Genomic DNA, 57,671 nt, shown 5'->3' on the forward strand with positions numbered 1-57,671 from the left:
CTGGTTGATACCCTCGAGCTGGTATTCAACCGGATCCTCCACGGTGATGATTTTCTGCGTGGTCGAATCAAGCTTGGCCAGCGCCGCATAGAGCGTGGTGGTCTTGCCCGAACCGGTAGGACCGGTGACCAGCAGAATGCCGTGCGGGCGCGCGATAAGCTGGTTGAAGCGGCCCAGGGTGTCTTTGGCGAAACCCATGTCTTCCAGGCTGAAACGCACGCTGGCACGGTCCAGCACCCGCATGACCACGCTCTCGCCGTGCACGGTAGGCACAGTGGAAACGCGCAGGTCGAGTTCGCGGCCTTTCACGCGGGTCTTGATACGGCCGTCTTGCGGCAGGCGGCGCTCGGCAATATCCAGATGCGCCAGCAGCTTGACGCGCGAGCTGACGGCAGCGCCCAGGCGCGCGGGCACGGTTTCGCCAGGCAGCAGAACGCCATCGACCCGGTAGCGCACATGCAGGCCGTCGTCGAAGGGCTCCAAGTGAATATCGGAGGCACGCAGCTCGATGACGCGGCCGATGATGGCGTTGACCAGGCGGATGACCGGCGCTTCGCTGGCCAGATCACGCAGGTGTTCCACGAAATCGCCGGCATCGCCCTCGAGTTCGCCGCTGTCATCGTCTTCGTCGTTGGCGGGCGCCTCTTCCATGAAGCGCGTAAGCGCCTTGTCGATGTCGCTGGGCACGCCGACAGACGGGTGCACCGAAAGACCGGAGGTAAGCCGCAGTGCCTGGAGCACGAAGGCATCCTGCGGCGCGGCCATGACCACCTCGAGCCGGCCATCCTCCGCGCGCAGCGGCAGTACATGGTGCGTTTTCAGGAAATCCGGCAGCAGGCCTTCGGCCTCCGGCATGAGATCAGGAAACGCCTCGGCGGTGACAAAAGGCAGCTCCAGGTGCTCAGACAATGCGCGGGCGGCGTCCAGCTCGGACACGAGGCCCAGGCTGACCAGCACCCGATCGAGCGAGCCACCCATCTCCCGCTGCGCCGCCATGGCGCGCTCGAGATCGCGGGCGCTGAGTTTACCGGCGCGCACCAGGATGCTGCCAAAGCGCTGCCAGGGATCAGCCGGTACGCTGCCAGCCTCCAGCGTGGGCTCCGCGGGCGGCTCAAGGGTGGATGAACGGTTCATGCAAATGGATCAACGGCCGCAGGAGCGGCAAACGCGCAATGCTAGCACTGGATAGTGATGGCCCGGAGATGAGTCAGATTCGTGGGAAATAGTTCAAGTTCAGCCTCCGTCATCCCCGGGCCTGGTTCAACGCCTGCGCCAACGCGGCCACGCTCTGCACGCCGAGCTTGCGGTACACCTCCTGCATCTGGTTGCGCACCGTGGCGGGCGCACGGCCCAAGCGCTGCGCAACCTGCTTGTGCGTGAGGCCCTGGGCCATCAGTTCCGCAGCTTCCCGCTGGCGGGGAGGCAGGCGGTCGGCCGCGCAGAGGGCGCGCAGCCGTATGAACAGCAGATCTTTGCGTACGCGATGCATCGCGGCGAAGGTTCTGCCTACGAAGGGCTCCGGCCGCGCCCGCATCCATTCCATGAGCGCTGAGGGGAGCCGGCCGCCCTGGCCGGTTCTGCCGAACTCGGCGCGCAGCATTTCCTCGCAGCCCGGTGTGGCGTAGTGGACGACGCCCCGTGCATCGGCAATGGCCGCCTCAAGGGAGGCATCGCCGGGCAACAAGGACACGCTGTCAAGATACCTGGCCCGGTTATGGCTCAACCCCTGCATCAAATGCGGAGATAGCTGCGTAAGCCAGCCCACCTCCTCGGAACGGCAATGTTGATCAATATCGGCCCGGAACAAGGAAAACCACTGGGTGGCGCCCGAGTGCTGGTCGGTGGCGGCCGTAATGAAGACGTTTTCGTGCCCGTGACGGCGCTGCCATTCGCGATAGTCATCCCACCGGGCGCCTCCATCGAACCACGAGGGACTGTGAAAGCCCTTGGTGACCTGCGGTTCGCCAGTCACCAAGGCAGCTGACGTATCCAGATGCTTGACCGCCTCGTATTCCACGATCATGTCGGGCGACTGCTGATGCAGATGAATGGTGTGGATGTCGATACCCACGCCATCGAGGAAAGTGGCCGTGCCCCACATCGCGCCGTCGAAAGGCAGTAGCGGCTTGATGATGCCGAGCGCCGTGTCCTGATAGCTCTCCAACGAAGTTTCGGCCGACGCGCGGTAGAGCCGGAGCAAAAGGGCGCTGAAAACATCGAATCTCTCGTCACGCATGGGCAAGCATGGTTTCTATGTCTCTATTCTTTATTAGCGTGGAGGCTTCAATTGATGGCCCCTTGGAGAGTCAAGGATAGTGCATTTGCATCATTTTGTTTATTTCGTGTCAGAAATATGGTTGGGTGGTCTCTTTTTTTAACTTCTCGAAGTCCATGACCATGAATCATTCCCGCGTTTTTCGTCCCTTGTTGCTGGCCGCCTTGATTGCCAGCCTGAGCGCCTGCGGCGGTGGGGGCGATGGCAACGATTCCAGCGGTGGCACCGGCGGCGGCACGGAGCAACCGGCGGGAACGCTTGCGAGTTATGCCGGCCAGTACGATCTGCAGACCGAAGACGGCACAGTGCTCAGCATCACGGTAGACCAGAATGGCCGTGTGACTTCCTGTGGCGCAGCCTACACATGCGAAGGCACGCTGGCGCTCAAGCCGGGCGGCCGGGAAGCCAGTCTCACGCTCTCCGGCAGTGATGGCCAGGGAGCCGCAGGTTTGCGCGTGAGCCTGGACGCCAGCATTGATGCCGCCGGAGGCGTGACGGGCACCTGGGCCGCGCAATCCAGCGAAGGCAATTCAAGCGGCAAGCTTACCGGCCAGAAAAAACCGAGCGGCACGGGCACGGGCGGTGGCGCCTCGGCCACCCTCGCCTCCTTCGCGGGCCAGTACAACCTGCGTGCGGACGAGGGTGTGACGCTGCAGTTCACCGCAGGCAATGATGGCTCCATCAAGTCGTGTGTGGGCGAGGTGGTCTATGCCTGCAACGGGAGCATCACCCTGGATGCGGGCGGCCAGGGCGCCAGCTTCACCGTATCGGGCAACGACGGCGAGCAGCCTATCGATACGCGTGTGACGCTCAACGGCAAGATCGACCTGCAGGGCAACGTGACGGGCTCCTACAGCGGCACCTCCCAGTCCGAGGGCAGCTTCAGCGGCACGCTCTCCGGCACACGCGAAGGCGCCCCTTCCACCACCCCTCCAGGCTCAGCCCAAGGTTGCGCCACGCTGGCGGGCACATGGACGAGCCCGCAATCCGGGACCTGGGTTTTCAGCGGCAGCAAGGCTGTGCTGACATTGGACTCGATCAACTATGGTCCCAGGGCTCAGCAGATCACTGAACTGGCGCTGTCCTCCTGCGCCTCCAGCGTGCTCCAGTACAAGATTGTCAGGGCTGCGCTGATCAACACGGTGGATCCAAGCTTCGCCTACGACAAGAAGCCCGGCAGCGCGGGCGTGGACTGGAACAAGAGCTACTCCCAACCCTATACGCTGAGCGGAAGCCGCCTCACGATCGTCAACGACATCTATACGAAGCAGTAGGCGCCAGAAGGTTCCCCAAACTCCCGGCCCCTGTCCAGTCAGGCGCCGGGAGTTTTTTTATTCCGGAGCCGGCGAACCGCCCGGATAGCACTGGAATAGTGCAACTGCATCATTTTGTTTTTCTTGCAACGGAAATATGGTCAAGTGGTTTTTAGTTATCTCTTTTTTAAATCATGACCATGAACCGCGCTGTATTCACCGGCCCCCTGCGCCGTCTCGTCCGCGTTTGTGCCGCCGCCGCCTGCCTGACCCTGGGCACCACGGCAGTGGCTGCTCCGTACTGGACTGGCTACAGAGGCACCATCCAAAATTCGAACATTCCGGACATTACCAATGGCCTGCAATACACCGTCAACTTCATTTTTGACAACGGCGGCACATCCGCCGCCAGCCAGACCTGGGGCAAGGCGCACTTGAAGTGCGTGGTCTGGCGCTTCAACGTGAACAGTGAAAACAGCGAGGACGTTCGCTTTTTCGTGCAGGATTTGACCAAGCCGGGAGCCAACTGGAACGCGACAGGCCAGATTCAGACCAATGGCGCGGGCGGCATGACCTCGATGTACACCCAGGCGGGCACCTACAACCTTCCGGGCACGACCGGAGCCGGGGCCGGCAGATTCACCGACCTGAGCCCGACACCTGTCGAGCCGTATTGGGGAATCCCCGAGACCGCCGTGGATGGCGCTGTGTTCATCGCGGGCGCGGTAGCCGGAACCTACACCGACATTTTCGAAGATGCCAGCGGGGGGACTACGGGGATTTCCACAGCGGTCAACCGGTGGCGGCCTGTGGAAGCCTTTCCTGGCTGGGGTTATGGACCGGCCATGCCTGGCTGTGCCGGACCCAACGACCCTCGCCCGCCCGTCAATACCGTAGCGTCTGTGCCGGCACTGGAACTCCCCGGCTTGGCGCTTCTGGGCTTGGCCGCCGCCGGCCTGGGCGCATGCCGTCTGCGCCAGCGCCGCAAGAGCCGTTAAGCCACGGCTACCCCGCCATCCGCAAGGCTTCCACCAATTCCGCCGCGTTGCTTACCTCCAGCTTGCTGTAAATCGAGCGTATCTGGTTGCGCACAGTGGCGGGAGAGCGCTGGAACCGCGCCGCAATCTGTTTGTGTGTGTGTCCTTCAGCAATGAACCGGGCCACGGCACGTTCGCGTGGCGAGAGGCTGTCAGCCGCACAGCGGGAGCGGGCCTGCAGCCACAACAAGCCGTGCCGGGCGTGCAGCACGATTACAACGGCGTGTGCCAGCAGGCAGGCTTCACCACGCTGCGCGGCGGCCAGCACCGGGTCAGGGAGTAAAGGACCCCGCCATGCTGGCCACTCCATACGCAAAGCCTGTTCGAAAGCGGCATCCATATGATCAATCATGCCGCGCGGGTCGGCGAGGGCAGAGCCCTTGGTCACGCCGCCCGGCACACGGGGAAGCCGATTCAGGTGAGCGAGGCGGTTGAATTCCAGCGCTTGCTGCACGTGAGGCATCAGGGTGGCCAGGCGGCTGCGTTCGTTTTCCGTACCGTGGGCTCCAGGGTCTGCGCGAAAAAGAGTGAGCCAGCGTGTGAAGCTTGTGCAGTGGTCGAATGTGCCGCCGATAAAGAAGTGCGACTGCTCGAAGCGCCGCCCATAGTCCAACAGGGCGCGCTGGTGCTTGCCGCTGAACCAGGCACGGGCATCGAAGGCCATGGTTTGCGCCGGATGGCGGGTCACGGCTTGCGCAGCGGTATCCAGGTGCTTCACTTCCTCGTAGGCCTGCAGCATTTCCACGGGTTGCCGATGCAGATGGAGAGTGTGAACGTCGATGCCGCCCGCTGTCATGGTGGCCGAGCCCCACATGGCGGAGTCGAACGGCAGGACAGGCTTGATGATGCCTAGCGCTTCGTCTTGAAAGCGATCAATGGGCTGCTCGTGCGCCAAGCGGTACAGGCGCAACAGCAAATCGCTGTAATCGGTAGAGGCGTGCATGCGGAAGAGCGTGCGAAGCTGAAGGCGGTATTTCGTTACGTAAATGTAACAAAACCGCCTCGACCGGTCTCGGTACCTCTTTTGCCTCGGCCATACGCCAACCTCTTCGCCAGCCCTCTTCCTCGGGACTACCTACAGATTACAGATCGCTCGGAAGCTTTTCCGTCATTCCCGCTTGCGCGGGAATGACGGAAAGTGTCTCGGAAAATCTCAGACCAACACCCGCTCGATACCACCCGCGTTGGCCTGATCCACATACGTGGGAAGCCAGTTCTCGCCCAGGATGTGCCGAGCCATCTCGATCACGATGTAGTCCGCCTCGAGCAGGCCGTTCTGCAGGTCATCTTCATAGCGCTTGAGACCTTGCAGGCAGCTCGGGCAGCTTGTCAGGATCTTCACGTTGGCCTTCTCGGGCACGGTACCCGCCGAACGCAGCGCGGCTTCGCCCTTGCGGATTTCTTCCTGTTTGCGGAAACGCACCTGGGTCGACACGTCGGGCCGCGTCACGCCCAGTGTCCCGCTTTCACCGCAGCAACGGTTGCTCTTGAGCACCTGATTGCCCACCAGCGCCTTCACAGTCTTGGTCGAGTCCTGCTGCTTCATGGGGTTGTGGCAGGGTTCGTGGTACAGGTAGGCGCCCTGCTGCTCGGCCGGCAGGGTAATGCCTTTTTCAAGCAGAAACTCATGGATGTCGATGATGCGGCTGCCGGGGAATATCTTGTCGAATTCGTATCCGGCAAGCTGGTCGTAGCAGGTACCGCACGAGACGACCACGGTCTTGATGTCCAGGTAGTTCAGCGTGTTAGCCACGCGGTGGAACAGCACCCGGTTGTCGGTGATCATCTTCTCGGCCTTGTCGAACTGGCCCGAGCCGCGCTGCGGATAGCCGCAGCACATATAGCCTGGCGGCAGCACGGTCTGCACACCGGCGTGCCACAACATGGCCTGCGTAGCCAGCCCCACCTGCGAGAACAGGCGTTCCGAGCCGCAGCCAGGGAAGTAGAACACCGCTTCGCTATCGGCCGTGGTGCCCTTGGGGTTGCGGATGACCGGCACATAGTCGCGGTCTTCGATATCCAGCAGCGCCCGTGCCGTCTTGCTGGGCAGGCCGGCGGGCATTTTTTTATTGACGAAGTGGATGATCTCTTCGCGCAGCGGTGCCTTGCCGACCGTGGCAGGCGGGTGCTGGGTCTGCTTGCGTCCGGCCGGGCGCAGCAGGTCCACCGCCGCGCGCTGGGCCTTGAAGGCCACCCCGGTCATCGCCGCACGGGCGGTATTGATCACCGCTGGGTTGGTGGCGTTCAGGAAGAACATGGCCGCGGCGTTGCCGGGGCGGAAGCTCTTCTTGCCCATCTTGCGCAACAGGTTGCGCATATTCATGGTGACATCGCCGAAATCGATCTTCACCGGGCAAGGCGAGAGGCACTTGTGGCACACCGTGCAATGATCGGCCACGTCCTCGAACTCTTCCCAGTGCTTGATCGAGACGCCCCGGCGGGTCTGCTCCTCATAGAGGAACGCCTCGACCAGAAGCGAAGTCGCCAGGATCTTGTTGCGCGGGCTGTAGAGCAGGTTGGCGCGGGGCACATGGGTGCTGCACTCGGGTTTGCACTTGCCGCAGCGCAGGCAGTCCTTGATCGAATCGGCAATGGCGCCGATGTCGCTCTGCTGCATGATGATCGATTCATGCCCCATGAGCCCGAAGCTGGGGGTATAGGCATTGGTCAAATCGGCTCGCAGGCGGCGCCCAGGATGGGCCGGCAGCTCCTTGTTCCGCAGCAGCTTGCCCCGGTTGAAGCGGCCTTCAGGATCCACCCTCTGTTTGTAGGCGGCAAACGGCGCCAGCTCGGCATCGCTCAGGTACTCGAGCTTGGTGATACCGATACCGTGTTCGCCCGAAATCACGCCGTCGAGCCGGCGGGCCAGCGCCATGACGCGGTCAACGGCTTCATGCGCGGTCTGCAGCATGGCGTAGTTGTCGCTGTGCACGGGGATGTTGGTGTGCACGTTGCCGTCGCCGGCATGCATGTGCAGGGCGATCCACACGCGTCCTTTCAGCACGCGCTGCTGGATGCCGTTCAGGGCCTCCAGCAAAGGCTCGAAATCAGTGCCCGTAAAGATATCCCGCAGAGGGGCGCGGATCTGGGTTTTCCAGCTGGCGCGCAAGCTGTGGTCCTGCAATTGCGGGAAAAGCGTGTCCGCATCGCGCAGCCAGCCTTGCCACAACTCGCGCACTTCGCGCACCACTGCCAGTGCCTGCTCCACCTTCTCGGCCAGCAGCTCGGGCGAGGCCACGGCTTCGCTGTTCTTGCCGAGCGGGAGGTTGCCGTGCGCAAGGAACTTTTCGAGTTCATCGGCCAGCTCGATCTTGTTGCGCAGCGAAAGCTCGATGTTGATACGCTCGATGCCGTCGGTGTACTCGGCCATGCGCGGCAGCGGAATCACCACGTCTTCGTTGATCTTGAAGGCGTTGGTGTGGCGGCTGATGGCAGCGGTTTTCTTGCGGTCGGCCCAGAACTTCTTGCGCGCCTCGCCGCTGACGGCGATAAAGCCCTCGCCCGAGCGCGAATTGGCCAGACGCACCACCTCGCTGGTGGCGCGAGCCACGGCATCGGCATCGTCGCCGGCGATATCGCCCACCAGCACCATCTTGGGCAGGCCGCCGCGACGCGATTTGGTGCTGTAGCCCACCGCCCGCAGGTACCGGTCGTCCAGGTGCTCCAGGCCGGCCAGCACCACGCCCGTGCGCGCGGCTTCGGCGAACATGAAGTCCTTGATCTCGACGATGCTGGGCACGGCGTCCTTGGCATGGCCGAAGAACTCCAGGCACACGGTGCGCGTATGCTCCGGCATGCGGTGCAGCACCCAGCGCGCGCTGGTAATGAGACCGTCGCAACCTTCCTTCTGCACGCCTGGCAGACCAGCCAGGAATTTGTCGGTCACGTCCTTGCCCAGGCCTTCCTTGCGGAAGGTGGAGCCGGGAATATCAAGCCGCTCGGTCTTCAAAAGCTTCTTGCCGCTGGCATCGAAGGTCTTGAGCTCGAAGCTGGCCACCTCGGCATCATGGATCTTGCCCAGGTTGTGGCCCACGCGCGTGACTTCCAGCCACTCCGCCTCGGGCGTGACCATGCGCCAGCTGGCCAAGTTGTCCAGCGCCGTGCCCCAGAGAACGGCCTTCTTGCCGCCCGCGTTCATGGCGATGTTGCCGCCGATGCAGCTCGCCTCGGCGCTGGTTGGATCGCAGGCGAACACCAGGCCGGCCGCCTCGGCGGCGTTGGCCACGCGCTGGGTGACCACCCCGGCTTCGGTATGGATGGTGGGAATATCACGATCCAGCCCCGGCAGCCGGAGCATTTCGATCTGGCCCAGCGCCTCCAGCTTCTCGGTATTGATGACGGCGGTTTTCCAATCCAGCGGAATGGCGCCGCCGGTATAGCCCGTGCCGCCCCCCGGGGAATGATGGTCAGGCCCAGCTCGATGCAGCTCTTGACCAGGTGGGCCATCTCGGCCTCGGTATCGGGCGTGAGCACCACGAGGGGGAACTCGACGCGCCAATCGGTGGCGTCGGTAACGTGGCTCACGCGCGAAAGGCCGTCGAACTTGATGTTGTCCTTGGCGGTATGGCGGCCCAGTTCGCGGGCGGCGCGGCGGCGCAGGGCAGCCACTTTCTCGAAGGAGCGGTCAAACGCCTCGACCACGCGGCGCCCGGCGGCCAGCAACTCGACCACCATGGCGTCGCGACTGGCATCGTCCTGCGGGGTACGGCGCTTGTCGATTTCGGTCAGGCGGTGGCTCAGGGCCTCCACCAACTGTTTGCGCCGGCGCGGGTTGTCGAGCAGGTCGTCCTGCAGATAGGGATTGCGCCGGACGACCCAGATGTCGCCAAGCACCTCATAAAGCATGCGGGCAGAGCGGCCGGTATGGCGCTCGCTGCGCAGGCTGTCAAGAATCTCCCAGGCGCGCGCGCCCAGGAGGCGCAGCACGATCTCCCGGTCGGAGAAGCTGGTGTAGTTATAGGGAATTTCGCGCAGCCGCGGGGCCGCGTCGGCGGCGGCAAGCAGATGGTCTAGCGTGGCAGGAGCGTTCATAGGCTTCAGGCCCAGCACGGCAGGAGATCAGTTGTGGGATGCGTGGTGGGAGCAAGCAGTCGTCCGGCTGGCCTGTGATTTTACTGCGGCGCAACATTCACACACGGATTGCAAGGTCAGAGGACCTGTTTCCCCTTCTGGGACCGCCAAGCGCCAGCTTGGCACCGTGGCGCATCCGAGAATCGCTGCAGCCAAGCTGGCGCTTGGCGGTCCCAGGGGGAAAACCCGGTTGTCACGCAGTTGAAATGGTTCTTCAATTCCGCTGTCATCAATCGCATGCACCCTCGTGCGATATTTTTTGGAGCCTTCATGAAAATCTTTGACCGCCTTCCTCTCGCCGCAGCGGCTTTCGCCGCCGTTCTGGCCCTCCCCGCGCATGCCCAGACCGAGATCCAGTGGTGGCACTCCATGGGCGGCGCCCTGGGAGAGTGGGTGAATGACCTGGCCAAGGAGTTCAATGCCAGCCAGAAGGAATACAAGATCGTGCCTACCTTCAAGGGCGGCTACGATGAATCCATGACGGCCGCCATCGCGGCCTTCCGCGCTGGTAACGCCCCGCACATCCTGCAGGTGTTCGAGGTCGGCACCGCCACCATGATGGCCAGCAAGGGCGCCATCAAGCCAGTGGCCGAGGTCATGAAACAGGCCGGCGTCACTTTCGATCAGGGCGCCTACATCCCTGCCGTGGCTGGTTACTACACCGCGCCCAATGGGCAGATGCTGTCGTTCCCATTCAACAGCTCCACCACGGTGCTGCACTACAACAAGGATGCGTTCAAGGCCGCGGGCCTGGATCCGGAAAAGCCGCCGAAGACATGGCCTGAAGTGGCCTCTGCCGCCGCCAAGCTCAAGATCTCGGGCCACAAGTGCCCCTTCACGACCAGTTGGGTCAGCTGGACGCAGCTGGAAAGCTTCAGCGCCTGGCATAACGTGCTGTTCGCCACTCAGAACAATGGTTTCGGCGGCCTGAACACCCGCTTGGCGGTCAATACGCCGCTGCACCTGCGCCACATTGAGAACCTGGCGAACATGGCCAAGCAGGGGCTGTTCGTGTACAAAGGCCGCAACAACGCCGCCGACGCCACCTTCGTCTCTGGCGAATGCGCCATGATGACCGGTTCTTCGGGCCTGTATGGCAACGTCAAGCGCAACGCCAAGTTTGCTGCGGGCACCAGCACCCTCCCCTACTACCCGGATGTACCGGGATCGCCGCAAAATACCGTGATCGGCGGCGCCAGCCTGTGGGTCATGTCGGGCAAGAAGCCGGCCGAGTACAAGGGCATCGGCCAGTTCTTCGCTTACCTTTCCAAGCCTGAAGTGGCCGCGGCCAGCCATCAGCGCACCGGCTACCTGCCAGTGACCAAGGCCTCCTTCGAACTGACCGAGAAATCCGGCTTCTACAAGCAGAACCCTGGCGCCGATGTCGCGGTCACGCAGATGATCCGCAAGACCACCGACAAATCGCGCGGCGTACGCCTGGGCAATTTCGTGCAGATCCGCACCATCATCGATGAGGAGATGGAAGGCGTGTGGGCCGGCAAGAAGACCGCCAAGGAGGCGCTGGACAATGTGGTGAAGCGCGGCAACGAGCAACTGGAGCGGTTCCAGAAGGCGAACAAGGGCTGAGGCCACACTGCCTGACTCCTTCCCTCGCTGAGCATAGGTATCTACACATCTGTTCCCGTCATTCCCGCGCAGGCGGGAATCCAGGGTTACGTGGCGCTACGCCAGCAAAAGCACTGCCTTTGCATCCCCATTCTGCCAATCCCACTGCACACCATGTTGGGTATCCGCGCTTCTTATCCCTGGATTCCCGCCTGCGCGGGAATGACGGGGATAAACATCCAAAGATGTGTAGATCCTATGCTTGCCGGGGGAAGGAGTCAGGCGGATGGGCCTTTGCGACACCATCTAAAGCTATTCCTATACCTCAAGCAGCCATGCAAGCCTAGAAGCCCCTCATGCCTGAATTCAGAAAAAACACTGCGGAGCAGCGCTACGAAATCCTGGAAAGCAGCCAAGTGGTCGGCCACATCACTTACGAAGCAGCAGCCGAGGGCGTTGTTGATCTGACGCATACGGAAATCGACCCGAGCCAGCAGGGAAAAGGCCTGGGCGGCCTTCTCGTGGGCTATGCGCTGGGAGATATCCGGGCTCTTGGCGCCCGTGCCATCCCCACGTGCACCTTCATCGCCAAATACATGGACGAACACCCGGAGGTAGCCAGCCTGCGCGCCCCTTGAAGACGGTATCCGAAGTGCGGATACTGGCGTAATCCCTGAAGCCGACACCTCTTTCTCAACGCCTCAGACGGCTATCATCCTTTGCCATGGAAAAGCGTGTCCGTTTCAAATCCGCCTGGCTGCCATGGCTTCTGATCGTGCCGCAGATGGCCATCGTGCTGGTGTTTTTCTTTTGGCCGGCCACGCAAGCCATCTACCAGAGCGTGTTGCAGGAAGACGCCTTCGGCACCAGCCGGGAATTCGTCGGCCTCGCCAATTTCGAGCGGCTCATTGAAGACCCGAGTTACCTCGCCTCTTTCCAGACCACCGCCGTTTTCTCGCTGCTGGTCGCCGTGCTGGGCATCAGCATCGCGTTGCTCCTGGCCGTGATGGCCAATCGGGTCGTGCGCGGCGCGGCCGTCTACAAGACTTTGCTGATCTGGCCTTACGCCGTGGCGCCCGTCGTGGCCGGCGTGCTGTGGCTGATGATGTTCGCCTCACCCTGGGGTGTGGTTTCCTATGCGCTGCAAGCCATGGGTTTCGAGTGGAACCACCTGCTCAATCCCCGCGATGCCATGACGCTGATCGTGATCGCCGCGGTGTGGAAACAGATCTCCTACAACTTCCTGTTCTTCCTGGCGGGGCTGCAGTCCATTCCGAACGCGGTGATCGAAGCGGCCACCATCGATGGCGCCACGCCCTGGCGGCGCTTCTGGACCATCGTGTTCCCCCTGCTCTCGCCCACCACGTTCTTCCTGCTGGTGATGAACGTGATCTATGCCTTCTTCGAAACCTTCGCCATTGTGGATGCCGCTACCCACGGCGGCCCGGGCAAGGACACCGCCATCCTGGTCTACCGCGTGTACTACGATGGCTTCAAGGCGCTCGACATGGGCGGCTCCGCCGCGCAATCGGTGGTGCTGATGAGCATCGTCATTTTGCTCACTGTGTTCCAGTTCCGCTTCGTCGAGAAGAAAGTCCAGTACTGATGCCCCCCTGAGTCGCTTACGCGCCATCCCCCACGGGGACACCACCAGCGGCCGGGCCAAGCCCGCTCCGCGGTGGCCCCGCATGGCTTGCTCCGCAGCCTCACGAACTCCTGGCAGCGCGCCGCACTGCCGTCGATTACTGACCCCATGATGATCGAACGCCGCCCCTTGCTGGATGCCGTGGCCCACGCCGTGCTGATCGTGGGCGTGGGCATCGTCGCCTTCCCGGTCTTCGTGGCCTTCATCATGTCCACGCAGACAGCGCAACAGATCGCGGGCAGCTCGCCGCTGTCGCTCGTGCCCGGAAACAACTTCGCGTACACCTATCAGCTGGCCCTGCTGGGTGGCAAAACAGCCAACGGCTCCACCATTGCCGCCGGGTGGCCGATGCTGTGGGTGAGTTTCGTGACCGCCATGGTCATCGCGCTGGGCAAGATCGCCATTTCGCTGCTCTCGGCGTTCGCGCTGGTGTATTTCCGCTTTCCGTTCCGCGGGCTGGTGTTCTGGATGATCTTCATCACCTTGATGCTGCCGGTGGAAGTGCGCATCGGGCCGACCTATGAGGTCATCTCCGATCTGAAGATGCTCAACAGCTACGCCGGCCTCACGGTACCGTTGATCGCCTCGGCCACGGCCACCTTCCTGTTCCGTCAATTTTTCCTGACGGTACCCGACGAACTCGCCGAAGCCGCCCGCATCGACGGCGCGGGGCCGATGCGCTTTTTCAAGGACATTCTGCTGCCGCTCTCCAAGACCAGCATGGCCGCCCTGTTCGTGATCCAGTTCATCTATGGCTGGAACCAGTACCTGTGGCCCCTGATCGTGACCACCAGCGAAGACATGTACCCGATCGTGCTGGGCATCAAGCGCGCCATCTTCGGCGAGATCTACGTCGAGTGGAACGTCGTCATGGCCACTGCCATTCTGGCCATGCTGCCGCCGGCACTGGTGGTGATCCTGATGCAGAAATGGTTCGTGAAAGGGCTTGTGGACACCGAAAAATAGAGGGCGCCAAGGAAAACCGCAGCCCTCACACGCTCTCAACGCCCAACACCTAACGCTCACATCCCCTCATGGCCGCCATCGAATTCAACAACGTCATCAAACGCTACGGCGCCGGCCCCAAGGCCAACCAAGTCATCCATGGCGTCAACGCCGAGATCAACGACGGTGAGTTCGTGGTCATCGTGGGCCCCTCGGGCTGCGGCAAATCAACCCTCCTACGCATGGTGGCGGGACTGGAGGAAGTCTCTGGAGGCACCATCAGCATCGGTGGGCGCGTAGTGAACGAGCTGGAACCCGCCGAGCGCGACATTGCCATGGTGTTTCAGAACTATGCGCTCTATCCGCACATGAGCGTGTTCGACAACATGGCCTATGGCCTGAAGATCAAGAAAGTACCTACGCCTGAAATCATTGCCCGGGTCGACAAGGCAGCGGCCATTCTGGAGTTGGGCGCCCTGCTGCAACGCAAGCCGCGCGAGCTTTCCGGCGGCCAGCGCCAGCGCGTGGCCATGGGGCGGGCCATCGTGCGGCAGCCGCAGGTCTTCCTGTTTGACGAGCCGCTCTCCAACCTCGATGCCAAGCTGCGCGCGCAAACACGGCTGGAGATCGAAAAACTGCACCGCGAGCTCGGCATCACCAGCCTTTTCGTGACGCACGACCAGGTGGAAGCCATGACCCTGGCCGAGCGCATGATCGTGATGAACGCTGGCCGCATGGAGCAATTCGGCACCCCCGAAGAGGTTTATCACCGCCCCGCCACCACCTTCGTGGCCACCTTCATCGGCTCGCCGCCCATGAATCTGCTCAAAGGCGTGGAGGGCGTGCGCGACGGCGCTTTGTTAGGAATTCGGCCCGAACATTTGCGCGTGGTCGATTCAGGCGGCTGGCGGCTGGCAGTGGAAACTGTCGAAATGCTGGGCGCGGAGCGCTTGATATACGGCCACCTCGGCGGCGAACAGGGCCCCATGACCATCTTGCGCATGCACGAAACCGAAGCGCCACCCGCGATCGGGCAAACGCTGCATGTCGTGCCGCTGGAAGATCGTATTCATGGCTTTGATGAGACGACCGGAAAGCGGCTGGAACAATAGCCGTCGTCTCCCGTCATGACCACGACCTGGCCCTATCCCTTCTGGATTGCCCACCGAGGCGCTGGCAAGCTGGCTCCGGAAAACACCTTGGCAGCCTTCCGTCTCGGTGCCCAGCATGGCTGGCGCATGTTCGAATGCGATGCCAAGCTGAGCGCCGACGGCGTCCTCTTCCTGCTGCACGACAACACCCTGGAACGCACCACCAGCGGCCATGGCGTTGCCGGGAAGCGGCCATGGTCAGAACTTGCGCAGCTCGATGCCGGCCGTTGGCACTCGCGCGCGTACGCGGGCGAAACCATCCCTACACTGGAAAACCTGGCCCGCTGGTGCCTGGCCAACCATTACTTTCTCGACATCGAGATCAAACCCACCCCGGGTGAGGAAGAGCGCACGGGGCAGGCCGTAGCGAAGCTAACCTCACACCTGTGGCAGAACGCCGCCACACCCCCTTTGCTGACCTCGTTCCGTCCGGAATCCCTGCTGGGCGCCATGAAAACCGCCCCCGAACTGCCGCGCGGCCTGCTGCTCGATACCCTGTGGGACGACTGGGCGGATCGCGCCCGGCAACTGCAGTGCGCGGCGGTTGTCTGCAACCATGCCCTGTGGGATCCGGCTTTGGTCGCCCAGGTCAAGGCCATGGGCATGCGCTGCCTGTCCTATACCGTGAACGACGAATGGGCCGCAGAGCGGCTGATCGCCCTGGGTACCGATGGCGTAGTGAGCGACCGCGTGGATCTGTTCGCGCCTGGTTGAGCGGCCCAAGAGTAGGTTATTTTTTCCCCAGCACGAGTTGGTTGGTGGCGACTGCCACGACCAACGCCGCGTAGGTCAGCATGCGCCCGTCATGCCCCGTGAGCGCCAGCCCGATCATCAGCACCGCAACGCCGACCGCGAAATTGAGGCCGACTTGCCGGCCCAACCTTCGGGCAAAGGCTTTTTTCTCTGCAAAAATACCCGCGGCCAACGCCACGCCCAGCGCGACAAACAGCGCGGGAGCGATAAAGCCTGCCAGGTGCCAGATCAGATCGAGGATGTTCATATTCTTGATGCAGGTCAAGTCCATGCGCCATGGATAACCCTGGGCAAAACTGAAACCGTCTGCAAATTTTATAATCTGCCCCATGGCCGTATGGGCACTTGGACTTAATCACAACACCGCGCCGCTGGATCTGCGCGGCCGTTTCGCGTTCGCGCTCGATCAACTGGCGCCTGCGCTGGCCGGCCTGCGCCAATCGCACAGCCGCCACCCGGAAGCCGCCATCCTCTCCACCTGCAACCGCACAGAGGTCTATTGCGCCAGCGAGCGGGTCCAGATCGACCACACCCTGGAATGGCTGGCCCGCTCTGGCGACGTGCCTGCCACGGCCCTGCGCGAGCATACCTATGTACTGGAAAACGGCCTGGCGGCACGCCATGCCTTCCGCGTCGCCAGCGGGCTCGACTCCATGGTGCTGGGCGAACCGCAGATCCTGGGGCAGATGAAAAGCGCCGTGCGCGCCGCCGAAGACGCGGGCGCCCTGGGCAGCACGCTAAACCAGTTGTTCCAGCGCAGTTTTTCCATTGCCAAGCAGGTACGCAGCTCCACCGAGATCGGAGCCCACAGCATCAGCATGGCCGCCGCCGCCGTGCGCCTGGCCAGCAACCTGTTTGAAGACCTGCGGCAAATCAAGGTGCTATTCGTAGGCGCTGGCGAGATGATTGAGTTAGCGGCCACTCACTTCTCCGCCAAGGAGCCTAAAGCCATCGCCATTGCCAACCGCACACTGGAGCGTGGCGAGAAGCTGGCCTCCCGGTTGGGCGGAGAGGTGATGCGCCTGGCCGATTTGCCCGAGCGCCTGCATGAATTCGATGCCGTCATCAGTTGCACCGCCAGCACGCTGCCGATCATTGGCCTGGGCGCCATCGAACGCGCGCTGAAAAAGCGGCGCCACCGCCCGATGTTCATGGTTGATCTGGCCGTGCCGCGCGACATCGAGCCCGAGGTGCGCGAGCTGGAAGACGTTTATCTCTACACGGTGGATGACCTGGCCCAGGTCGTGCAGACCGGCCAGGCCAACCGCCAGGCGGCAGTGGCACAGGCCGAAGCCATCATCGATGCCGGCGTGCAAAGCTTCATGCATTGGATTGATCAACGGGATCCGGCTGGCGGCGTGGTGCCGCTGATCCAGCAACTCAACGCCCAGACCGACGAATGGCGCGCCCTGGAGCTGGAGCGCGCCCGTAAACGCCTGGCCAAGGGCGAAGATGTGGAAGCCGTGCTGGAAGCGCTCAGCCGCGGCCTGACGCAAAAAATGCTTCACGGCGCACTGGCCGAGCTCCGCACGGCAGACGCCGGCCAACGGGAACAGACGGTCGAGGCCATCTCACGGCTTTTCCTGCGGTCGTGACCCTCGTCTATTTACCCCAGCAATCCGGGTTGTACCCGGCTTCGTTCTCCAGCTTGCCATTGGCACCGCGCACACCGGTATTCGACAGGGTATAGGTGCCGCACTTGTCGCTCGCTTGAGGGCCCTCGTTCGGGGTGGCAGTCAGCGTGTATTCGGTGTTGGTGTTGTCTTCCGCGAAACCAATGGTGTAGCGCTTCGTGGCGTCGCCTGACCAGGTGAGCGTTGCCGGCAGCGTAGTGGGATAGTTCCCCATGGCAGTGGCGGCGCGCTCCAGCCACTGCTGCGCCTGAAGCAGGCCCGCCCGCGCATCGGCCCGGTACCCTCGCCGGATGTATTCGTTGTAGCTCGGCATGGCAATGGCCGTCAGGATGGCAATCACCGCCACCACGATCATCAGCTCGATCAGGGTGAACCCCCGCTCACTGGTGGCGCCAGGGTTCACGATGGTGCTCGCCGGCATCTTGATTTCCTTTTATTTGACTTGGCGCCAGCTCGGGCGCGTGGACTGCTCAGGCATGCGTGCCAGGGTATCCCTGTCGCCACCACCACCGGTCAAGTCAACGATGTTGTTCGGCTTGGTGATCAGGATCGGCGTGCCTGTCTTGACCGCCACACGGTTCACATACAGGTCTGAGGCGTTATAGAGGCCATCATTGTTGTAATCCACCAGTTGGACCGTGGGTCGCTTGCCATCCTGGATATTGATCAGTGTGCGGAACTGGCTGCCAGCGCTGGTGTCCACCTTGACCGGCACACAGCTCTCGTTGATGTTGTCGCTTTCACTGTTCTTGGTGCCATTGGGCGTTTCGGTATAGACCGCCAGGATGTTGCTGCCATCGAAGAACTGCATGGGTTTGATCAACCGCTCGCCGGTGAACGGCAGATCGAGATACCAGCCTTTGAATTTGCTCCAGGTGTCAATAGTCAGCGTGTTGTCTTTGTCGGAGGGAACCACTGTGGCATCGTCGCCGTTCACTGTGGTGATTTTCTGCTTGGCCAGAATGGCGCCATCCGTCGGCATGGTGCCCAGAGGCGCGGGCGTCGGCACGCAGGTGGCAGGTTTGGTGCTGCAATCGTTGGTGCCTGGGTGAACCTCCAGATGGGTCGTGCCCTCTTTCGTGCGGTAGCGCGTGTTGTCCAGCACCGAATACAGCGTTTGGATGTTCTGGGCAATGTCGGTGCGGCGGTCGTTCGCGGTCAGGTTGCGGCCCGTGCCGAAGGCCACCATCATGCCGCCGACCGCCACGGATGTTTTCGTATCACCCTCACCGATGGTCATGAAGCGGTCATTGGCGCGCACGATGGGCGGGGCCGTGATCGGCTGGATCTGGTTGCGTGTGGAGCCGTTCAGCGTCGCCAGGCCTCTCGCGGTGAACAGTGGCTTGCCCGTCCCCGCGTCGCTGTTGCTGGTACCGCCAAAAGCCACTTTCCATTCGGCTGAGTTGGTGCTGGTCAAGTCGAATTTCCAGAGGTTGCCCAAGTTGTCGCCCGCGTACACGATGTCGGTCTTGCCGTCGCCATTGAGGTCCACCAGGGCGGGTGAAGCCAGCCCATTGTCATTGGCGTTACCGACGCCGGTTTCAGCCGAAGTGGCTTGCACGCGCACCAGCGCCTTGTCGCCATCGAGATACTGCACCAGCAGCACCGGGCGCCGGTTGGCACTGTTGTAGCCGTTGCCCATCACCACCGCCCAACGGCCGTTGTTCATGCGCGTGATCTGCGTAGCCTCTTGCATGTTGGCAGGGTTGCGCCCGGGTTGGGCCGTGATGTTGCCCAGATCGGCCACCGATTCGCAACGGCTCAGGGCTGCGCCAGTGAGCCCGTTGCAACTGGGAGTGGCTTCAGTGTTGCCTCGGGTGAGATCCAGCTCCACCAACTCAGCCGCCTTCGTGCTGGTATCACCGAAGCTGGATGGATCGGTCACATTCAACACGAAATAGCCCTTGCCGCCAGCGCCCAGCGTGCCTACCAGCAGGGTCTTCCAGGTGCTGCTGTCCTTGATATCGCCAGTCATGGGCGAGCCGTCGACGAAATACTTGTGCGCGTAGTCAGGGTCGGCCAGATCTTTCAGGTTGCTCACCACGCCGCGCGGCACGTAGGCCAGCAGTTCATTGCCGTTCTTGGCCGAGAATCCGTGAAGCATGCCGTCATTGCCGCCCACGTACAGAACGGGTGTGCGGCTTTTCTGGGCCTTCACAAAACTCAGGTAACCGTCCCCAAAGTTGTTGACTGGGCCGCCGGTGTACCAGATCTCCGAATTGACCACATCACCCTGCCTGCTATGGCGCACCCGGAACGGCTTGGCTTCGGTGGCACCTTCCAGCGCGTGGTCACCCCGAATGAAGTTGACGAGGTTCTGTCCCTTGGCCTTCAAGGGGTCCTGAGCGGTGTCACCGGAGGTCACGCCCAGCAACGCCCACTTCTGTGCGGTGCTGTAGCCGATGGCCGTATCGGTCCATTTGAATGGAATGCCCGCGCTGGCACTGTCGCTCCAGCTCAGAACCACCCGGCTGGTCACGTTCGCCAGCGCGTCGAGCCGGTCAGCCGTGGTGTTGCCCTCCCAGCCGGCCACCACGTCAGGAAAGCGGATGCACTTTTTCTCCGGGTCATCCTTGGTGGGACACGCATACTCCTCCGGCTCGATGGCGCGCGTGGCAGTGATGTAGCCGCTCCAGCCATCCTTCGGGCTATAGACCGAGGCAAAGATACCGGCGTTGTTCTGCGACACGTTGTAGCCGCTGGTACTGCCGCCACCGGCAATGTTGTCGGGCAAGGGTGCGCTTTCCTCGTTGATCTTGCCAATGATTTCAGTAAAGGCCTTGGCAAGGTTTTCGGCCTCCGTGACGGCATAGAAACGGCCACGGCCGTTGATGGCGGCATGCCACAGGTCCAGCGGGCGGTCAGAATTCGAATCGCTCTTGTGATGGTCGCTGGACTGCAGATCGGGCCAGGTGGCCCAGCCGGTGACCAAATCAATGAACCCCCCGGTGTATCCAAACGGGACCGTTTCACTGGGAACTGCAATGTCGGGGCTCAGCTTCCAGGAAGTGGCCTGCTCGCTGAAACCGATGGTATAGGTGACCATGTGCGGCCACGTGGCGGGGTTGTACTTCGGATTCCAGTATTTCTGCAAATCTACGGATTTTGTGGTTGTAGTCGGCACTTGCTCCCATTTTGTACAACTTCCCCACCAATTTGTCTCAAGGCATTTTCCGTTCTTGTAGGTTGTAACGGATTTCGAATAATTTTCCGTTGCTGGAGCTTCTTCGTATATCGTCGACGGGATAAGGCGATCCGCATCTTTCAGATTCTTGGGATCTTGCAGCGGATCCATCCAACTCTTGAAAGCCCAGTCAGCCAGCGTATTTGAATAACTATCGTAGTAAACTCGCGTTTGATCTGATGTGGTGCTATAAGCTTTCCGGCCGTTCAGAGCGCTCCAGTTCTTGCCGTCCTGTGAATCGCCTGATACCGTGCCATTCCAGACGCCGTCGGTCATCATGATGTGATAATTTCGGCGACAACCGAGATATTCCGTGCTTTTGCTGCCAGTGCCGCCAGGGTCGGTCGACCAAGGGCTACTCTTGGAAAGTGAACGGCGCATGTAAGCGTCCGCTTGGCTAAACATGTCGTGCGAAGGTGTGCCGTTATTTGCCTTCAGGCTATCCACAAAACTCAGGAAATTCGCGCGTTGCGTGTTGTTCCCCACGTTTCCATCAATGGGCCGCATTGAATTGGTTTTCATGCTGGAACTATTAACATTGCTCGCGCCGCTTGAATTTCCGTTGTTATGCATAGCCTGCCACGCGATGCGTATCTTGTTTTCCGGTATTAAATCCGTGCTGTTGAAAACGGTTTTCAACGCATATTTAAGAACATTGATGCGCTTGGCATCGCTGGCCCAGGTCCCGTCATCCTTTGGCTGGGTATAGCCTTTGCCCGTTTTTGACGAGCCGTCGCTGGTAGTTTTGACACCCCAATCCATACTCCCCGAATCATCGATTGAAATAATCACGTTCGGCGCCACGAAAGCCGATCTGGATGTGGGCAATGGCGGCTCCTGCACCAATTCCAGCGCCCAGCCGGCCGACGGAACCAGCGCGGCGCCAACGGCGATCGCCACCAGGTTTTTGGAAAACGGCAAATGTTTGGCTCGGGGCATGGCGTGCTCCTCGGAAAGCTGATTCGGGCAGATCAACAGAAGTTGTTTTAAAGACACCACGCGCTTCAATCCTTCAACCTCTGGCGGGCGTAGGTCTCTTGCAGCACGACAGTGCTCCCCGGCTTGCGCCCCACGGCCAAGGCAGTGATCCGATAAATCACATAAACGTCCAGGTTCAGCGCCAACGTGCTGGTCTTGGCGTCCACGACCAGGTTGGCGCTACGGGCCGCATCGCTGTAGCGCATGATCTCGATCCAGTACCAGCCGCCTTTGCCGGCTTCGGTTTCGGTCAGGATCGGGTTGAGCTGGCCGGCATCGGCGGTGTTGACCGCGCCGGTAAACTCACCATAGCGTGCACCGATGCCCTTGGCGGTCAGCGCAACGCCATCCGCCGAGGAGGCGTACAGCGGCACTTCGCCCACATTGGGGTTGGCAGACGGGACCACCTGTGTGGCCTCCGTGGCGTAGTTCCAGAAATCCTGCCGGCCCACGCGCCGCGCGCAGAGGCCATATTTGCAGCGGGTAGGCTCGGCCTCCAGTTGCATGATGAGGGGATTGATTTCCTGGGTGTCACCCGGGAACTGCAGCATGTCCGACTTGCCGGAATAGGCGCGGCAAGGCGGGCCGATGCACAGGCTGCCGTCGGATTTTTCACCCCGGATATCGAGTTCAGCGTCCTGTATCAGCGCCTGGGCGGCTTCGGCCGCGCGCTGGTAATCGGCGTCGTTGCCGACCACCAGTTCATTGAACAGGGCCGTGCGCGAGGCCCATAGCGCGAGCAGCATGGACAGCATGACGAAGACGATGACGATGAACATCGTCGCCCCGCGCTGGCCTGCGTACGGCGCCTGCGGGGGTAGGAGCGGCTTCTGGCGGAACGCGGAACGTGTGGCATGAGCGGCTTCGCGGTGCGTGGCATCAGAGCAGCCCCTGGCTGCGCACCTGAAAGGTGTTGCGGAACAGCAGGTGCATGCGGTTGTGGCGCGCGCCTTCGAGTTTGGTGATGTCCACGCTCTCGCCATTGCAGTCGGTGTAGCTGCTGCCGGCAGGCATGTCGACCGGCTCGGTGCCGAAGAGCACCAGGCAGACCTGCACGCCCTGAACGCGGCGCCACATGGCGTCCCCCGCAACAGGCATGTCACTTCCCGCGCGGTATTGCATCGAGGTTCCAAGCACATCCGGAAGCCCCTGGACGAGGTAGCTGACTTCAAACTGGGCGACGTTTTGCGCGATGGGCTGGGCGGTGTTGCTAGCGCCTTGGTTGCCTTCACATCGGAGGGAGGTGCCCGACAACGTGAAGGTGCTTTCGATACGCTTATCGGTGCTGTCCTTGCCTGGGAGGCCTAGGCAATTGCGCGCCAGATAGTCGGTACCGAGCTCGGCTGGCTTGTCTTCGGTGGCTGCCTTGCCGGCCGCCATGAACACATTGTCGGCGTAGCGCATGGCCCCTGTGGTCACTTTGCCTCCATCGCCGCTGAGAGCGTCCTTTGGCTCGAAGCCGTTTCCGCTGCCCTCCGCCGTAGCCCGGACTTCAAAAGCCACGGCACTGAGCACTTCGCCGCCGGTGCCGTTGCCCCCAGGATCGGGGTTCAGGCGCAGTGACCCGGCCTGGCGCAATTGCCCGCCAATCACCCGCAGAACATAGGCCCCCTGTTGCTGGATCTCGCTGGCGTCGCTGACGGTGCCGGAGACACCCCGTGAGACGATCAGGGCGCCCATGGCGACGGCGATGACCAGCAGCCCGACGGCCAGGCCGACCATCAGTTCAATCAGCGTCACGCCGCGCTGCCGCGACGGATGCCGGGCGCCGCGCAGTGGCATGCTTGGAGAGAGGTGCACGTGGATAGGCTCCATGGTGTAGGCAACGGCCGGCGCGGTCACAGGCAGTGCACGGTCTGGACACCGCTGCCGCCGTACGGAGCGCAGCGCGCTGAAACCGGCAGGTATTGCAGATGGCAGGTGAATCCGGCCGGGCAGGCGTTGCCTTCGTCAGTGCCACCGGCGAAGCTACCATCGGCTTGTTGAACCTTGCTGGCGTCGATCTCGTCGGTTTTGGTTCCTGCGCGCTCGTTTTCCCGCCAGGCGATGATCACGCCGATCTGGCGGCGGTTGGTGTCCTCAGTTTCACCTGGCGCGAGAAAAATGCTGGCCTGCCCCCCGGGCAAGGTTTCCTGCACGGTGGTTTTCCACTGCAGCAGATCGAATTTGGCGAGCTCTGCCGGGGTGCAGGTCGCGCCCAGGCAGTCAGCGCCCTCATAGTCGGTCATCTTCTTGGCGTAGCCGGAGGTGTATGCGCTCATATTCAGCAGCGCGTTGGGATTGACCTTCATGCGCTCGCTAAAGTCCTCGATCAGACGGACGGCCTGGGCACGGCGCACGGCAGTCTGGGTGTCCGTAAGGGTGCGCATCTGCACGGCGATGATGCCCAAAATGCCCAGGGCGACGACGACGATGGCCACCAGAGATTCAAGCAAGGTGATGCCGCGCTGGCTGTATCGGCGCCTGGCCATCAGTTGTTGCTGTTGGTGCACGGAATATCCTCAGGGAGAATGATGCGGACGCGGCCGCCGATGCTCATGCAAACGCCGCGCGCCGCGGCATGGGCCGTCGATTCGCCATAAGGCACCATGCTGAAGCCCACCCAGGTGCCGTCAACCAGGCCCCAGCGGTTCAGGAGGATGTTGGCGCCACCGGATGGGCGCGTAATCTGAAGCCCGGGGAGGCTTCGACACGCCGCAGCACGGGCTCGCCACTGTCACAGGCCTTGTTGCCGTTGGTGTCCTCGCAAACGAACCAACCGCAATCCCAATCGTTGTTACCCGTGGCGGTCTTACAAGTGCCGGTGTCGTTGGCAAGCTTGCTGATGACCACTTTGCCGCCCCGTTTGATGGCCTCCGATTTGGCGTAGTACAGCGTGGAGGTCAATGCCTCCGCAGCTCCTCTGACGCGCCAACGCTCCATGAGACCGGTGAAACTCGGCGCGGCGAGCGTCGCCAGGACGGCCAGAACAGCTAACGTGACCAGCAGTTCCACGGCAGTGAAGCCCCCTTCGCGATAGCGGAGGCCTGCCTCTGGATCTGGCGGAATACTCGAAAAATACATGGCGGCATCCTAGAAAAGTATTACCAACCATTGCAATGGAAACAGGATGAGTGGCAGCCTCAGGAAGACGAACGGTTCACCGTGCTCCGGTCTGAGTCATCTCCGCCGCGAAAATTCTTGCGGGCGGTCCGTTCGCGGAGACCGGCCATCCGGCTGAAGCAGCACCTGAGGGGGAGACTGGATTCGAGTAACGCGCTCGGGCGGCAGAAAGCCGGCCAAACCAGCGACAATCACGCTGTAATGCAAGCTTTCGTCCGCCAACAACTCAACCGCTACGCCGAACGTCTCTCGGAGCTGAATTTTCTGCTCTCGCGCCCCGACATCATGTCGGACATGCCGGCTTTCCTGAAGCTCTCGCGTGAACATACCGAGGTGTCCGCCGTCGCCGAGCGCTGGAAACGCTACCAGCAGCGCGAAGCCGATCTGGCCGCTGCACAGGACATGCTGGATGACCCTGACATGGCCGATCTCGCGCGCGAGGAAATTTCCACCGGCGAAACCGAGCTCACCGAGCTGGACGCCGAACTCCAGCGCATGCTGCTGCCCAAGGACCCCGAAGACGAACGCAACGCTTTCCTGGAGATTCGCGCGGGCACGGGGGGCGACGAATCAGCGCTGTTCGCCGGTGATCTGGCGCGCATGTATACGCGCTATGCCGAAAGGCAGGGCTGGCGCTGCGAAATCATGAGCGAATCGCCCAGTGAAATTGGCGGCTACAAGGAGGTGGTGATCCGGATCGAGGGCACTGGCGTTTACGGCCAGCTTCGCTTTGAATCCGGCGGCCACCGGGTGCAGCGCGTACCGGTCACCGAAACCCAGGGCCGCATCCACACCAGCGCCGCGACAGTGGCCGTGATGCCCGAGCCCGACGAGGCCGAGGCGATCACGCTGAACCCGGCTGATCTGCGCATCGACACCTTCCGGGCTTCGGGCGCTGGCGGCCAGCACATCAACAAGACCGATTCCGCCGTGCGTGTGGTCCACCTGCCCACGGGCATCGTCGCCGAATGCCAGGACGGACGCAGCCAGCACTCCAACAAGGCCAAGGCGCTCCAGGTGCTGCAAGCGCGCATCCAGGAAAAAGAGCGCAGCGAACGCGCCGCCAAGGAAGCCGCCACGCGCAAGGGCCTGATCGGCTCGGGCGACCGCAGCGACCGCATCCGCACCTACAATTTTCCCCAGGGGCGGCTCACCGATCACCGGATCAACCTGACACTGTACAAGCTCTCCTACATCATGGAAGGCGATCTCGGCGAGGTGATCGGCGCACTGCGAGCCGAGCGCGAAGCCGAACAGATGGCCGAGCTCGAAGTCAATGCGTGAAAGGCAGACCATGCAACTTGCCAGACTCTCTCTTGCCACTTTCTGTGGCACCACGCTCCTCCTCGCAGGGTGCAGTGGCGGCACGCCATGGGGCGCCACGCCGCAGAACATTCCGGTGCCCCATATCGAGAACATTCCCGCGGTAATGGATGCCGGTACAACCGCTGGCGCACAGCGCCTGGCCGAGCGTGTTCGCGCTAAGCTGGCCGCCGAGCCGCGCCTGGCCAATTCGAACCTGCGCGTGGAAGGTTTCGAAAGCGGCGTGATCATACTGAACGGCTCACCGCCCTCCGCGGAGGAGCGAAGCCTTGCGGTGCAAACCGCTCGGCAGGTACCCGGCGTGCGCGACGTCGTGGACCGCATGGCCAACCCTTGAGCACACTCACTCAAGCGCTGGCCCACGCGCAGACGCTCGGCCTGCCCCGCGCGGAGGCAGGCATGTTGCTGCTGCATGTACTGGGACGGCCTCTGCATGAACGGGCCTGGCTGGTGGCGCACGACAGCGACGCCCTGCCCCCGGACATCTCAGCCCGATTCGAAACATTGCTGAGCCGCCGGATGAACGGCGAACCCATCGCCTACCTGACAGGACGCAAACCCTTCTACGGCCTCGATCTGGCCGTGGATGCGCGCGTGCTGGATCCGCGCGACGACACCGAGACACTCGTTGACTGGGCACTTGATTTGTGCTCCCCTGCCCCGCGCTCTGTACCGTGGCGGCTGCTCGATCTGGGTACGGGCAGTGGCGCGATCGCGCTGGCACTTTGCAGCCAGCGTCCGGCGGCTGAAGTCACCGCGATCGACCGTAGTGAAGATGCGCTCGCTGTGGCCGCGGCCAACGCCCGGCAGCTGAATCTTCCGCTTCGCCTTCTGGCAGGGAATTGGTTCGCGCCAGTGCAGGGCGAACGATTCGATCTGATCGCAAGCAACCCGCCTTACATCGCTGAGAGCGATCCGCACCTCCCCGCGTTGATACACGAGCCACGCGCCGCGCTGGTCAGCGGGCCCGACGGCTTGGCGGATATCCGCCACCTGATCGCCCACGCACCGGCCCATTTGTTGCCGGGCGGCTGGCTGCTGCTGGAACATGGCTGGGATCAGGCCGGGGCCGTGCGGGCATTGCTGGCGGCAAACGGATTCGGGCAGGTGCAGTCCCGGTGCGATCTGGCGGGGATCGAGCGCTGTTCTGGCGGGCGGATGGCGGCATAGGTGCGTACGACGCGCGCGGAAGTGCCTGCCGCCGCGCTTCGCTAAGTGACAAATTTGGCCTACATGCTCCAGTGGCGCTGTCGGTATCATGCTCATTCACTACCGAATCACCCGAGAAGGAGTCAATATGTCCCAACACGCCACGTCTATCGTACGCACCAGCCTTACCGCATGCGCGCTTGCCACCGGAGCTATCCTCGCCGGCTGCGCTGGCGGCGGGGGCTGGAGCGAGCCGGGAGGTTCCATGTCCAACAGCCAGGCCGCGAAGGCCTCCTACGCTCAGAATCTGGAGCAGCGTGTGATGGCCGCCCTGCGTGCGGACCCTCGGGTAGGCGCCCAGGGCCTGCGGGTTGAAGGCCGGTCCGACGGCACGGTCATCATCAGCGGCTCGCCCGCCAATGGCACGGCGGGGCGCGATCTGGCGCTGATGATCGCACGCAATGTAGGGGGCGTCCGCAACGTGGTCAACAGCATGGTGATGAACTGAGAACCTCGCCACAAACACCGTCCACCGTAGCTGAGGTGCCTTCGTGGGTACCGGCTTCGCCGGTACGACGAGAAGAAACAAAGCAAGCGGTTGCTCAGTGCGCGCCAGCCTGCTTCAGAAGGCGCTCCATGGCGGTGTAGCCTCTCTGCCGCGCGAGCTGCAAAGGTGTGCGGCCATGCCGGTCAGCGCGCTGCAAATAAGCGCCCGCCTGGATCAGGGCCTGCAGAGTCGCCTGATGCCGCGGACCGCCGTCTCCCAGCACGATGGATTCGATGACCGCCGTCCAGTGCAGGTTGTTCACATGGTCAAGCGGCGCGCCAGCAGCGATGAGCTGTCGCACAACGCCGTCATGGCCGAGGTGAGCAGCCGCAATGAGCGCTGTGCCGTCGTAGCGGCTGGTGACCTGGCGGGCACTGGCTCCCAGTGAAAGCAACTGCCTCAAGGTGACTTCATCGTCGGCTACAGCGGCAATGGTCACGGCGTCATAACGGTCATTTTCCAACGCATCCAGGTCCGCACCGGCCTGCGCCAGCGCTCGCAGGCTGCCACGCTGGCGTGCAAAGGCCGCCACATGAAAGGGAGTGCGGCCATGGCCGTCGCGGGCGTTGACGTTCGCCCCCGCCGCCAAGAGGCGCTGCACAGCAGCCACGTCGCCGCGAGCGGCCGCGTCGTGCAGGCCCTGGTAGGCCGCCAGCTCGGAGGTACTCGGCGGCACCTGCGCCCGGACTGAGGGCGTCAACATGCCTCCCAATGCACCCGCCAGCGCCAGAGCGAGCACACTCAGGTATCGGCGGTGGAGGCAGGTCATCACTGAAGCTGGCTCGCCACCTTGGTCAGCGCGGCCTGAGCGCATTGCTCATCCAGGTGGCCGCCGGGCGCACCACCCACGCCTACGGCACCGATGACCTCGTTGCCCACTTTGACCGGCAAACCGCCGCCCAGCAGCAGATAGCCGGGAATCTGGCCCAGATTGGCCGCCGCCGGATTTTTCTGTGAGCCTTCCATGATGGCGCTCGTGCTGTTCTTGGCCGAAGCGGAGGTATAGGCCTTCAGGCGGCTGGCTTCCAGCGTGTGCGGGCCGGCGTTGTCAGCGCGCTGGACCGCGCGTACGGTGCCGGCGCGGTCCACCACGGTGGCGGTCACGGCGTAGCCATTGACTGTGCAGGTGGCCACGGTCTGCGCGGCGATTTCGTTGGCCAAGGCCAGAGACATGTTCTTTTCCGTGCGAACGGCGTCGGCCGCCTGAACGGCACCGGCGGACAAGCTGACAAGGGCGATGGCGAGGATTCGGTGCATGTTTTCTCCAGATGTAAGGGGTTCACGAGCGGCGTGATCCGGAACGCTTCACGGATTCGGTTGCCGTGGGAGTACTGTAGAAAAGCGCGCCCCGCGCCACCATGCGGCCCGCTACGCGCGGGCCTCCGTAGAACTACGCAGTGCCGCTATCGGCGTCCACCAGCGCCGCATAGCGCCGGATGAGCTGGGCCAGGGAATCCGTGCCGAGCTTGGCGAACAGATGGGCCCGATGGGTCTCCACAGTGCGCGGCGAGAGATCCAGCGCGCGGCCGATCTCCTTGTTGGTCAGGCCGCTGGTGATCAAGCCCAGCACCTCGCGCTCACGCGGTGAAAGCTGGGCGTAGCGCTCCTGCGCCGAGCGGTCGGCATTCTGGCGCTCGCGTGTGCGCACGTGCTGGCGTACGGCCGATTGCAGAGCCTCGATGAGCACTTCGTCATCGACGGGTTTTTCCAGAAACTCGGCGGCTCCGGCCTTGAAAGCGCGGCGGCACATGTCTACCGTGCCATGGCCGGTCAGCATGAGAATGGGCTGATCCACGCCTTGCGCCACCAACTGATCAAGCACAGCCAGCCCGCTGGTGCCGGGCATGCGCACATCCAGCACGATGGCTCCGATGCTGCCACGCTCAAAGCCCGCCAGGAAGGTTTGCGGATCAGCCCAGGTTTCCACGCGCAGGCCCACCGTTCCGATCAGCAGGGCCAGGCTGTCGCGCACGGCAGCATCATCGTCCACCAGGTGGATCAAAGGGGAAAGAGAGGAGGCGGTGGCAGTCATGCAAGAGGAAGCAACAGGCGGAACTCGGCGCCGGAGCCGTCCGCTGGCGCCAATGACAAGCTGCCGCCCATGGCCTCAGCCAGGCTGTGGGAGAGGCTGAGGCCCAGCCCGAGACCACCACTGCGCGTGGTGAAGAAGGGCTCGAACACGCGGGTCCGCGCCTCCGGAGAGATGCCCTGCCCTTCATCACGCACGGAAAGCACGGCCTGCCCGCCTTGGCGCTGCCAGCGCAAATGCAACCGGCGCCGGGCGGAAGGGACCTCTTCCATGGCCTGCACGGCATTCATCAGCAGATTGTGGATGATCTGCTGCAACGCGACAGGCTCCGCCCGCACCGCGGGCAAATCCGGTTCCCCCTCTACGTCCATCCCGATACCGCGCCGTTGCAATTCGGGTTCGAGCAGGTGCAGTGCCTCCTGCACGGCTGCGCTCAGGGCGACGGGTTGAGCCTGAGCGGTCAATTCGGGCCGCTCCACCAGCCGGCGCAGCCGGCCCACCACATCGGCAGCGCGCCGCGCCTGGCTGGCGGCTTGAGACATGGCGTCGCGGGCAGTAGCGATTTCAGGCGGCTGCTCATCGAGCAGCCTCCGCGCAGCCTGCGTATTGGCCAGCAGGGCTGTGAGCGGTTGGTTCAGTTCGTGCGCCATACCGGCCGCCAGTTCACCCAGGGTGTTCAGGCGAGCTACCTGGCCCAGACGCAGCAGCTCCTCCGCGCGCTGACGTGCCACCCGCTGCTGCAATAGCATGCGAAGGCCGGCCAGCAACAGCGCCGCCGCGAGCGCCCAACCGGCCATGGCGGCTAAAGGCAGCTCACGCCAATCGACGGGGCGTTCGAGCACCAGTTCCAGCGGCTGGCTGGCCGACGCGAGCGTCTTGGCCGCCACCCAGCGCCAGCTTGGTAACGCGCCTGGGCTGAAACGCCCCGGCTGGATCACGAAGCTCTGCCCCGCATGATGGAGGACAGCACGCACCGGACTGGTAGCAGGGTCCATGGGCCACTCACTCCACGGGACTGCCGCATGCAGGTCGAACCGCAGCGCATGGCTGAGAGGGTATGAAGCCAACACCAGCCAATACCGGCCCGTCGACAGGTCTTCGCTGGCCAGGGCTGCACGCTTCTCACGGCGCGACACTGCCTCGGCGGCCTCAAGCGCGGCCGCAGCGGAGGGCGGCCAAGCGCCCTCTGCCGGCCGTTGCAACACTTCGATGATCTGCGGATAAAGCGCCGAAAGCCGCTCGGGTTCGCCGCGCCCATTGGCTGGCTGCAGCAAGGCCAGCGTGGCCACAACGGCATCATGCTGCACCATGCGCTGGCTCAAAACGCGATGCGCGATGCGGGCGTCCGTATCGAAATCTGCACGCAACTCAGCCAGCCGGTTCATCGCCAGCCAACCACCACCAGCGCCAGCACACACCAGCCAGGCCAGCAGCCAGGAGAGACGGCGCGCGCTAGGCTTCATGCCCGCGATTCTGGCTTATTTCTCTGAAGCCAACGCCGGAAAGCGCGTAGCCAGCAACTCACCGAGCCCGAATTCCTCAAGCAAGGTGCGCAGGCGCTCAGCCGCGCTGCGCTTCTTGTGCCCCGTCCAGCGGGCGATGATCAGTTCGTTCTTCATGCTGTGCTCCCAACCCACCAGCTCGGTGACGGTGACCTGGTAGCCCTGTGATTCCAGGTACAGGCAGCGCAGCACGTTCGTGAGCTGGCTCCCCATTTCGCGGGTGTGCAACGGGTGTCGCCACAACTCGGCCAATGGCGTGCGCGCCAGTTGCAGTGCTTTGGATTGGCGCAGGCAGGCAGCCACTTCAGCCTGGCAGCAGGGAACCAGCACCATGGCCTGCGCTTGCTTGGCAAGGCCGAAAGCGATGGCTTCGTCGGTAGCGGTATCGCAAGCGTGCAGTGCGGTCACCACGTCAATGCGGGCCGGCACGCCGGTGGCGCTGGCCGATTCCGCTGCGGACATGGCCAGGAAATGCATACGCCCGAAGCCAAGGCGTTCCGCCAGTTGCCGCGAGCGCTCCACCAGTTCCGCCCGTGTTTCGATACCGTAGATATGCCCGCTGCCCAGCGCCTTGAAGTAGAGGTCGTAGACGATGAATCCCAGGTAGGACTTGCCCGCGCCGTGGTCAGCCAGGGTCAGCTCATCCGCCAGGGGTTTCAGCTCGCCCAACAGCTTCTCGATGAATTGGAACAGGTGATCGACCTGCTTGAGCTTGCGGCGCGAATCCTGGTTGAGCTTGCCCTCGCGGGTAAGGATGTGCAGCTCCTGCAGCAAGGCCACTGACTGGCCGGGCCTCAGTTCAGGGGGCGGCTGTGAGTTCGGTGGAGAGCGAGAGATTTTTTTTCAGCGCGGATCATGGATAAATAGGATAGTGCCTCTGTCTTTATAGGAGTGGCTATAGGCTTTTGAGTGTGTCGCAAAAGTCCTGAACATAACTCCCGTCATTCCCGCGCAGGCGGGAATCCAGGCGGCGGTGATGAGGTGGCACTGGATTCCCGCCTGCGCGGGAATGACGGAAGGGCTTTTTGCAACATCCTCTCTAACCAAGAGTAGGTCCGACCTCCAAGGCCTGCCAGCCGGCGTCACCCAGCTTCTCCAGCGTGGCCATGTTCGCCTCATAGATCATCTCGGCTTCGGGAAAGGCTTCTACCGCGCGGTCGATGCTGTCTTCACGCAGCAGATGCAACGTGGGATACGGTGCGCGGTTGGTCGCATTGGTGATGTCGTCCTCGTCAGTACCGGCGAATTGAAAGCGGGGGTGGAAAGACGCGATCTGGATCACGCCCTCCAAATCAAGCTCTGTCAGTTCGCCTTCCGCCTCGTCCAGGAAGTCATTGAAATCCAGGAAATCGGCGAATGCCTGCGGCATGACCAACAGTGTGGTTTCACGCTCCGCCGAGTCAGCAGCGGTCAACGCCTGCAACTCGGCCCGCAGCGCCTGCAAAAGGGCCTTGCGGCCAGTGGCGCCGCATACGGCATAGTGGATTTGGCCCTTGACGTGCGGCGCCTTGGCGAAGGGACACAGGTTGAGGCCGATCACTGCGCGCTCGAGCCAGCGGCGGGTATCGGCTATCGCAATTTCTTCAGGATTCATGTCGTGGTCTGCCTTTATGCCCGGCGGGGCGCCCCCTGCTGGAGCCGCCCTTACAGGGAAATGGCGTTCATCATTCGCTATACCGCATTGTGTCCGGAGCGGGCCATCGCTGCCAGACGGCGGGCGATCATCGCAGCCAGCAACATTCCGGCCACACAGCCACTTCCAGTGACGGCCCAGGTCCATTGCCAGTTCCCCATACGGCTGGCGACCCAGGCCACCAGCGGCGGCCCCGCCAACTGTCCGGCTGCGGACCATTGCATCATCCAGCCGACCGTGGTGGAGATGGTACGTTCACTCGGTGCCAGCGTGGAGGCCAACCCGAACAGAGTTCCCGGAATCAACCCGCCGACCGAGGAAAACAGCAGCGCGCCCGAGTAGCGTATCACCGGCAAGCCATCCGTGAACGAGGAGAACGCCAGGAAAGCACCTACCCCCATGACGGCAAAGCCTGTCCACAGCAGCGCCCGCGCCGGTACGCCGCGATGCAGCAGCCGCCCGGCGGCGACATTGCCAATGATGTTCACAGCGGCCACCAGCGCAGTCAACACGGCACCCAGCACGCCCGTCCAGCCTGATTGGGCGTAGAGCGAAGGCAAAAAACCAATCACCGCCAGCCACTGGGCTGAATAGGTCGCAAACGTGAGCGCCATCAGCCACGGCCCGCCAGACTGCAAAGTCTGGGCCAGCCGTGCGGTCCAGCCGGTAGTACCAGGGGAGACCGATGCCTGCGCCGGTGCTCGTTCATCCGGCGGCAAACGTGCCTGCACCCACAAAGCCATCACCGCCGAAAAACTGGCCGTAAGCCACCACCATCCGGCCCAGCCTGTATGCCCCATCACCAGCGGCCCAAGCAACAGCGCCATGGCAGTGCCAAAGGGCATGAAAGCGCCCCAGAAGCCCATCATTCTCGTCAGTTGCCCTGGCGCCACGATGCGGCGCACCAGGCTGGGCGCCGGTATCGTGGTGAGCAGGAAGCCCATGCCTTCCAGGGCACGCAACGCCAACAGTGTTTCCGCATCACGGGCCCAGCCTCCCGCGAGGCCGGCGCCGCACAGCAGCCACAGCCCCATGAGCATGCAGCGCCGCAGGCCGATCCCATCTGCCGCCAGGCCCGCCACGATGCCGAGCATCACGGAAGCCAATTGCACCAGCGACAACAGAAAGCCCGACTGCACCAGCGTAATACCCAGATCACGCTGCAACAACGGCAGCGCAGGCGGCAACTTGCCGATGTGCAATGCGGCACTGACGCCAGCAAGAAGAACAATCCACGCAGGATTCAACCGTCCGCGCTTTCCAGAAGCAAACTGCCCCGTCATGACGGCAACCCATAGGGCGGCGCAACCCGCCCCGCGTGAAACGCAAAAACTCGAAAGGGCGCGGAGCAGGCCATACGCAGGCACCCGCGGAGCTGGCTTTGCCAGGCCGCTGGGTGCGTCCCCCTGGGGGGAAGGCGCGTAAGCGACTCAGGGGGGCATTTCATTCAGCACCTTCTTGCCAGTCAAACGCTCGTGTTCGCGCATGGCAAAACGATCGGTCATGCCGGCGATGTAGTCCGCAATGGCGCGCTCACGGTCAGGACGCTGGGCGAATTCGGCGCGCAACTCGCCAGGTTGCGCCAGATAGGCGGAGAACAGCTCGCGCACCACGTGCTTGGCCTGCGTGGTGGTTTCGACCACCTGAGGGTGGCGATAGAGGTTGGCAAACAGAAAGCGCTTGAGCTCGGCGGATTGCGCGCGCATTTCGCTGCCAAAGCGCACCAGGGGGCCGGCGCGGCGGGCATCGTCTGCACTACCGGGTTGCGCGGCATCGATGGCGGACTGCGTGGCGGCGATCACGTCGTACACCTGCGCGCTAAGCATGCGGCGGATGCCCTCGAAGAGCACCCGCCGCCCCCGCAGCGCGGGGTATTCGACCAGTGTTTCGGCATGGTAGCGGGCAAACAGGGGCACGGCGGCCACCTGCTCCAGTGTGAGCAGGCCAGAGCGTACGCCATCATCGATATCGTGCGCGTTGTAGGCAATCTCGTCGGCCAGGTTGCACAGCTGCGCCTCCAGGCTGGGCTGCGTGCCGTCAAGAAAGCGCCGCGCCACACCATCGGGCTCGGCTGCCTCCAGCTTGCGCGCATTGGCCGGGGAGCAGTGCTTGAGTACGCCCTCGCGCGTTTCAAAGGTCAGGTTCAAGCCGTCATGCGCCGGATAGCGCAGCTCCAGCTGATCGACCACCCGCAAGCTCTGCAGGTTGTGCTCGAAGCCGCCATGCGCCGCCATGCAATCGTTGAGCGCATCCTGCCCTGCGTGGCCAAATGGCGTGTGGCCAAGGTCATGCGCCAGCGCAATGGCCTCGACCAGGTCTTCATTCAGCCGCAGCGAGCGCGCAATGGAGCGCCCCAATTGCGCCACTTCCAGCGAGTGCGTGAGGCGGGTGCGAAACAGATCCCCTTCATGATTCAAAAACACCTGCGTCTTGTAGACCAATCTGCGAAACGCCGTGGAATGCACGATGCGGTCGCGATCACGCTGGTATTCGCTGCGCGTGGGCGCCTGCGCCTGGGGGTAGCGCCGGCCGCGCGAACGCTCAGGCTCGCTGGCGTAGGGCGCAGGAAGGAGGGAGCGGCTGGTCACTGACAGAGAAGCGATCAGGCAGCGCAGCAGCGGTCGATCACGGCGCGCACCAAGGCGTCGGGCGCACTACGCACCGCGGCACGCCCGGGGCCGTCAATCACCACGAAGCGGATTTCGCCCCCCTCGGCCTTCTTGTCGACACGCATCAGTTGCAAATAACGGCCGGCGTTGTCCGCTTCGTCGATCGTCGCTCCACGTGTAGGCAGGCCGGCGCGGCGGATCAAAGCCGTCACGCGCTGTACGAACGCCGCATCCACCAGGCCCAGCTCGCGCGACAGCTCGGCCGCCATCACCATGCCGGCTCCCACCGCTTCACCGTGGAGCCAAGTGCCATATCCCATGCCCGCCTCTATGGCATGGCCAAAGGTATGGCCAAAATTCAGGATGGCGCGCAAGCCCGCCTCACGTTCGTCCGCACCCACCACGCTCGCCTTGATCTGGCAGCTGCGCTTGACCGCATGGGCCAAGGCGTCGGTCTCGCAGGCGCGCAAGGCGTCCATATGGCTCTCGACCCAGTCGAGAAACTCCATATCGGCAATGGGCCCATACTTGATCACTTCCGCGAGGCCCGCCGAAAGCTCTCGTGGCGGCAGGGTCTTGAGCACGTCCAGATCGCACACCACGCGCTGCGGCTGGTAGAAGGCGCCGATCATGTTCTTGCCGAGCGGGTGATTGATACCGGTCTTGCCGCCCACGGACGAATCCACCTGGGCCAGCAAGGTAGTAGGCACCTGCACAAAATGAACGCCACGCATGTAGCATGCGGAGGCAAATCCCGTCATGTCGCCCACCACGCCACCGCCCAGTGCGTACAGCGTGGTCTTGCGGTCGGCTCCGTTGGCCAGCAGCTCATCAAAGATGCTGTTCAGGGTTTCCCAGGTCTTGAATTGCTCGCCATCGGGCAGCGCCAGCGTGCGCACCTTGGCGTGCCGGCGCGCCAGCACACGGGCCAGGCGCTCTGCATACAACGGCGCCACGGTGGTATTGCTCACAATGAGCGCGTACGTGCCAGCCGAAGAACCCTCGAAAGCAGCCGGGTCGTCCAGCAAGCCGGCGCCAATCAGAATGGGATAGCTGCGCTCGCCGAGGTCAATGGAAACTTGTTGCGCGAATGAAATGCCTTGCATAGGCCGTCAGTGTAGTCGGCACCGGGGATCAGAGTTGTCCATCCTGTTGCGACATGAAGCCTGCGGGATTGCCTGGCAATCCTTGCGACTATCTGGATTCACCGCTTGGAGCCGCCATCTCGATCTGCATGATGATGCGATTGATGAGCATGGTCACGGACGGGCCGCGCGCTTCCACCACGAAGTGCGCCGCCTTGCGGTAAAGCGGATCACGTTCGGCGTAGAGCGCTTGCAGCCGTTTGAGAGGATCGGCCACCTGCAGCAGCGGGCGCTTGGTATCGTTGCGCAGCCGGCGCGCCAGTTGCTCCGGTGAGGTACGCAGATAGATCACAGTGCCGCGCGATTTCAAATGCTCGCGATTGGACTGTCTCAGTACCGCACCGCCACCGGTGGCCAGCACCATGGCGCCACGCTGCGTGAGATCGTCGATGGTCTGCTCTTCAAGATCACGAAAGGCGGCTTCGCCCTGTGTTTCGAAAAAATCCCGGATCGATCCGCCGATGCGCTCCTCGATAACGGAGTCAGTGTCGAAGAACGGCACCCCCAACCGTTTGGCAAGCTGCCGCCCGACTGTGGATTTGCCACAGCCGGGCATCCCGACAAGTGCGTAGTGTTCCGTCATGCCACCGCAGGATACCTCAGCCCAAGCACAAACTGCCTGCCAGGCCTCATGACCGAACTCAAAGCGGTGTCAAGGGCAAGTCGCTGCCCCGCCCTGAATGATCTCGACAACCGTCGCGCTCTTGCCGCTGCTGTCAGAGACTTCGATGGGAACGATCCGGTTATCGGCAGTGACACAACGGTTTCCGCTGCTGCCCACGTTGACGATGAGCGTAGTGCCCGCCACGGAGGCGCTGGCAATGGTTGCATCACCGGAAGCCACGGCGGCTGAGTAAGGCGCGACACCGCCAGAAATCTGGTAGTTGACCAGTGCCGTGCTGTTTTCCTGCACGGTCTGGGTAGATGGTGTCACGGTCAGGGCAGGCGTGGTAGGCGCTGCAGTGACCGTCACCCCAGCGCTACTGCTCTGGCCTTTCGCGTCGACCACCGTGATCGTACTGGTGCCAGCGGCACGCAAGGACACATTCACAGACGTACCGCTGGCGCTCGCCGTCGCGGCCGATGGGTTGGACGAAGATGCCGCAAAGGGCCCGGTACCGCCGACGATCGTAAACACCAGGCTGCTGCCCGCTTGGCCCGTGCCGGAACTGGGGCTGAGGCTGAGCACCGGGGGTGCCTCTACTGTCGCAGTCAGGTCCACCACGAAACTCTGGCCTGTGGCATCCTTGAATGTCAGCGTCGTCTTACCCTCAGCCAGATACACCACGCGCACCGACGTACCAGTGATGGCCACGGAAGCCACTGACGGAACCGTCGAACTCACCGTATAGGGTGCCGCGCCGCCGATGATGGAGAAGAACATCTCGGTACCCACTTTGCCAGTACCGGTGCTAGGGCTGACGCTGAAATCAGCCCCTGCGACCGTCACCGTCATCTGCTGCGTGGCGCCCGAGTCATCGGTGATCAGCAGTGTGGCGGTTCCCTTGAGATGGCCCGTCACCGTGACGACGCCATTGACTGGATCGGTCACCGTGGCCACGGAGTTGTTGTTGCTCGAAATCGTATAGGGCGCCATACCGCCCGTGATGGTGAAGGTACGAGACTCGCCCGCAGCCAGCGTCAGAGTATTGCCGATGGAGTTGCCGAGCGCCTTGCCTTTGACCGTGACAGTCAGCGAAAGCGAGGTTTGATTGATACTTGAGTCCTGCACGGCGACCGTGGAGGTGCCGGCCGCATTGCCGCTGACGACCAAAGTGTCGTCATCGAGCAGCCAGGCGCTCACCGAAGCATCGGAAGAAAGCACATAGTAGGGCTTGACGCCTTGGGATATCTTGGCCACCTCAGAGAAATAACCCACCGGCAGGCTGACATTGCTCAGCAGCGGCGACATCCTCAAGCTGTTGTTGTTACCTGTCGTGCCGTCGTGGCCACCGCCACCGCCACAGGAAGCCACCCCCAGGGCAACCAGGAGGGCCAGAAACCCCAAAAAGAATCTACGCATTTTCCTCGACCTCTTGAAAAAATTCGTTCTCAGCGCATCGCGCTGCGATCAGTAATGATCTTGGGGGTGATGAACACAAGCATCTCCTGCTTCTTGGAGCTCTTTGTCTTGTTCTTGAACAGGTTGCCAAGCACCGGAATATCACCCAGCAGCGGCACCTTGTTCACGGCCTCGTCCTCGTTCATCGTGAAAATCCCGCCGATGACCACCGTGCCGCCATTTTCGACCAGAACCTGCGTCTGAACCTTCTTGGTATTGATCGACATGGCGTTGGCCACCACGGTGCCGGGGCTGTCGTTGTTGACCACGAGATCCAGAATGACATTGCCTTCGGGCGTGATCTGGGGCGTGACCTCCAGGCTCAGCACCGCCTTGCGGAAGGCCACGGCAGTGGCGCCGCTCGATGTGGCCTGCTGGTAAGCAAACTCCGTACCCTGTTCAATGGTGGCCTTGGTCTGGTCGGCGGTGACCACCCGCGGGCTGGAAACAATCTTGCCCTTGCCATCGGCCTCCATGGCGGAGATCTCGAGATTCAGGAAGCGGTTGGCAGCTGAGTTGAACAGCGAGAGCGCCAGGCTGGGCGCGGTGTAGCCGTTAAAACCCTGAGCCGGCAGATTGAGGAAGTTGGTACTACCGACGTTGGTGCCAGAGGTGTTGTAGGTCAACAAGTTCGACTGGCCCGGCACCGTGGTGCCGACAGCCGCGTTGTAGGAGCCGCCGAAAGCGATCCTGTTGCCGTTGCCAAGCCCATAGCCGGCGTCGCCGCCGTTCACGCCGCGCAGGTCGGCACCCCCTAGCCGCACACCGAGCGAACGGCCGAAGCTGTCGGAAGCCTCCACGATGCGTGCCTCGATCAGCACCTGCCGCACGGCGATGTCCAGCTTGGAGATCATCTCCTGCACCTGCGCCAGCTTGGTGGGAATGTCGGACACAAAAATCTGGTTGGTGCGCGGCTCCGCGATCACGCTGCCGCGCGCGCTCAGGATGCGCGCGGCAGCGGTATTGCTGGCCCCACCGGGCATCCCCGCGATACCGGTGCCCATCAATTGGCGGGCAATATCCACCGCCTTGGTGTAATTGAGCTGGAAGGACTGCGTGCGCAGAGGCTCCAGGTTCTGCACCGCCGCCAACGCTTCAAGCTCAGCCTTTTCCTTGGCGGCGAGTTCCTCCTTGGGCGCGATCTGCAGCACGTTGCCGCTGCGCTTCATTCCCAGGCCCTTGGCCTGCAGGATGATGTCGAGCGCCTGATCCCAGGGCACGTCGTTCAAGCGCAAGGTCAGGCTGCCCTGTACGGAATCAGACGTGACGATGTTGAAATTGGTGAAATCCGCGATCACCTGCAGGAGCGAACGCACCTCGATATTCTGGAAATTCAACGAGAGCTTCTCGCCGCTGTAACCCGTGCCCTTGGTGAGCTTGTCCGGATTGACCTTCTGCTGGCGGACTTCCACCACCAGTTGCGAATCGCTCTGATAGGCACTGTGCTCCCACTGCCCCCTCGGCTCGATCACCATGCGGACACGGTCACCTATCTGGGTGGTCGTGATGGTCTGCACCGGTGTGCCGAAATCGCTTACGTCCAGGCGGCGGTTCAAGCCCTGCGGCAGACTGGTCTTCAGAAACTCGACCACGAGGCTGGGCCCTTGCTGGCGAATATCGACTCCCACCTGGTTGCTTGCCAGATCGACGATGACGCGGCCGGCGCTTTCCACACCACGCCTGAAATCAATATCTCGCAGCGGCAGCATGTCGGCATCGGCACGGCTTTCGGCGAACATGGGCGCAGGGGCCGCCGCAGGCGCTTGTGCCGCCACAGGGTCGAGCATGACCAGGAGAGCGCGGCCCTGCAACTCGGCCCGGTAGTTGGTCGCGCGGTTCAGATTGAGCACCACACGGGTACGGCCACCGGCCTCCACCACATTGACCGCGCGCACATTCCCTTGGTTGAGTTGCACCTGATTCTTGCCCAGGCCGTTGGCCACGCCCTGGAAATCCAGCGCGATACGCGCGGGCGACTGAACCACAAAGCCCTCCGGAACGGCCGGCAGCGATTGCGATAGCTCAATGCGCACGACTTCTGCGCCTGCCTGGATCGATCCCGTGACAGACTCGATGCTGGCAGCCTGCGCCAGCACGCTTCCCGGAAGCCCTAACCCCAGGATCATGGCCATCAAGCCTAGCGCGGAGCGGCCCAGGACGCCTCCAGCCCAATCGCTGCAACGCCACCATATTCTCATTTTGCTTTCTCCTGCAGTTGCAGCGCAGCGCTTCGCTCGATCCACTCCCCCGCCGCGTCCTGCACAATTTCACGCAAAGTGACTTCTCCCTCGACAATCTTGGTCACTTTTCCAAAATTCTGTCCAAGATAGTTACCTACCCGCACCTGGTACAGGAGGTTGTCCACTTTGACCAAAGCCACGTGCTGGCCGCCCCGCTGGAGGCTTCCCACCATGGCCATGGCATCCAGCGGATAGCTCTCCAGTGCTTCCTTGCGCCGGTTGAGTTCAGGCGCCACCAGGGCGGCGCTCGAACTGGGCGAATCCGAATCACGCCGCAAGGCCTGGGTCAGCCTCTGGACACTGAAGGGATCCATCGCAGCGGTTTCGGTGTAGTCAAGCGGCTGATACCGCTTGGGTTCGCTGATGGGGGACACCTTGGGCACCATATGACGGCGCTGCTCGGTCATCCATTGGCGCAGATCCTCGTCGTTCGAAGACGAGCAGCCGAGCACCGGCAGGACGGCCATCGCCGTCCACAGGGCCTTGAGGAACAGGGCCATGGGCGTGCGGCCGGTCACTTTTTCTTCCCTCCCTTTTTGGTGGCGGCGCGCTGCGCGGCCACTTCCTCGGCGTCGAGGTAGCGGAAGGTCTTGGCGGTGGCCTCCAGCATCAGAGTGCCAGATTTGTCCTTGTCGCTGGTCGGGGAAACCTTGAGGTTGTTGAGCGTGACGATGCGCGAGAGATGGGCGATATCGGAAGTGAAGGCGCCGATGTCATGGTAATTGCCCGACACCCTCACTGCGATGGGCAACTCCGCGTAGTAGTCCCTGACAATCACCTGACCAGGGCGGAACAACTCGAACTGCAGGCTGCGCCCCACACCGGCCTGGTTGATATCAGAAAGCAACGCATCCATTTCAGCTTTGCTGGGCAGTTGCTTCTCCAGCAAGGTCACGTATTGCATGACCTGGGCACGCTGCTTTTTCAACTCTTCCAGACTGACGGCCTTCTGGAGCTTGTTCCTGTAGTCAGCGCGCAGCGTCACTTCTTTGGCTTGCTCGGCCTGAAGTTCTTCGTCCGCGCCTTTCAGCCACAGAAACCAGAGCAGCACAAGCACCAGGGCAACCACCCCCGTCAGCAGAGCATAGCGGGGACCCGCGGGCCAAGACGACGGATCACGGGTATCCAGCCCGCGAAACTGATCGCCAACCGCCTGCAGTGAACCTGAAATATCCATAAGTTTCGTCGCTGGTGGTGATACCGGTCAGGGCTTGGCAGGTTTAGCGGGCTTGGCCGCGGGACCAGGCGCCGACGCAGCCTGCGCATCACTGGCACGCTGCAACTGAACACGCACTACAAAGTCGTACACACGGCGCTGCTCCCGCGGCGACAAGGCCAGCCGGCTGGCCACGATTTCGATCAGTTCGGGCTTGGTCACCCAGTCGCTGCGGTTCGAGAGGTTGCGCAGCAGCGCCGAAACGCGCTCGTTGGATTGCGCCACGCCTCCCAAGAGAACGTTGCGGTTGTCCTGCTTGATGGATTTCAGGTAAATCCCGTCGGGCAACTGGCGCACGGCTTCGTTCAGCAGGTGCACCGGAAGATTGCGGTCAGCCTGCAGATCTTCCACGGCCTGCTGCCTGGCCTTCAGGGCGGCGATTTCGTCCTGCAGAGATGCAATTTCCTTGATCTCAAGGTCCAACTTCTTGATTTCGGCCTGCAGGAACGCGTTGCGCTCTTGCTGGTTGGAAATGGCTCCCTGATACCAGAGGTACACTGCGCCCGCCACCAGAGCCCCCCGCGATCGCCGCCAGCACCGACGCATTGAAACGCTGGCGCCCACGCTTGCGCGCCATTTCCCGGTGGGGTAACAGGTTGATCAGGATCACCGCAGGAACCTCCGCATGGCCAACCCGCACGCCGTGAGATAGGAAGGCGCCTCGCGCAACATCTTTTTCTCGCGCACGGCGCGGCCGATTTCCATGCCTTCGAAGGGGTTGATCACCTGGCAAGGGAACGTGGTGTGCCTGGTGACCGCCTCTGTCAGCCCCGGGAGCCCGGCTGTTCCGCCAGCCAGCAGGATGTAGTCGACCCGGTGGTGTGGCGTGCTGGTGAAGAAGAACTTCAGCGCCCGCTCCACTTCCAGAGCCAGCGACTCGACGAAAGGCTGAAGCACGGTCGTACCATAGTCATCGGGCAACTCCCCCGCCCGCTTCTTGGCCTCGGCCTCTTCCAGCGTGAAACCGTACTGCCGCACCAGCATGTGGGTCAGTTGTGCCCCGCCAAAGACCTGATCCCGCTCGTAGAGCAGCTCATCATTGCTAAGGGCCTGCAGCGTGGAACTGGCCGCCCCGATCTCCAGCAGGGCGATCACGGCATCCGTGCCGCCGCCCGGCAGGCGCTCGATCACGCGGCTCGCGGCCAGGCGCGAGGCATAGGATTCGACATCGACCACCATCGGCGTCATCCCAACCGCTTCGGCCAGGCCCTGACGGTCTTCCACCTTCTCCCTGCGCGAGGCGGCAATCACCACATCGACATCGCCCACCGATGCCGCACTGGGGCCGGCCACACAGAAATCGAGGCTCACTTCATCGAGTGAAAACGGGATGTATTGATTGGCCTCCGATTCGACCTGGATCTCCATCTCGCGCTCGCTCAAGCCGCTTGGTAAAATGATCTTCTTGCTGATGACTACCGAGGCAGGCAGGGCCATGGCCACGTGCTTTGCTTTGGTTCCACTTTTGTTGATAAGCCGGCGCAGCGCGTCTACGACCTCATCGAACTTCTCAATATTGCCGTCGCTGATCCAGCCACGCCCCAGCGGCTCGATGGCGCAGCGCTCGAGCGAGAGGTTGGCGGAGCGATCCTGGCCCAGTTCCACCAGCTTCGCACTTGACGAACTGATGTCCAGGCCAATCATCGGCGCGGGTTTGCGGCTGAATATCGAGGCAATAGTCAAGACGGCACCCGGTTACTTTTTAATCGCAGAAAGCGTCAAACTTAATGTTTCACTTGCATGCTAGCAGCAAGATCTTTGCGGGGTAAAGGAAATCAGAAAGAGCCATGAAAAATCTTGTTTCACTCGTTGTCAAAAACTAACGATGAAACACTTTTGATTATCTTCTGGTTCTTACCCCAGTCAGACGCCCAGGCTTCAGGTAAAACCCTGCGAAAAGTCAAACTCAGGCGCGAAAGCGCCTACTAACCACCACCACCCCCAGCGTATGCCCACTGAAAACTCAGGCACTTCTAAGCCCAAGCGAACCGCCACCCGGCCAGGTTGGCTGACGTGGATCGCCAAGGCCCTGGCATGGGTATTTGGCTCTCTGCTCGCCCTGGCCGCGTGTGGCGTGATGGCCGGACTGATGGCCCTGGCCATCGCCTACCCGAATCTGCCGGATGTGTCGGAACTATCGAACTACCGCCCCAAGCTTCCACTGCGGGTGTACACCGCCGAGGGCTCGCTGATCGGGGAGTACGGCGAGGAGCGCCGCAACCTCACCCCCATCGGCAGCATCCCGCAGGTCATGAAGGATGCGGTGCTGGCCATCGAGGATGCCCGCTTCTACCAACACAATGGTGTCGACTATGTCGGCGTGGCGCGCGCCGCGATCGCCAACCTGGGCCGCCTGAAGAGCCAGGGTGCGTCCACCATCACCATGCAGGTAGCACGTAATGTCTACCTTTCCTCCGAAAAGACCTACACCCGCAAGATCTACGAGATTCTGCTGACCTTCAAGCTCGAGCACATGCTCACGAAGGACCAGATCCTGGAGATCTACATGAACCAGATCTACCTGGGCAACCGCTCCTACGGGTTCGCGGCCGCATCCGAAGCCTATTTCGGCAAGCCCCTGAAAGACATTTCCATCGCCGAGGCCGCCATGCTGGCCGGCCTGCCTCAGGCCCCCTCGGCCAACAATCCCATCAGCAACCCTACCCGCGCCCGCACGCGCCAGCTCTATATCCTCGAGCGCATGCAGGAAAACGGCTTCATCACTGAAGAACAGGCTGCCGCCGCCAAGAAGGAAGAACTGCGCATCCGGCCGCCGCGTGAAGGCACACGCGTCCACGCCGAGTACGTGGCAGAGATGGTGCGCCAACTCATGTTTGCGCAGTATGGCGACCAGACCTACAGCCGCGGCCTGAACGTCTACACCTCCATCAACGCCGCCGACCAGAACGCCGCCTATGATGCGCTGCGCCGCGGCATCCTGGATTTCGACCGCCGCAAGGCCTATCGCGGCCCCGAGAAATTCATAGAATTGCCCAAAGATCCGGCCGAGATCGAAGATACGGTGGACGACACCCTGGTCAACCACCCCGACACCGGCAATCTGCTGGCCGCCGTGGTTACCCAGGCCGACACACGCAAGGTGGAAGCCCTGCGGCAGGGCGGTGAGAAAGTGGAGATTACCGGTGAAGGGCTCCGCTCGGCTCAGGGCGGCTTGTCGCCCAAGGCTGCGCCCGCCATCCGCATCCGCCCGGGCGCCGTGATCCGGATCGTCAAGAACGCCAAGGGCAACTGGGATATTGCACAGCTGCCCGAGGTGGAAGGCGCGCTGGTAGCGCTGGATCCGCGCAACGGCGCCGTCAAGGCGCTGGTAGGCGGTTTTGATTACGACAAGAACAAGTTCAACCACGTGACCCAGGCCTGGCGCCAGCCTGGTTCGAGCTTCAAGCCTTTCGTGTACTCGGCTTCGCTCGAAAAAGGCTTCTCCCCCTCGACGATCATCAACGACACGCCCTTGTTCTTCGACAGCAGCGTGACGGGCGGCCAGCCCTGGGAGCCGAAGAACTACGAAGGCGGCTTCGAAGGCCCCATGAGCATGAAGCGCGGACTGGCGCGTTCACGCAACATGATCTCCATTCGCGTGCTGCAGTCCATCACTCCGCAATATGCCCAGGACTGGATCAGCCGCTTCGGCTTTGATGCTGCGCGCAATCCGGCCTATCTCACGATGGCGCTGGGTGCCGGATCGGTCACCCCCATGCAACTGGCTTCCGCCTTCGGCGTGTTCGCCAACGGCGGCTTCCGGGTCAATCCGTTCCTGATCACCCGTGTGACCGACCATACCGGCAAAATCCTGGTCGACAGCAAACCGCCCGAGCCCTCTGAGGCCAACCGCGCCATCAACGCTCGCAATGCGTTCATCATGAATACGATGCTGCAGGAAGTGGCACGCAGCGGGACGGCCGCCAAGGCACAAGCCACTCTCAAGCGCCCTGATCTGTTCGGCAAGACCGGCACCACCAACGATTCCATGGACGCCTGGTTCGCCGGCTACCAGCCTACCCTGGCCGCCGTGGTCTGGATGGGCTACGACACGCCGCGCAACCTGGGTGCCCGGGAAACCGGCGGTGGCCTCTCGCTGCCGATCTGGATCAACTTCATGCAGACTGCGCTCAAGGGCGTGCCGGTGGCGCAGTTGACACCGCCGGAAGGCGTGGTGAATGTGGGCAGTGACTGGTACTACGAAGAATATGCCCGTGGCGGCGGCATCAGCCACCTGGGCGGTGCCGGCCTTGCGGAACCTGCAGAGACCTCGCCCGAAACGGCAGCCCCCTCGGAGGAACGCAACCGGATTCTGGATCTGTTCAAGAACTAGTCTGCGCCATACGGATCATCCCCGGAAACCGGTTGTCACCATATGAAGACTAAATTACACTAAAGCAGCTGTAAATGTAATTTTTAGTTGCAGTAGCGTAATCAAAAGCGCGGTATCAAAAGCGCGCATTGGCAGCACATGCACGAAGGGCTGTTTGTACCAGCCTCTACAGCCTGCTTGCCTGTCTCCGACCGGGAAATAACTCATGCCTGCCGTGTCCACCGCTTCCTTTGTCGAGTTCGGTCACGGCTCTCCCGGGCCGGCCTGCCCGTTGTGCCAACACCCCGAAAGCGCTGAATGGGTTCGCACCCGGCACCTTCAGAAACAAGATGAATGGGTACCGTTCTGGCAGTGTCAGAAATGTGCCTGTCTCTTCTCTGACGTGCGCGTCAACGCCTATGCGGGAGGGTTCGGGCCGGAACTGGTGAAGTTCTACGCGGAGATCGGCACCGGAGTGGAGCCGATCGCGCAGATGGTCATGGAAAACCTGCCGATGCAGTTGCACGCGTTTGCCGACGTGGGCTGCGGATTGGGCTACTCCCTGGATTTCGTGGAGCAGGCGCTGGGCGTACCGGCCTGGGGATTTGAGCCCAACCCCATGCCGATGACCACGAATTTGCGCGGCACGCTGCTGCCCCGGCCCCTGGATCAGGCTTGGCTGTCACGGAACACCCGCCGATTTGACCTGCTGCTGGCTTGCGAGGTCATCGAACACCTGGACGATCCCGTCGGCTTCGCCGCCCACATGCGTGCAGCCATGGCGGATGAATTCAGCGTAGCGGTGTTCAGCACCCCTGACTCGGCTTCGATCACACCACAGGAGCTTCCATCGGAGGTGTGTTCCAGGCTGTTTCCTGGCGAGCACCGCCACTTATTCACAGGCGCCATGCTGCGCGACGTGCTGCTTCGCGCGGGCTTTGAGTCCGTGGAGGTCGTCAGCCGCGGCGGGCACTTGGTTGCCAGCGCAGGCACAGAATCCGCTCTGGCACGGAGGCGGCGTCCTCCCGCCTATCCCGAGCCGTGGGGTGAGGCTTACATTGGGTATTTGAAGGCGGCATTCAACGAACCGGGCCGCAGCCGCCGGGAGCAGGATGTCCCGCCATCCATTCTGTCGGGCCACGCCTATCGCCTGCTCAAGGCCCTGGTGAACAGCAACGACCTCGAAGCTGCCCGCGCATGGCGAGACCAAGCCAGCCCTCTGGCTGCCTGGCTGGATAGCAACGGCTTGCCAAGCCCTGCCGCGATCACGCGGGCCCTGTCCCTGACTGATTTCAAGAGCTATGTCACTCAAATGCCCAGCTTTTTCGGGGCGCTCTCCTACCACCTGGCGATGCTGGCGCGCCTGGAGGGGCGGGTAGCCGTGGCCGAAGAGGGTTTACGGCATGCGCTTCGGCTGATGCAGCATGAAGCACGGATCTCGCCGTCGTCCTTCATTGAATCGACCTCGCTGCTGGAGCCCGCCCGCATGGAACTGGCCCTGGCCGCTTTCAGCCTGGGCCATGAAGAACAGGCCTTCAGCCATTGGCAAGCCATGGGCCAAGACTTGCCGCATATCCGCTTCTTCGCGCGAGCGTCGGCACGGCTGATGCTCGAAGCCAACGCGCGCGCCAATTACTCGCTGCTCGCACGCATCCTGGAAATTCTGGAGCAGCACCCTCTTCGCTGGGATGGTCTCATTCAAGCCCTGTCAGAAGGGGTATGGGATCACTGCCCGCCAGAGGATTTCGATCTGGTTTTCGATGTCTGGATTGCGCGCTTTCATTCAGCCCTGCACGCTCACCAATCACTGGCAAAAGCGCAGGAGGCCTACTTGGTGCTCAGCCTTCACGCGGAGCGGCACCCGGCCCCGCTACGGCAAGCCAAGCTGAACCGGATCCGCGAGGATCTGGACGAGCGGCAAACGCATGAGCGGCTGATGTCTCCACAAGCCTCCACGCTGGTGCATTTCGTGGACCAGCTGTGGTGTGATCTGCATGGCGTCTTCGTCCGGGGATGGGTTCACGCGGGCGACCACGAAATCCGCACGGTGCATCTGGCGTGCGCGGGCCGCACGGAGCGCGCGGTCCTGCATCCCCGCCCCGACGTGGTGAAGTTTTATCCGCAGTATCCGCGCAGCGGCGACGGAGGATTTTCCGCCTACCTGCCATGTCCCCCGTTTCATCCGGTAGAGCTGCATGTGGACGTGGGCTTGCCCCTCCCATTGAAGGTTGGTTTGCGGGTACCCCCTCATCTGCGACAGTCCGAAGAGACCCAGCCCACGGCGTCGGCGCAGTGTATGGAGGCCTTCCGCGACACGATGAAGCGCCGCGGGGGCACGGTGGTCGTGGTGGGAGGACGCATGGGGCCAGATCACCCCGACACGTGGGCAGATTGCCTCCGGCCCGAATGCCGCGTGGTACGCGTCGACATCCATCCCGGGCCGGGGGTGGACCTGGTGGCCGATGCCCATGCGCTGAGCCAGCATTTCGCACCAGGTTCCGTCGATGCGGTGATCTCCGCCTATGTCATGGAACACCTGGAGGCGCCCTGGGTCGTCGCGGCTGAAATCAATCGCATGCTGCGCCCGGGCGGATTGACCATGCACCATGCACCTCACTCCTGGCCTTTGCACGCCGCCCCCAACGATTTCTGGCGATTTTCCGATGTGGGACTTCGGACTTTGTTCGGACCTGCCACCGGGTTTGAAGTGCTGGAGGCCGGCCTGGACAGCCCCGCGCGCATGCATCCGCCTGTTGGCATGCGGAGCACCCAGTATTCATCCATCGAGATGCCTGTTTTTGACGGCTACCTCACGGCCTATGTGTTGGCATCCAAGAAGACCGATCTTCCAGAAAATTCGATACGCTGGCCCGGAACAGATGCCGACCGGATTGCGCGGGCGCAAACCTATCCCGTTGGTGATTGACCAAGCGTCATGAGCGCGAACAAGAGCCGCTCCCCATCGGGATCCTCATGGAGGCGCCTCTCCGAAATCAAGCGCGCCATCCAGTTGGGCGGAGGCTTCCGCCGGACACTGTGGCTGCTGTCGCACCTGTGGATCACGGAAGGCTGGCAGGGGTACGCGTGGCGCATCCGCCTGGTACGGAACTCCGCAGCCACCGGACCGCAAAGCACCAGCATCAATGACTATCGCAGTTGGTATCACCGCCATGACAGCCTGGATCCCTTGCAACGGCGCGCCCTCGTGTCGGACATGCAGACATGGTCGCGCCGGCCATTGATTTCCGTGCTGATGCCGGTTTTCAACCCGAGGCTCGAATGGTTGGAGCAAGCCGTGCAATCGGTACGGGCACAGGCCTATCCCGATTGGGAACTGTGCATTGCGGATGATGCGTCCACCCACGCTGGCGTGCGCACCCTGCTGCAGAGCCTGGCTCGGCAGGAGCCTCGAATCAAGCTGGCCTTCCGCGAGAAAAATGGCCATATCTGCGCAGCCTCCAATACCGCCCTTGAAATGGCTGGCGGGGAATTCGTCGCCCTGCTGGATCACGACGATCTGCTACCTCCCCAGGCGTTGTATTGGGTGGCTCGTGCGGCGTTGGCGCATCCGAATGCCGGGCTCATCTATTCAGACGAAGACAAGATCGATGAAAAGGGCCGGCGGTCAGCGCCCTATTTCAAGCCGGCGTTCAACTACGACTTGTTTCTCTCGCAGAACATGGTGTCGCACCTCGGGGTATTCCGCCGCGCTCTGGTCGAGACAGTGGGGCGGTTCCGTGAAGGACTGGAAGGTTCACAGGACTACGACCTGGCCCTGCGCTGCGTCGAGCAGTTGCGGGCGGAGCAGATCGTCCATATCCCAAGGGTGCTTTATCACTGGCGCCTTCATGGCAATAGCACGGCTCAAAACATGGCGGCCAAGCCCTACGCCGCCGCCGCCGGGGAGTTGGCCCTCAACGCGCATCTGGCGCGTTTGAGTCAAAAAGGCGCCATCCGGTATGCAGGGTATGGTTACCAATACCTGCCCGCGCCAATGGAGGGTCCCCAGCGCATCTCCATCTTGGTCTATCTGCGAACAGAAGCGGCAGTCCATCCCGTCTCCATGGCAGCGCATTTGCGAGAAGCCACGGATCACCCCATCCTGGAGTTTCTGTGGGTGCTATGTCCGTCCCTGACCGTAACTGAAGAGTCACGGCTCGCCGCCCAGCTGTCGGCGTCGGGCAACCGGTATTTCGGCAGCCGGCATGGTTTGACCATTGCCAGCCGAGTGAATGCAGCCGCGCAAAGCGCCGCAGGAGAGCAATTGGTTCTTCTGCTCGGTGGGGCGCAGCCTCGGCATCCCGAATGGCTGGCGCAACTAGCCACACATGCCATGCGCGCGGGGGTGGGCGTAGCCGGCGCCAGGCTATGGGATCACAACGGAACGCTGATACAGGCGGGTTTGTTCGTGAACGGCGCAGGTGCCTTGGCGTCGGGCCACTATGGACAAGCCCCGCAATACAAAGGGTACTTTGGACGCTCGGCGCTGAATCAGAGTTTCCATGCCGTTTCGGCGGCCTGTATCGCCGTTCGGCATTCGCTGTTCGATTCCGTGGGAGGCCTGGCCCCCGGATGGAAAACCATGCGCTATGCAGTCGCGGATCTGTGCCTCCGCCTAAGCGCTCAAGGCCATCGAACGCTGTGGACGCCGGATGTCAACGTGAAGCTTCCTCGCAGCGCGCATGACGAACGCTGGCACGCTGGCGGCCAGGTGCCGGAAGCGATCGAGGATGCCGGGCTCTGGTCGAGACAATGGGGTCGAATCACGGAAGACGCGCACTACAACCCCAACCTGAGCTGGGAGCGGCCGCATTTCGAATTGGCCTCGCCACCACGCGGCGGCACAGACCATGCCGCGGGAACGGCGCCTGATGGAGTGGCTTGCGTTTTCCGTACGGCGCCCTACGCCGCGACCCCTTGGGCGAAAGCATCGCTATGAGCCGCCTTCAGCGCCTGCTTGCGTTATCCGCCACTGTCCCGCCCGATCATTCGGTGGCCAGCAATGCAGGGCTGCTGATTGTCAATTTCAATACTGCCTCCCTGACCCTGCGTTGCATCGAATCCGTTCAACGCGGTTCGATGCAGCCTCAACGCATCCTGGTGCTGGACAACGGTTCGTGCGCGGACGATCTTGCGCATTTGCTCTCCCGGCTTCAAGCCATGCCGTCCACGGCTACTGAGCTTCAACTCTATCGCTCAGAGCAAAACCTGGGCTTTGCCGCCGGATGCAATCTGCTCGTTGATCTGGCACTGGAAGACGCCCGATGCGCGCACATCCTGCTCCTGAACAGCGATGCCGTAGCGATGCCCAATATGGTCTCCGCCATGCAAGCCTGTGCCATGCAGACTGCGGCGGCCACCGGCATGGTGGGCGCGCGCATGCACAAATTGGCGTCCCCTGATGAAGTCGATACGCTGGGAATTTCCCTGTATCGCAGCCTCATGCCCGCAGACCGCCACACCGTGGCCGACAAGCTCCTGGGACCTTCCGGCGGATGCTGCCTGCTCAAGCGCGGCATGCTGGAAGACTTGCACCGGGTCTCCGGCTACTACTTTGACACACGGTACTTCTGCTACTGCGAAGACACGGACCTTGTGCTGCGTGCGGTGCTCAGCGGCTATCAGACCGCGTTTCTCGACGAAGTGCTTGCGCTTCATGAAGGGCAAGCCAGCTCTGGAGGAAACGTCAACGCCTTCGTCACCTATCATGGGTTGCGCAACAGCATCTGGATGCACGCCAAACTGCTTCCTGCGGGCGTGCTCCTGCAATTCGGCGCATGGCTGCTCCTGGCACATATGCTGTCCATCGCGCGGCATGGCTTGTTTGGCCGCTGGGGATTATTGTGGCACGTCTACAGAGATGCCTTTGCCCGTTTGCCGGAGTTCTGGCGTGAACGGAAGCGCTTTCATCCGCAAGGAATCGCCCTGGACGATCGGCTGCTCGCCCGTATCAGCCCCAGCTTCTATCGCGCCCGCTATCTTTCGCATGTGCTGCGCGTAGAGCGGCGCCGGCGATTTCAGAACGCGCCCTGAAAAATGCCCCCCGCTTCGCACGGTCCGCTGCCCCCGAAGGAGTGCTTTTTCACCTTGGGAGCGGCCCGGCGATGAAAAATGGCCCCCACGCTTCCCCGCTTCGCGCGGTCCGCTGCCCCCCGAGGGGGTGCTTTTTCACCTTGGGAGCGGCCCGGCGATGAAAAATGGCCCCCACGCTTCCCCGCTTCGCGCGGTCCGCTGCCCCCGAAGGAGTGCTTTTTCACCTTGGGAGCGGCCCGGCGATGAAAAATGTCTGTTGTCAAGTTTTTTCCGCAATGGCGTCGCAGGCAAAAGCTCAGGCAGCTCAATAGCTTAGGTTGGACTTCAGTGCCTGTACGCCTTGGGCTCTCGATACGCCAAGGGCCACATAGGGGCAAGGCGATAGCAGGCCTCGGAGCAATTCAGCGGGAATAGTCTGCGATGCTCATGCAGGCAGGCGCATCGGGATCTTGAGGTAGCGCACCCCGTTGGATTCAGCTGCGGGCCACCGGCCCGCCCGGATGTTGACCTGAATGGAAGGCAGCAGCAGCGTGGGCGCTGCCAGCGTCGCATCTCGGCGTTGGCGCATGGCCACGAATTCGTCCATGCTCACACCGTCGTGAACGTGCACGTTGCGCGCGCGCTCCTCGGCGACTGTGCTTTCCCAGGCGTAGCAGTCGCGCCCGGGTGCCTTGTAATCGTGGCACATGAAGAGCCGGGTCTCGGGTGGCAGTGCGAGCAGCTTCTGGATGGATTGGTACAGGGTACGGGCGCTTCCACCCGGGAAATCGGCGCGCGCAGTGCCGTAGTCCGGCATGAACAAGGTATCGCCCACGAACACGGCATCGCCTACGCGGTAGGACACACAAGCGGGCGTGTGGCCTGGGGTGTGCAGCACGTCCATCGTCAAATCGCCGATGCTCAAGGTCTCGCCATCGCGTAGCAGGCGATCGAACTCTCCTCCGTCGCCGGACACGTCGTCCAAGTTGAACACTGGCCGGAAGATGGCTTGCACGTCGCGGATGTGCTCCCCGATGGCCACCCGCGCGCCTGTGCGCGCTTTGAGGTACGGGGCCGCGCTCAGGTGATCCGCATGGGCATGGGTCTCCAGGACCCACACCACTTCCAGCGCTTGCTCAGCTACCGCCGCCAGCACTTGGTCAGCCGATGTAGTGGACACCTTGCCACTGCGGTGGTCATAGTCGAGCACCGGGTCGATCACGGCCGCCTGCCGCGTCACGGGGTCGGACACCAGGTAGGTCACGGTGTTCGTGGCCTCATCGAAAAACGCCTGAATCTGAGCACCGAATTGCATAGAAAGTGTCCTGCCTTGAAGGGGAGGCCTTGACTATATATTAGTTTATGCTAAATTAGAAAGAAATGAAATAAACGTTGCCATGAAGCTCAACAAGAAGGATCGATCGTTCATGCAGGACGGCGCGGCCAAGGCTGCGGCGATGCTGCGGGCGGTCGGCAACGAACATCGCCTGCTCATCCTCTGCCTGCTGATCGAGCACGGGGAGATGACCGTCGGCGCTTTGCACGAGAACGTGGCATTGAGTCAGTCCGCCTTGTCCCAGCACCTGGCCAAGATGCGCGAGGAAGGCCTGGTGGCCTATAGGCGCGAATCACAGACCCTGCACTACCGGATCGAAAACCCGGACGTGGCCAGGCTCATCGCCACGCTCAAGACCATCTTCTGCCCTTGATCTGTCAACGGAGGTCATTTCCATGTCCCTGAAACCCATTTCGCCTCAAGACGCCCGCGAACTCATGCGCCGGGGCGCCGCCCTGGTGGACATCCGTGCGGCGGACGAACACGCCCGCGAGCGCATCGCGCAGGCACGCCATGTGCCCATGGATCGCCTGCAAGCCGGCAGTCTTCCGCTCGGCGGCGCTCCGGCGGTCATCTTCCATTGCCGCTCGGGCAATCGGACGCGGGTCAATGCTTCGGCGCTGCGGGCATGCGCAGCCTGCGATGCCTACTTCCTCGAAGGCGGGCTGGACGCCTGGAAAAAGGCGGGGCTGCCCGTCGTGGCCGACGCATCGCAACCTCTGGAACTGCAGCGGCAGGTACAGATTGCCGCAGGGTCTTTGATCGTGCTGGGTGCGGTACTCGGCGTCGCGGTATCGCCGTGGTTCCACGCGCTCTCGGCCTTCGTGGGGGCGGGGCTGGTTTTCGCTGGCGCTTCAGGGTTCTGCGGACTGGCGCGTGTGTTGATGCGCATGCCTTGGAATCGCAACGCGCTGGCCGGCTGAACGAAGCCTCCAGCGCTCAGCTTTGTCTGAATTCACTTTTGTTTGATTGACCCAGGAGAGACCATGAAACTCAATGTCGGCGGCATGGACCGCATTCTTCGCATCGTCGTCGGGCTCGTGCTCATCGCACTGGCCGCCACAGGCACAGTGGGCTGGTGGGGCTGGCTGGGCGTTATTCCACTCCTGACGGGGGTGGTGCGCTTTTGCCCGCTGTATTCGCTGGTCGGGCTCAACACCTGTCCGCTGAAGACCGGCAAATAGGTGTCGGATCACCGCCAGCGCAGCAATTTGCTGCAACGATGGAGTAGCGCTACGAGCGCGTCCGACAGCAGGGGCTTTCGATGGGCGGGTGAAATCTCTCAAGGCGGAGATTCCCCCTGGCTATTCGAGCCAAAAGCTTGGCCAAAGGTTGGCGCGCCAGAATGTTCTATTTTTCTGATCACAGAGTTCTTTGACCCTGAGAAATAGATGCGCATCCTGATCGTCGAAGATTCCGAGACACTGTCCGAAGCCCTAAGCCGCAGCCTCAAGGCTGAGGGCTACGCTTGCGATATTGCAGCGGACGGTCAGGCGGCGCTGCAGTTTCTGCAGAGCTACCGCTACGACGCGATCATTCTGGACTTGATGCTGCCCCGCGTGGACGGCTTTGGCGTCTTGCGGGCGCTGGGCGGCGATGCCGGTGCGGCCCCGGTGCTGGTGCTTTCCGCACGGGAGCAACTCGACGACCGGGTGCGTGCGCTGGATGCCGGCGCCGATGACTACCTGACCAAACCCTTTGAGCTGGCGGAGTTGCTGGCCCGGCTGCGCGCCCTGGTGCGGCGTCCGGCGCAACGCGATACGCCGGTTTTGCGCCATGGCGAACTGGCCGTCGATCCGCGCTCGCGCACGGCGCGCTGGCGCGGCGATGATCTGAAGCTCACGCCCAAGGAATACGGATGCCTGGAACTGCTGCTGCGCAGGCAGGGTGCGGTGCTGTCGCGTGCACAGATTTTTGAGCACCTGTACGACAGCAGCAGCGATGCGTCGGACAAGGTGGTGGAGGTCATCGTCAGTACCCTGCGCACCAAGCTGGCCCCATGCGGCTTGGGCGAGATGATCGTGACCCGGCGGGGTTTTGGTTACGTGCTGGTGTGAAGCATGCATCCACCTTCCGCACCCTCCAACGGCACCGCCTGGTCGCTGCACCGGCGTCTGGCCGTGGGCCTGGTCTTGTGCATAGGCGGCACCTTCGCCGCCATATTCCCGGTGCTGGATCGCCTGATCGACCGGGCGATCTACCAGCAAATGGATCTGACGCTTTCGCAGCGTGCCGCTGCCGTCGGGCGCGTACTGCAAGAGCCTGATCCGCAGCAGCTCGAACGCCTGATGCCCGAATATGAGCCGCGCGGGCACACCGAGTTCTTCACCGTCTTCAACGAAGACAACGGCCAGGCCGTGCTGCGCTCGCCCAGCAGCGCCGATGCCGTGCTTCCAGTGGGACTGGCCGCGCAAGGCACGCCCCGCTATTACGACGTGACGCTGCCCGACGGTCACGCGGGCCGTGCGCTCGCCATCCATGTGGCATTGCATGGCAGCCAGAACCGGCTGCTGGTGGTGGCAACGGAGCGCGAGGGATGGGACCAGACCGAACGGCGCGTCCACTTTGCATTGCTCATCGGCATCGCGTTGGCAACCCTGCTGGCGACGGGATCGGCGCTGCTCTTGGTACAGCGCGTCATCGTGGTGCTGCGCCGCACGGGCGCCGCGGCGGCCCGCCTGAAGGCAGACCAGCCCATGCGGCCCCTGGGAGGCGACTTGCCGCGTGAGCTCCAGCCCTTTGCCGATGCCTTCAACCTCGGCCTGCACCACCTGTACACCGCCATCGAGCGCGAGCGCCAGTTCTCGCGCGACGTGGCGCACGAGCTGCGCACCCCCTTGGCGGAAATCCGCACCAGTGCCGAAAGCGCACTGGGCGCGGGCGACCCCACCCAGGCCCAGCACAGCCTGCGCGCCGCCGTGGACGCTACCGCACGCATGCAACGCAGCGTGGACACCTTGCTGCTGCTGGCCCGGCTCGAATCCGGACAGCACACACAGGCGCCCGATCCGCTCGATATGGCCGCGCTGGTGCGCGAACTGCTGGCCGCGTTGGCGGGAACGCAGGCGCGCCGCGGGCTGACCGTGCGGGCCGATCTGCCGCCATCGGCCTGGGTGCGGGGCGATTTGGGCGTGATCGAGCGGATCCTCTCCAACCTGCTGCGCAATGCCATGGAGTACGCACCCGACGGTGATGCCATCACCTGCCGCCTGGAGCGCAGCGATGCCGGCTGGCTTCTTTCCATCGGCAATGCCGCGCCCGATCTTCGTGAAGACGACCTGGAACACCTCGGCCACCGCTTCTGGCGCAAGCATTCCGAAGGCGGCACGGCACACCATGCGGGGCTGGGGCTGGCTCTGGCGTTCGCCTTGGCGCGAGCCATTGATCTGCCGCTTCGGTTCAGCCTACAAAATGGCCGGCTGACCGCACAGCTTGGCCCTTGGGCCTCACTGGTATGAATCTACGGCGCCGCTCCAAAAATCGCACCGACAACCGCCGTCTTGGCCATCGCCAAGGTGCCCCACAGCGTTACCCGAGCTGCCCTCTTGGCTAGGGAAGCGCCGCCTATTCTCGCGGCCAGGATGCCCGGCAGCGCCAGAAAGAAAATGGCGGTGACAACCGTCCATGAGAGCAAGGATGGCCTCGGTGCCAGCATCACGACGCCGAGTGGCAGAACCGCGCCGACGGCAAAGCTGGCTCAAGGATGCCGCACCTTGTGCGCGCATCATGCAGCGTATCGATGGGAACGGTGCCACCTTGCAACCACCGGTCAGTCGCGCGCTCACAACTCGAACTCCTGGCCTTGCAGCGGCACGGTGGCCTGCCAGCCGAGTTCGCGCAGGACGCGCTCACGCAAGCCCTCAGAGGCCTCGGGTTCGCCATGCACGATGAAGACCCGCTTGGGCGCTTGAGCAAAGCCCGACAGCCATTGCAGCAGTTCGTCGCTGTCCGCATGCGCGGACA

49 protein-coding genes and 3 pseudogenes (2 of these 52 only partly in view) are annotated in these 57,671 nt (G+C 62.7%); 22 read left to right on the plus strand and 30 right to left on the minus strand.

The features are described 5' to 3' along the window. Together gspE and WJU18_RS26750 are read right to left on the minus strand one after the other, a co-directional pair. Window positions 1-1,134 carry the 5' portion of a type II secretion system ATPase GspE gene (gspE, locus tag WJU18_RS26745; RefSeq protein WP_423456995.1) on the minus strand. 618 nt of this gene lie to the left of the window's left edge, so 1,134 of the gene's 1,752 nt are visible here — the first part of the coding sequence; its start codon is at window positions 1,132-1,134; its stop codon lies beyond the left edge, outside the window. A gap of 109 nt (window positions 1,135-1,243) precedes the next feature. Further along, window positions 1,244-2,236, minus strand: a complete 993-nt coding sequence (locus tag WJU18_RS26750; protein WP_423456997.1) for a helix-turn-helix transcriptional regulator — start codon at window positions 2,234-2,236, stop codon at window positions 1,244-1,246. A gap of 161 nt (window positions 2,237-2,397) precedes the next feature. On the opposite strand from WJU18_RS26750, the gene WJU18_RS26755 reads away from it, so the two are divergent. Next, window positions 2,398-3,549, plus strand: a complete 1,152-nt coding sequence (locus WJU18_RS26755; RefSeq protein ID WP_423456999.1) for a hypothetical protein — start codon at window positions 2,398-2,400, stop codon at window positions 3,547-3,549. A 179-nt stretch (window positions 3,550-3,728) separates the two neighbouring features. Then, window positions 3,729-4,526 carry a hypothetical protein gene (locus tag WJU18_RS26760; protein ID WP_423457001.1) on the plus strand — a complete coding sequence of 266 codons (798 nt, stop codon included), beginning with the start codon at window positions 3,729-3,731 and terminating at the stop codon, window positions 4,524-4,526. Between the two features lie 7 nt (window positions 4,527-4,533). Here WJU18_RS26760 and WJU18_RS26765 read toward each other — a convergent pair whose 3' ends face one another. Then, window positions 4,534-5,508, minus strand: coding sequence for a LuxR C-terminal-related transcriptional regulator (locus tag WJU18_RS26765; RefSeq protein WP_423457003.1), 975 nt, complete (start codon window positions 5,506-5,508; stop codon window positions 4,534-4,536). Between the two features lie 210 nt (window positions 5,509-5,718). After that, window positions 5,719-9,596, minus strand: a pseudogene (locus tag WJU18_RS26770) (DUF3683 domain-containing protein). 309 nt (window positions 9,597-9,905) lie between these two features. Here WJU18_RS26770 and ugpB point away from each other — a divergent pair. From ugpB to ugpQ, 6 genes are all read left to right on the plus strand, one after another. After that, a complete protein-coding gene (ugpB, locus tag WJU18_RS26775; RefSeq protein WP_423457005.1) occupies window positions 9,906-11,222 on the plus strand; it encodes a sn-glycerol-3-phosphate ABC transporter substrate-binding protein UgpB in 1,317 nt (438 codons plus the stop codon). Window positions 11,223-11,557: 335 nt separating this feature from the next. Next, window positions 11,558-11,839 (plus strand): GNAT family N-acetyltransferase, encoded by a 282-nt coding sequence (locus WJU18_RS26780; protein WP_423457007.1) that lies wholly within the window; start codon window positions 11,558-11,560, stop codon window positions 11,837-11,839. An 86-nt stretch (window positions 11,840-11,925) separates the two neighbouring features. Then, the gene (ugpA, locus tag WJU18_RS26785) at window positions 11,926-12,807 is read left to right on the plus strand and encodes a sn-glycerol-3-phosphate ABC transporter permease UgpA (RefSeq protein WP_423457009.1); all 882 of its coding nucleotides are present in this window, start codon (window positions 11,926-11,928) and stop codon (window positions 12,805-12,807) included. Between the two features lie 150 nt (window positions 12,808-12,957). Next, entirely contained in the window at window positions 12,958-13,812 is an 855-nt protein-coding gene (gene ugpE, locus WJU18_RS26790; RefSeq protein ID WP_423461104.1) for a sn-glycerol-3-phosphate ABC transporter permease UgpE, read from the plus strand. A gap of 68 nt (window positions 13,813-13,880) precedes the next feature. After that, window positions 13,881-14,903, plus strand: coding sequence for a sn-glycerol-3-phosphate ABC transporter ATP-binding protein UgpC (gene ugpC, locus WJU18_RS26795; protein WP_423457011.1), 1,023 nt, complete (start codon window positions 13,881-13,883; stop codon window positions 14,901-14,903). A gap of 15 nt (window positions 14,904-14,918) precedes the next feature. Beyond that, a complete protein-coding gene (gene ugpQ, locus WJU18_RS26800) occupies window positions 14,919-15,656 on the plus strand; it encodes a glycerophosphodiester phosphodiesterase (protein WP_423457013.1) in 738 nt (245 codons plus the stop codon). A 16-nt stretch (window positions 15,657-15,672) separates the two neighbouring features. On the opposite strand, the gene WJU18_RS26805 is transcribed toward ugpQ, so the two are convergent. Continuing rightward, window positions 15,673-15,942, minus strand: a complete 270-nt coding sequence (locus WJU18_RS26805; RefSeq protein ID WP_423457015.1) for a hypothetical protein — start codon at window positions 15,940-15,942, stop codon at window positions 15,673-15,675. Window positions 15,943-16,024: 82 nt separating this feature from the next. Between WJU18_RS26805 and hemA the strand changes: the two genes are divergently transcribed. Further along, window positions 16,025-17,290 (plus strand): glutamyl-tRNA reductase, encoded by a 1,266-nt coding sequence (hemA, locus tag WJU18_RS26810; protein WP_423457017.1) that lies wholly within the window; start codon window positions 16,025-16,027, stop codon window positions 17,288-17,290. 7 nt (window positions 17,291-17,297) lie between these two features. Here hemA and WJU18_RS26815 read toward each other — a convergent pair whose 3' ends face one another. The 6 genes from WJU18_RS26815 to WJU18_RS26840 form a co-directional block, all read right to left on the minus strand. Further along, entirely contained in the window at window positions 17,298-17,750 is a 453-nt protein-coding gene (locus WJU18_RS26815) for a type IV pilin protein (protein ID WP_423457019.1), read from the minus strand. A gap of 12 nt (window positions 17,751-17,762) precedes the next feature. Beyond that, window positions 17,763-20,375 carry a pilus assembly protein gene (locus WJU18_RS26820; protein WP_423457021.1) on the minus strand — a complete coding sequence of 871 codons (2,613 nt, stop codon included), beginning with the start codon at window positions 20,373-20,375 and terminating at the stop codon, window positions 17,763-17,765. Between the two features lie 1,142 nt (window positions 20,376-21,517). Beyond that, complete coding sequence (locus tag WJU18_RS26825) at window positions 21,518-22,270, minus strand: pilus assembly PilX family protein (protein WP_423457023.1); 753 nt, start codon at window positions 22,268-22,270, stop codon at window positions 21,518-21,520. A 100-nt stretch (window positions 22,271-22,370) separates the two neighbouring features. Beyond that, on the minus strand, window positions 22,371-23,333 hold the full coding sequence (locus WJU18_RS26830) for a PilW family protein (RefSeq protein WP_423457025.1): 963 nt from the start codon (window positions 23,331-23,333) through the stop codon (window positions 22,371-22,373). Next, window positions 23,330-23,962 (minus strand): type IV pilus modification protein PilV, encoded by a 633-nt coding sequence (gene pilV, locus WJU18_RS26835; RefSeq protein ID WP_423461105.1) that lies wholly within the window; start codon window positions 23,960-23,962, stop codon window positions 23,330-23,332. The genes WJU18_RS26830 and pilV overlap by 4 nt, the downstream gene beginning before the upstream one ends. Window positions 23,963-24,122: 160 nt before the next feature. Continuing rightward, on the minus strand, window positions 24,123-24,554 hold the full coding sequence (locus WJU18_RS26840; protein WP_423457027.1) for a GspH/FimT family pseudopilin: 432 nt from the start codon (window positions 24,552-24,554) through the stop codon (window positions 24,123-24,125). 240 nt (window positions 24,555-24,794) lie between these two features. Between WJU18_RS26840 and prfA the strand changes: the two genes are divergently transcribed. The 4 genes from prfA (at window position 24,795) to WJU18_RS26860 (ending at window position 27,573) form a co-directional block, all read left to right on the plus strand. Then, window positions 24,795-25,877: a peptide chain release factor 1 gene (gene prfA, locus WJU18_RS26845; protein WP_423457029.1), complete on the plus strand. Its 1,083-nt coding sequence runs from the start codon at window positions 24,795-24,797 to the stop codon at window positions 25,875-25,877. Window positions 25,878-25,887: 10 nt separating this feature from the next. Further along, window positions 25,888-26,253 (plus strand): BON domain-containing protein, encoded by a 366-nt coding sequence (locus WJU18_RS26850; protein WP_423457031.1) that lies wholly within the window; start codon window positions 25,888-25,890, stop codon window positions 26,251-26,253. Further along, window positions 26,250-27,086, plus strand: coding sequence for a peptide chain release factor N(5)-glutamine methyltransferase (gene prmC, locus WJU18_RS26855; protein ID WP_423457033.1), 837 nt, complete (start codon window positions 26,250-26,252; stop codon window positions 27,084-27,086). The genes WJU18_RS26850 and prmC overlap by 4 nt, the downstream gene beginning before the upstream one ends. A 127-nt stretch (window positions 27,087-27,213) precedes the next feature. After that, window positions 27,214-27,573, plus strand: coding sequence for a BON domain-containing protein (locus tag WJU18_RS26860; RefSeq protein WP_423457035.1), 360 nt, complete (start codon window positions 27,214-27,216; stop codon window positions 27,571-27,573). Between the two features lie 94 nt (window positions 27,574-27,667). On the opposite strand, the gene WJU18_RS26865 is transcribed toward WJU18_RS26860, so the two are convergent. The 16 genes and pseudogenes from WJU18_RS26865 to WJU18_RS26940 form a co-directional block, all read right to left on the minus strand. Beyond that, the gene (locus WJU18_RS26865) at window positions 27,668-28,381 is read right to left on the minus strand and encodes an ankyrin repeat domain-containing protein (RefSeq protein WP_423457037.1); all 714 of its coding nucleotides are present in this window, start codon (window positions 28,379-28,381) and stop codon (window positions 27,668-27,670) included. Further along, entirely contained in the window at window positions 28,381-28,869 is a 489-nt protein-coding gene (locus tag WJU18_RS26870; protein ID WP_423457039.1) for a GlcG/HbpS family heme-binding protein, read from the minus strand. Before WJU18_RS26870 ends, WJU18_RS26865 begins: the two co-directional genes overlap by 1 nt. A 133-nt stretch (window positions 28,870-29,002) precedes the next feature. Next, window positions 29,003-29,644: a response regulator transcription factor gene (locus WJU18_RS26875; protein ID WP_423457041.1), complete on the minus strand. Its 642-nt coding sequence runs from the start codon at window positions 29,642-29,644 to the stop codon at window positions 29,003-29,005. Continuing rightward, window positions 29,641-31,104 carry a sensor histidine kinase gene (locus WJU18_RS26880; RefSeq protein ID WP_423457043.1) on the minus strand — a complete coding sequence of 488 codons (1,464 nt, stop codon included), beginning with the start codon at window positions 31,102-31,104 and terminating at the stop codon, window positions 29,641-29,643. Before WJU18_RS26880 ends, WJU18_RS26875 begins: the two co-directional genes overlap by 4 nt. A gap of 15 nt (window positions 31,105-31,119) precedes the next feature. Next, entirely contained in the window at window positions 31,120-31,980 is an 861-nt protein-coding gene (locus WJU18_RS26885; RefSeq protein ID WP_423461106.1) for a class I SAM-dependent methyltransferase, read from the minus strand. A gap of 202 nt (window positions 31,981-32,182) precedes the next feature. Continuing rightward, entirely contained in the window at window positions 32,183-32,737 is a 555-nt protein-coding gene (locus tag WJU18_RS26890; RefSeq protein ID WP_423457045.1) for a DUF1415 domain-containing protein, read from the minus strand. Between the two features lie 77 nt (window positions 32,738-32,814). Then, a complete protein-coding gene (locus tag WJU18_RS26895) occupies window positions 32,815-34,059 on the minus strand; it encodes a CynX/NimT family MFS transporter (RefSeq protein ID WP_423457047.1) in 1,245 nt (414 codons plus the stop codon). A gap of 147 nt (window positions 34,060-34,206) precedes the next feature. Then, window positions 34,207-35,364, minus strand: coding sequence for a deoxyguanosinetriphosphate triphosphohydrolase (locus WJU18_RS26900; protein ID WP_423457049.1), 1,158 nt, complete (start codon window positions 35,362-35,364; stop codon window positions 34,207-34,209). Between the two features lie 14 nt (window positions 35,365-35,378). Beyond that, window positions 35,379-36,491, minus strand: coding sequence for a 3-dehydroquinate synthase (gene aroB, locus WJU18_RS26905; RefSeq protein WP_423457051.1), 1,113 nt, complete (start codon window positions 36,489-36,491; stop codon window positions 35,379-35,381). Window positions 36,492-36,579: 88 nt separating this feature from the next. Beyond that, window positions 36,580-37,113 carry a shikimate kinase gene (locus WJU18_RS26910; protein ID WP_423457052.1) on the minus strand — a complete coding sequence of 178 codons (534 nt, stop codon included), beginning with the start codon at window positions 37,111-37,113 and terminating at the stop codon, window positions 36,580-36,582. A 69-nt stretch (window positions 37,114-37,182) separates the two neighbouring features. Next, on the minus strand, window positions 37,183-38,553 hold the full coding sequence (locus WJU18_RS26915; RefSeq protein WP_423457054.1) for a hypothetical protein: 1,371 nt from the start codon (window positions 38,551-38,553) through the stop codon (window positions 37,183-37,185). Between the two features lie 29 nt (window positions 38,554-38,582). After that, window positions 38,583-40,724, minus strand: coding sequence for a type IV pilus secretin PilQ (gene pilQ / locus WJU18_RS26920; RefSeq protein WP_423461107.1), 2,142 nt, complete (start codon window positions 40,722-40,724; stop codon window positions 38,583-38,585). Between the two features lie 62 nt (window positions 40,725-40,786). Next, window positions 40,787-41,332 (minus strand): pilus assembly protein PilP, encoded by a 546-nt coding sequence (locus WJU18_RS26925; RefSeq protein ID WP_423461108.1) that lies wholly within the window; start codon window positions 41,330-41,332, stop codon window positions 40,787-40,789. A 14-nt stretch (window positions 41,333-41,346) separates the two neighbouring features. After that, entirely contained in the window at window positions 41,347-42,009 is a 663-nt protein-coding gene (locus tag WJU18_RS26930; protein WP_423457056.1) for a type 4a pilus biogenesis protein PilO, read from the minus strand. 27 nt (window positions 42,010-42,036) lie between these two features. Beyond that, window positions 42,037-42,658: pseudogene (locus tag WJU18_RS26935) on the minus strand (PilN domain-containing protein). Continuing rightward, window positions 42,655-43,692 carry a pilus assembly protein PilM gene (locus tag WJU18_RS26940; RefSeq protein ID WP_423461109.1) on the minus strand — a complete coding sequence of 346 codons (1,038 nt, stop codon included), beginning with the start codon at window positions 43,690-43,692 and terminating at the stop codon, window positions 42,655-42,657. Before WJU18_RS26940 ends, WJU18_RS26935 begins: the two are co-directional and overlap by 4 nt. Window positions 43,693-43,996: 304 nt before the next feature. Here WJU18_RS26940 and WJU18_RS26945 point away from each other — a divergent pair, with 304 nt between their 5' ends. The 4 genes from WJU18_RS26945 to WJU18_RS26960 all read left to right on the plus strand — a co-directional run bounded on the left by WJU18_RS26945 (window position 43,997) and on the right by WJU18_RS26960 (window position 52,393). Then, the gene (locus WJU18_RS26945; RefSeq protein ID WP_423457058.1) at window positions 43,997-46,381 is read left to right on the plus strand and encodes a penicillin-binding protein 1A; all 2,385 of its coding nucleotides are present in this window, start codon (window positions 43,997-43,999) and stop codon (window positions 46,379-46,381) included. A gap of 205 nt (window positions 46,382-46,586) precedes the next feature. Continuing rightward, window positions 46,587-49,286, plus strand: coding sequence for a methyltransferase domain-containing protein (locus tag WJU18_RS26950; RefSeq protein ID WP_423457060.1), 2,700 nt, complete (start codon window positions 46,587-46,589; stop codon window positions 49,284-49,286). A 9-nt stretch (window positions 49,287-49,295) separates the two neighbouring features. Further along, entirely contained in the window at window positions 49,296-51,299 is a 2,004-nt protein-coding gene (locus WJU18_RS26955) for a glycosyltransferase family 2 protein (RefSeq protein ID WP_423457062.1), read from the plus strand. Beyond that, window positions 51,296-52,393, plus strand: coding sequence for a glycosyltransferase (locus tag WJU18_RS26960; RefSeq protein WP_423457064.1), 1,098 nt, complete (start codon window positions 51,296-51,298; stop codon window positions 52,391-52,393). The genes WJU18_RS26955 and WJU18_RS26960 overlap by 4 nt, the downstream gene beginning before the upstream one ends. A 424-nt stretch (window positions 52,394-52,817) precedes the next feature. Here the strand turns inward: WJU18_RS26960 and WJU18_RS26965 are convergent, their stop codons facing one another. Further along, window positions 52,818-53,687: an MBL fold metallo-hydrolase gene (locus WJU18_RS26965; RefSeq protein WP_423457066.1), complete on the minus strand. Its 870-nt coding sequence runs from the start codon at window positions 53,685-53,687 to the stop codon at window positions 52,818-52,820. Window positions 53,688-53,769: 82 nt separating this feature from the next. On the opposite strand from WJU18_RS26965, the gene WJU18_RS26970 reads away from it, so the two are divergent. The 5 genes from WJU18_RS26970 (at window position 53,770) to WJU18_RS26990 (ending at window position 57,166) form a co-directional block, all read left to right on the plus strand. Further along, window positions 53,770-54,081, plus strand: coding sequence for an ArsR/SmtB family transcription factor (locus tag WJU18_RS26970; RefSeq protein WP_423457068.1), 312 nt, complete (start codon window positions 53,770-53,772; stop codon window positions 54,079-54,081). A gap of 22 nt (window positions 54,082-54,103) precedes the next feature. Next, window positions 54,104-54,631: a rhodanese family protein gene (locus tag WJU18_RS26975; RefSeq protein ID WP_423457070.1), complete on the plus strand. Its 528-nt coding sequence runs from the start codon at window positions 54,104-54,106 to the stop codon at window positions 54,629-54,631. A 63-nt stretch (window positions 54,632-54,694) separates the two neighbouring features. Then, on the plus strand, window positions 54,695-54,892 hold the full coding sequence (locus tag WJU18_RS26980) for a YgaP family membrane protein (protein ID WP_423457072.1): 198 nt from the start codon (window positions 54,695-54,697) through the stop codon (window positions 54,890-54,892). 207 nt (window positions 54,893-55,099) lie between these two features. Next, the gene (locus WJU18_RS26985) at window positions 55,100-55,765 is read left to right on the plus strand and encodes a response regulator transcription factor (RefSeq protein WP_423457074.1); all 666 of its coding nucleotides are present in this window, start codon (window positions 55,100-55,102) and stop codon (window positions 55,763-55,765) included. A 3-nt stretch (window positions 55,766-55,768) separates the two neighbouring features. Continuing rightward, window positions 55,769-57,166, plus strand: coding sequence for a sensor histidine kinase (locus WJU18_RS26990; protein ID WP_423457076.1), 1,398 nt, complete (start codon window positions 55,769-55,771; stop codon window positions 57,164-57,166). Between the two features lie 2 nt (window positions 57,167-57,168). On the opposite strand, the pseudogene WJU18_RS26995 reads toward WJU18_RS26990, so the two are convergent. Beyond that, window positions 57,169-57,393, minus strand: a pseudogene (locus WJU18_RS26995) (VIT1/CCC1 transporter family protein); the annotation flags it as partial. A gap of 96 nt (window positions 57,394-57,489) precedes the next feature. Next, on the minus strand, window positions 57,490-57,671 hold the end of the coding sequence (locus tag WJU18_RS27000; protein ID WP_423457078.1) for an MBL fold metallo-hydrolase RNA specificity domain-containing protein. Its footprint extends 1,177 nt past the window's final position; 182 of the gene's 1,359 nt are visible here — the last part of the coding sequence; its start codon lies beyond the right edge, outside the window; the stop codon is at window positions 57,490-57,492.

Origin of the sequence: Ottowia sp. VDI28 (genome assembly GCF_049532675.1) — a bacterium.
Lineage (GTDB): Bacteria > Pseudomonadota > Gammaproteobacteria > Burkholderiales > Burkholderiaceae_C > Ottowia.

Coding starts and splice junctions, on each gene's coding strand:
- WJU18_RS26750 (WP_423456997.1), bottom strand. CDS start 2,236: ATGCGTGACGAGAGATTCGATGTTTTCAGCGCCCTTTTGCTCCGGCTC.
- WJU18_RS26755 (WP_423456999.1), top strand. CDS start 2,398: ATGAATCATTCCCGCGTTTTTCGTCCCTTGTTGCTGGCCGCCTTGATT.
- WJU18_RS26760 (WP_423457001.1), top strand. CDS start 3,729: ATGAACCGCGCTGTATTCACCGGCCCCCTGCGCCGTCTCGTCCGCGTT.
- WJU18_RS26765 (WP_423457003.1), bottom strand. CDS start 5,508: ATGCACGCCTCTACCGATTACAGCGATTTGCTGTTGCGCCTGTACCGC.
- ugpB (WP_423457005.1), top strand. CDS start 9,906: ATGAAAATCTTTGACCGCCTTCCTCTCGCCGCAGCGGCTTTCGCCGCC.
- WJU18_RS26780 (WP_423457007.1), top strand. CDS start 11,558: ATGCCTGAATTCAGAAAAAACACTGCGGAGCAGCGCTACGAAATCCTG.
- ugpA (WP_423457009.1), top strand. CDS start 11,926: ATGGAAAAGCGTGTCCGTTTCAAATCCGCCTGGCTGCCATGGCTTCTG.
- ugpE (WP_423461104.1), top strand. CDS start 12,958: ATGATCGAACGCCGCCCCTTGCTGGATGCCGTGGCCCACGCCGTGCTG.
- ugpC (WP_423457011.1), top strand. CDS start 13,881: ATGGCCGCCATCGAATTCAACAACGTCATCAAACGCTACGGCGCCGGC.
- ugpQ (WP_423457013.1), top strand. CDS start 14,919: ATGACCACGACCTGGCCCTATCCCTTCTGGATTGCCCACCGAGGCGCT.
- WJU18_RS26805 (WP_423457015.1), bottom strand. CDS start 15,942: ATGAACATCCTCGATCTGATCTGGCACCTGGCAGGCTTTATCGCTCCC.
- hemA (WP_423457017.1), top strand. CDS start 16,025: ATGGCCGTATGGGCACTTGGACTTAATCACAACACCGCGCCGCTGGAT.
- WJU18_RS26815 (WP_423457019.1), bottom strand. CDS start 17,750: ATGCCGGCGAGCACCATCGTGAACCCTGGCGCCACCAGTGAGCGGGGG.
- WJU18_RS26820 (WP_423457021.1), bottom strand. CDS start 20,375: ATGGTCACCTATACCATCGGTTTCAGCGAGCAGGCCACTTCCTGGAAG.
- WJU18_RS26825 (WP_423457023.1), bottom strand. CDS start 22,270: ATGTTCATCGTCATCGTCTTCGTCATGCTGTCCATGCTGCTCGCGCTA.
- pilV (WP_423461105.1), bottom strand. CDS start 23,962: ATGGCCAGGCGCCGATACAGCCAGCGCGGCATCACCTTGCTTGAATCT.
- WJU18_RS26840 (WP_423457027.1), bottom strand. CDS start 24,554: ATGTATTTTTCGAGTATTCCGCCAGATCCAGAGGCAGGCCTCCGCTAT.
- prfA (WP_423457029.1), top strand. CDS start 24,795: ATGCAAGCTTTCGTCCGCCAACAACTCAACCGCTACGCCGAACGTCTC.
- WJU18_RS26850 (WP_423457031.1), top strand. CDS start 25,888: ATGCAACTTGCCAGACTCTCTCTTGCCACTTTCTGTGGCACCACGCTC.
- WJU18_RS26860 (WP_423457035.1), top strand. CDS start 27,214: ATGTCCCAACACGCCACGTCTATCGTACGCACCAGCCTTACCGCATGC.
- WJU18_RS26865 (WP_423457037.1), bottom strand. CDS start 28,381: ATGACCTGCCTCCACCGCCGATACCTGAGTGTGCTCGCTCTGGCGCTG.
- WJU18_RS26870 (WP_423457039.1), bottom strand. CDS start 28,869: ATGCACCGAATCCTCGCCATCGCCCTTGTCAGCTTGTCCGCCGGTGCC.
- WJU18_RS26875 (WP_423457041.1), bottom strand. CDS start 29,644: ATGACTGCCACCGCCTCCTCTCTTTCCCCTTTGATCCACCTGGTGGAC.
- WJU18_RS26880 (WP_423457043.1), bottom strand. CDS start 31,104: ATGAAGCCTAGCGCGCGCCGTCTCTCCTGGCTGCTGGCCTGGCTGGTG.
- WJU18_RS26890 (WP_423457045.1), bottom strand. CDS start 32,737: ATGAATCCTGAAGAAATTGCGATAGCCGATACCCGCCGCTGGCTCGAG.
- WJU18_RS26895 (WP_423457047.1), bottom strand. CDS start 34,059: ATGACGGGGCAGTTTGCTTCTGGAAAGCGCGGACGGTTGAATCCTGCG.
- aroB (WP_423457051.1), bottom strand. CDS start 36,491: ATGCAAGGCATTTCATTCGCGCAACAAGTTTCCATTGACCTCGGCGAG.
- WJU18_RS26910 (WP_423457052.1), bottom strand. CDS start 37,113: ATGACGGAACACTACGCACTTGTCGGGATGCCCGGCTGTGGCAAATCC.
- WJU18_RS26915 (WP_423457054.1), bottom strand. CDS start 38,553: ATGCGTAGATTCTTTTTGGGGTTTCTGGCCCTCCTGGTTGCCCTGGGG.
- pilQ (WP_423461107.1), bottom strand. CDS start 40,724: ATGGCCATGATCCTGGGGTTAGGGCTTCCGGGAAGCGTGCTGGCGCAG.
- WJU18_RS26925 (WP_423461108.1), bottom strand. CDS start 41,332: ATGGCCCTGTTCCTCAAGGCCCTGTGGACGGCGATGGCCGTCCTGCCG.
- WJU18_RS26930 (WP_423457056.1), bottom strand. CDS start 42,009: ATGGATATTTCAGGTTCACTGCAGGCGGTTGGCGATCAGTTTCGCGGG.
- WJU18_RS26940 (WP_423461109.1), bottom strand. CDS start 43,692: ATGATTGGCCTGGACATCAGTTCGTCAAGTGCGAAGCTGGTGGAACTG.
- WJU18_RS26945 (WP_423457058.1), top strand. CDS start 43,997: ATGCCCACTGAAAACTCAGGCACTTCTAAGCCCAAGCGAACCGCCACC.
- WJU18_RS26950 (WP_423457060.1), top strand. CDS start 46,587: ATGCCTGCCGTGTCCACCGCTTCCTTTGTCGAGTTCGGTCACGGCTCT.
- WJU18_RS26955 (WP_423457062.1), top strand. CDS start 49,296: ATGAGCGCGAACAAGAGCCGCTCCCCATCGGGATCCTCATGGAGGCGC.
- WJU18_RS26960 (WP_423457064.1), top strand. CDS start 51,296: ATGAGCCGCCTTCAGCGCCTGCTTGCGTTATCCGCCACTGTCCCGCCC.
- WJU18_RS26965 (WP_423457066.1), bottom strand. CDS start 53,687: ATGCAATTCGGTGCTCAGATTCAGGCGTTTTTCGATGAGGCCACGAAC.
- WJU18_RS26970 (WP_423457068.1), top strand. CDS start 53,770: ATGAAGCTCAACAAGAAGGATCGATCGTTCATGCAGGACGGCGCGGCC.
- WJU18_RS26975 (WP_423457070.1), top strand. CDS start 54,104: ATGTCCCTGAAACCCATTTCGCCTCAAGACGCCCGCGAACTCATGCGC.
- WJU18_RS26980 (WP_423457072.1), top strand. CDS start 54,695: ATGAAACTCAATGTCGGCGGCATGGACCGCATTCTTCGCATCGTCGTC.
- WJU18_RS26985 (WP_423457074.1), top strand. CDS start 55,100: ATGCGCATCCTGATCGTCGAAGATTCCGAGACACTGTCCGAAGCCCTA.
- WJU18_RS26990 (WP_423457076.1), top strand. CDS start 55,769: ATGCATCCACCTTCCGCACCCTCCAACGGCACCGCCTGGTCGCTGCAC.